The organism is Micromonospora sp. NPDC047793 (genome assembly GCF_040642635.1).
GTDB lineage: Bacteria > Actinomycetota > Actinomycetes > Mycobacteriales > Micromonosporaceae > Micromonospora.
Window position 1 is genome coordinate 342,442 of sequence record NZ_JBEYSG010000005.1, and the last position, 57,671, is coordinate 400,112.

The 57,671-nt window shown below is 72.9% G+C and carries 50 protein-coding genes and 1 riboswitch (2 of these 51 only partly in view); of the genes, 29 read left to right on the forward strand and 21 right to left on the reverse strand.

The annotated features are described in order from the left end of the window. Positions 1–1,834, forward strand: the 3' portion of a protein-coding gene (locus ABZ738_RS14120) for a DNA translocase FtsK 4TM domain-containing protein (protein WP_357213210.1). 626 nt of this gene lie to the left of the window's left edge; the window shows 1,834 of its 2,460 coding nt (coding positions 627–2,460); its start codon lies beyond the left edge, outside the window; the stop codon is at positions 1,832–1,834. 111 nt (positions 1,835–1,945) lie between these two features. Here the strand turns inward: ABZ738_RS14120 and ABZ738_RS14125 are convergent, their stop codons facing one another. Together ABZ738_RS14125 and ABZ738_RS14130 are read right to left on the reverse strand one after the other, a co-directional pair. Then, entirely contained in the window at positions 1,946–2,188 is a 243-nt protein-coding gene (locus tag ABZ738_RS14125; protein WP_357213213.1) for a hypothetical protein, read from the reverse strand. Between the two features lie 81 nt (positions 2,189–2,269). Beyond that, entirely contained in the window at positions 2,270–2,584 is a 315-nt protein-coding gene (locus ABZ738_RS14130; RefSeq protein WP_131057162.1) for an SMR family transporter, read from the reverse strand. Between the two features lie 60 nt (positions 2,585–2,644). Continuing rightward, positions 2,645–2,710, reverse strand: a riboswitch (guanidine-III (ykkC-III) riboswitch). Between the two features lie 93 nt (positions 2,711–2,803). On the opposite strand from ABZ738_RS14130, the gene ABZ738_RS14135 reads away from it, so the two are divergent. The 7 genes from ABZ738_RS14135 to ABZ738_RS14165 all read left to right on the forward strand — a co-directional run bounded on the left by ABZ738_RS14135 (position 2,804) and on the right by ABZ738_RS14165 (position 9,086). Continuing rightward, positions 2,804–3,727, forward strand: a complete 924-nt coding sequence (locus tag ABZ738_RS14135; protein ID WP_357213216.1) for an ornithine cyclodeaminase family protein — start codon at positions 2,804–2,806, stop codon at positions 3,725–3,727. Positions 3,728–3,898: 171 nt separating this feature from the next. Beyond that, positions 3,899–5,398: a 30S ribosomal protein S12 methylthiotransferase RimO gene (rimO, locus tag ABZ738_RS14140; protein ID WP_357213345.1), complete on the forward strand. Its 1,500-nt coding sequence runs from the start codon at positions 3,899–3,901 to the stop codon at positions 5,396–5,398. 56 nt (positions 5,399–5,454) lie between these two features. After that, the gene (gene pgsA / locus ABZ738_RS14145; RefSeq protein ID WP_131057602.1) at positions 5,455–6,048 is read left to right on the forward strand and encodes a CDP-diacylglycerol--glycerol-3-phosphate 3-phosphatidyltransferase; all 594 of its coding nucleotides are present in this window, start codon (positions 5,455–5,457) and stop codon (positions 6,046–6,048) included. Positions 6,049–6,132: 84 nt separating this feature from the next. Continuing rightward, entirely contained in the window at positions 6,133–6,621 is a 489-nt protein-coding gene (locus tag ABZ738_RS14150; protein WP_176095697.1) for a CinA family protein, read from the forward strand. Between the two features lie 125 nt (positions 6,622–6,746). Continuing rightward, on the forward strand, positions 6,747–7,205 hold the full coding sequence (locus ABZ738_RS14155; RefSeq protein ID WP_131057730.1) for a helix-turn-helix transcriptional regulator: 459 nt from the start codon (positions 6,747–6,749) through the stop codon (positions 7,203–7,205). Between the two features lie 205 nt (positions 7,206–7,410). After that, complete coding sequence (locus tag ABZ738_RS14160) at positions 7,411–8,280, forward strand: PspA/IM30 family protein (RefSeq protein ID WP_131057729.1); 870 nt, start codon at positions 7,411–7,413, stop codon at positions 8,278–8,280. A gap of 23 nt (positions 8,281–8,303) precedes the next feature. Continuing rightward, a complete protein-coding gene (locus ABZ738_RS14165) occupies positions 8,304–9,086 on the forward strand; it encodes a hypothetical protein (RefSeq protein ID WP_176093017.1) in 783 nt (260 codons plus the stop codon). Positions 9,087–9,123: 37 nt separating this feature from the next. On the opposite strand, the gene ABZ738_RS14170 is transcribed toward ABZ738_RS14165, so the two are convergent. Continuing rightward, positions 9,124–10,194: a LacI family DNA-binding transcriptional regulator gene (locus ABZ738_RS14170; RefSeq protein ID WP_357213221.1), complete on the reverse strand. Its 1,071-nt coding sequence runs from the start codon at positions 10,192–10,194 to the stop codon at positions 9,124–9,126. 7 nt (positions 10,195–10,201) lie between these two features. Then, the gene (locus ABZ738_RS14175; protein WP_357213224.1) at positions 10,202–11,575 is read right to left on the reverse strand and encodes a dihydroorotase family protein; all 1,374 of its coding nucleotides are present in this window, start codon (positions 11,573–11,575) and stop codon (positions 10,202–10,204) included. A 35-nt stretch (positions 11,576–11,610) separates the two neighbouring features. Between ABZ738_RS14175 and ABZ738_RS14180 the strand changes: the two genes are divergently transcribed. Further along, positions 11,611–12,390, forward strand: a complete 780-nt coding sequence (locus ABZ738_RS14180; protein ID WP_131054072.1) for an SDR family oxidoreductase — start codon at positions 11,611–11,613, stop codon at positions 12,388–12,390. Positions 12,391–12,395: 5 nt separating this feature from the next. Here ABZ738_RS14180 and ABZ738_RS14185 read toward each other — a convergent pair whose 3' ends face one another. From ABZ738_RS14185 to ABZ738_RS14225, 9 genes are all read right to left on the reverse strand, one after another. Beyond that, entirely contained in the window at positions 12,396–13,454 is a 1,059-nt protein-coding gene (locus ABZ738_RS14185) for an iron-containing alcohol dehydrogenase (RefSeq protein WP_357213227.1), read from the reverse strand. Continuing rightward, positions 13,451–14,506, reverse strand: a complete 1,056-nt coding sequence (locus ABZ738_RS14190; RefSeq protein WP_236145815.1) for a Xaa-Pro peptidase family protein — start codon at positions 14,504–14,506, stop codon at positions 13,451–13,453. Before ABZ738_RS14190 ends, ABZ738_RS14185 begins: the two co-directional genes overlap by 4 nt. Then, on the reverse strand, positions 14,503–15,294 hold the full coding sequence (locus ABZ738_RS14195) for an SDR family oxidoreductase (RefSeq protein ID WP_131054069.1): 792 nt from the start codon (positions 15,292–15,294) through the stop codon (positions 14,503–14,505). Before ABZ738_RS14195 ends, ABZ738_RS14190 begins: the two co-directional genes overlap by 4 nt. Beyond that, complete coding sequence (locus tag ABZ738_RS14200; protein WP_176093022.1) at positions 15,291–16,103, reverse strand: ABC transporter permease; 813 nt, start codon at positions 16,101–16,103, stop codon at positions 15,291–15,293. The genes ABZ738_RS14195 and ABZ738_RS14200 overlap by 4 nt, the downstream gene beginning before the upstream one ends. Further along, the gene (locus ABZ738_RS14205; protein WP_357213231.1) at positions 16,100–17,008 is read right to left on the reverse strand and encodes an ABC transporter permease; all 909 of its coding nucleotides are present in this window, start codon (positions 17,006–17,008) and stop codon (positions 16,100–16,102) included. Before ABZ738_RS14205 ends, ABZ738_RS14200 begins: the two co-directional genes overlap by 4 nt. A 5-nt stretch (positions 17,009–17,013) precedes the next feature. Continuing rightward, positions 17,014–18,123 (reverse strand): extracellular solute-binding protein, encoded by a 1,110-nt coding sequence (locus tag ABZ738_RS14210; protein WP_131056607.1) that lies wholly within the window; start codon positions 18,121–18,123, stop codon positions 17,014–17,016. Positions 18,124–18,246: 123 nt separating this feature from the next. Continuing rightward, a complete protein-coding gene (locus ABZ738_RS14215; protein WP_131056605.1) occupies positions 18,247–19,347 on the reverse strand; it encodes an ABC transporter ATP-binding protein in 1,101 nt (366 codons plus the stop codon). A gap of 239 nt (positions 19,348–19,586) precedes the next feature. Further along, a complete protein-coding gene (locus ABZ738_RS14220; protein ID WP_357213235.1) occupies positions 19,587–23,348 on the reverse strand; it encodes a hypothetical protein in 3,762 nt (1,253 codons plus the stop codon). Between the two features lie 246 nt (positions 23,349–23,594). Continuing rightward, positions 23,595–24,422 (reverse strand): zinc finger domain-containing protein, encoded by an 828-nt coding sequence (locus ABZ738_RS14225; RefSeq protein ID WP_131056852.1) that lies wholly within the window; start codon positions 24,420–24,422, stop codon positions 23,595–23,597. A gap of 111 nt (positions 24,423–24,533) precedes the next feature. Here ABZ738_RS14225 and ABZ738_RS14230 point away from each other — a divergent pair, with 111 nt between their 5' ends. Continuing rightward, positions 24,534–25,751, forward strand: coding sequence for a hypothetical protein (locus tag ABZ738_RS14230; RefSeq protein ID WP_357213240.1), 1,218 nt, complete (start codon positions 24,534–24,536; stop codon positions 25,749–25,751). Positions 25,752–25,803: 52 nt separating this feature from the next. Here ABZ738_RS14230 and ABZ738_RS14235 read toward each other — a convergent pair whose 3' ends face one another. Beyond that, positions 25,804–26,046 (reverse strand): CPCC family cysteine-rich protein, encoded by a 243-nt coding sequence (locus ABZ738_RS14235; protein ID WP_131056850.1) that lies wholly within the window; start codon positions 26,044–26,046, stop codon positions 25,804–25,806. 24 nt (positions 26,047–26,070) lie between these two features. After that, positions 26,071–26,904: an SAM-dependent chlorinase/fluorinase gene (locus ABZ738_RS14240; RefSeq protein ID WP_131056854.1), complete on the reverse strand. Its 834-nt coding sequence runs from the start codon at positions 26,902–26,904 to the stop codon at positions 26,071–26,073. 114 nt (positions 26,905–27,018) lie between these two features. Here ABZ738_RS14240 and ABZ738_RS14245 point away from each other — a divergent pair, with 114 nt between their 5' ends. Then, positions 27,019–27,588, forward strand: coding sequence for a hypothetical protein (locus ABZ738_RS14245; protein ID WP_176093027.1), 570 nt, complete (start codon positions 27,019–27,021; stop codon positions 27,586–27,588). 9 nt (positions 27,589–27,597) lie between these two features. On the opposite strand, the gene ABZ738_RS14250 is transcribed toward ABZ738_RS14245, so the two are convergent. Then, positions 27,598–32,181, reverse strand: coding sequence for an ATP-dependent helicase (locus tag ABZ738_RS14250; RefSeq protein ID WP_357213244.1), 4,584 nt, complete (start codon positions 32,179–32,181; stop codon positions 27,598–27,600). 179 nt (positions 32,182–32,360) lie between these two features. Between ABZ738_RS14250 and ABZ738_RS14255 the strand changes: the two genes are divergently transcribed. From ABZ738_RS14255 to ABZ738_RS14305, 11 genes are all read left to right on the forward strand, one after another. Beyond that, a complete protein-coding gene (locus ABZ738_RS14255) occupies positions 32,361–32,699 on the forward strand; it encodes a hypothetical protein (RefSeq protein WP_131053516.1) in 339 nt (112 codons plus the stop codon). A 441-nt stretch (positions 32,700–33,140) separates the two neighbouring features. Next, positions 33,141–35,978, forward strand: a complete 2,838-nt coding sequence (locus ABZ738_RS14260; RefSeq protein ID WP_357213247.1) for a Na+/H+ antiporter subunit A — start codon at positions 33,141–33,143, stop codon at positions 35,976–35,978. Continuing rightward, positions 35,975–36,445 carry a Na(+)/H(+) antiporter subunit C gene (locus ABZ738_RS14265; protein ID WP_131053514.1) on the forward strand — a complete coding sequence of 157 codons (471 nt, stop codon included), beginning with the start codon at positions 35,975–35,977 and terminating at the stop codon, positions 36,443–36,445. The genes ABZ738_RS14260 and ABZ738_RS14265 overlap by 4 nt, the downstream gene beginning before the upstream one ends. A gap of 28 nt (positions 36,446–36,473) precedes the next feature. Next, positions 36,474–37,976 (forward strand): Na+/H+ antiporter subunit D, encoded by a 1,503-nt coding sequence (locus ABZ738_RS14270; RefSeq protein WP_131053513.1) that lies wholly within the window; start codon positions 36,474–36,476, stop codon positions 37,974–37,976. Then, positions 37,973–38,575 (forward strand): Na+/H+ antiporter subunit E, encoded by a 603-nt coding sequence (locus ABZ738_RS14275; protein ID WP_131053512.1) that lies wholly within the window; start codon positions 37,973–37,975, stop codon positions 38,573–38,575. Before ABZ738_RS14270 ends, ABZ738_RS14275 begins: the two co-directional genes overlap by 4 nt. After that, a complete protein-coding gene (locus ABZ738_RS14280) occupies positions 38,572–38,835 on the forward strand; it encodes a monovalent cation/H+ antiporter complex subunit F (protein WP_131053511.1) in 264 nt (87 codons plus the stop codon). The genes ABZ738_RS14275 and ABZ738_RS14280 overlap by 4 nt, the downstream gene beginning before the upstream one ends. A 47-nt stretch (positions 38,836–38,882) precedes the next feature. After that, positions 38,883–39,218, forward strand: a complete 336-nt coding sequence (gene mnhG / locus ABZ738_RS14285; protein WP_131053518.1) for a monovalent cation/H(+) antiporter subunit G — start codon at positions 38,883–38,885, stop codon at positions 39,216–39,218. Positions 39,219–39,382: 164 nt separating this feature from the next. Further along, positions 39,383–40,945 carry a M28 family metallopeptidase gene (locus ABZ738_RS14290; RefSeq protein WP_357213252.1) on the forward strand — a complete coding sequence of 521 codons (1,563 nt, stop codon included), beginning with the start codon at positions 39,383–39,385 and terminating at the stop codon, positions 40,943–40,945. Positions 40,946–41,444: 499 nt separating this feature from the next. Continuing rightward, complete coding sequence (locus ABZ738_RS14295) at positions 41,445–42,794, forward strand: hemolysin family protein (RefSeq protein WP_131053509.1); 1,350 nt, start codon at positions 41,445–41,447, stop codon at positions 42,792–42,794. Further along, positions 42,791–43,858, forward strand: a complete 1,068-nt coding sequence (locus ABZ738_RS14300) for a hemolysin family protein (protein ID WP_131053508.1) — start codon at positions 42,791–42,793, stop codon at positions 43,856–43,858. Before ABZ738_RS14295 ends, ABZ738_RS14300 begins: the two co-directional genes overlap by 4 nt. An 11-nt stretch (positions 43,859–43,869) precedes the next feature. Continuing rightward, on the forward strand, positions 43,870–44,796 hold the full coding sequence (locus ABZ738_RS14305) for a sporulation protein (protein ID WP_357213256.1): 927 nt from the start codon (positions 43,870–43,872) through the stop codon (positions 44,794–44,796). Positions 44,797–44,977: 181 nt separating this feature from the next. On the opposite strand, the gene leuE is transcribed toward ABZ738_RS14305, so the two are convergent. After that, a complete protein-coding gene (gene leuE / locus ABZ738_RS14310) occupies positions 44,978–45,640 on the reverse strand; it encodes a leucine efflux protein LeuE (protein WP_131057699.1) in 663 nt (220 codons plus the stop codon). Further along, entirely contained in the window at positions 45,637–46,881 is a 1,245-nt protein-coding gene (locus ABZ738_RS14315; RefSeq protein WP_131057700.1) for a bifunctional pyridoxamine 5'-phosphate oxidase family protein/GNAT family N-acetyltransferase, read from the reverse strand. The genes leuE and ABZ738_RS14315 overlap by 4 nt, the downstream gene beginning before the upstream one ends. 34 nt (positions 46,882–46,915) lie before the next feature. Between ABZ738_RS14315 and ABZ738_RS14320 the strand changes: the two genes are divergently transcribed. From ABZ738_RS14320 to rny, 7 genes are all read left to right on the forward strand, one after another. Further along, on the forward strand, positions 46,916–48,256 hold the full coding sequence (locus ABZ738_RS14320) for an aminotransferase class I/II-fold pyridoxal phosphate-dependent enzyme (RefSeq protein ID WP_357213260.1): 1,341 nt from the start codon (positions 46,916–46,918) through the stop codon (positions 48,254–48,256). An 83-nt stretch (positions 48,257–48,339) separates the two neighbouring features. Next, positions 48,340–49,041 (forward strand): UdgX family uracil-DNA binding protein, encoded by a 702-nt coding sequence (locus ABZ738_RS14325; RefSeq protein ID WP_357213263.1) that lies wholly within the window; start codon positions 48,340–48,342, stop codon positions 49,039–49,041. Positions 49,042–49,068: 27 nt separating this feature from the next. Then, on the forward strand, positions 49,069–50,475 hold the full coding sequence (locus tag ABZ738_RS14330; RefSeq protein ID WP_357213266.1) for an MFS transporter: 1,407 nt from the start codon (positions 49,069–49,071) through the stop codon (positions 50,473–50,475). 5 nt (positions 50,476–50,480) lie between these two features. Then, positions 50,481–50,681, forward strand: a complete 201-nt coding sequence (locus ABZ738_RS14335; RefSeq protein ID WP_131053787.1) for a DUF3046 domain-containing protein — start codon at positions 50,481–50,483, stop codon at positions 50,679–50,681. Positions 50,682–50,866: 185 nt separating this feature from the next. Further along, positions 50,867–51,913, forward strand: coding sequence for a recombinase RecA (gene recA / locus ABZ738_RS14340; RefSeq protein WP_131053786.1), 1,047 nt, complete (start codon positions 50,867–50,869; stop codon positions 51,911–51,913). 8 nt (positions 51,914–51,921) lie between these two features. Continuing rightward, on the forward strand, positions 51,922–52,680 hold the full coding sequence (locus ABZ738_RS14345; RefSeq protein ID WP_131053785.1) for a regulatory protein RecX: 759 nt from the start codon (positions 51,922–51,924) through the stop codon (positions 52,678–52,680). 583 nt (positions 52,681–53,263) lie between these two features. Beyond that, positions 53,264–55,030: a ribonuclease Y gene (rny, locus tag ABZ738_RS14350; RefSeq protein ID WP_131053784.1), complete on the forward strand. Its 1,767-nt coding sequence runs from the start codon at positions 53,264–53,266 to the stop codon at positions 55,028–55,030. 70 nt (positions 55,031–55,100) lie between these two features. Here the strand turns inward: rny and ABZ738_RS14355 are convergent, their stop codons facing one another. The 3 genes in view from ABZ738_RS14355 to ABZ738_RS14365 are tightly spaced (at most 23 nt apart) and all read right to left on the reverse strand, a layout consistent with a single transcriptional unit that may run on beyond the window. Beyond that, the gene (locus ABZ738_RS14355) at positions 55,101–56,093 is read right to left on the reverse strand and encodes an amino acid ABC transporter permease (RefSeq protein WP_131053783.1); all 993 of its coding nucleotides are present in this window, start codon (positions 56,091–56,093) and stop codon (positions 55,101–55,103) included. After that, on the reverse strand, positions 56,090–56,797 hold the full coding sequence (locus tag ABZ738_RS14360) for an amino acid ABC transporter permease (protein ID WP_131053782.1): 708 nt from the start codon (positions 56,795–56,797) through the stop codon (positions 56,090–56,092). The genes ABZ738_RS14355 and ABZ738_RS14360 overlap by 4 nt, the downstream gene beginning before the upstream one ends. Positions 56,798–56,820: 23 nt before the next feature. Continuing rightward, on the reverse strand, positions 56,821–57,671 hold the 3' portion of the coding sequence (locus ABZ738_RS14365) for a glutamate ABC transporter substrate-binding protein (RefSeq protein ID WP_131053781.1). The gene runs 28 nt beyond the window's last position; only the last 851 of its 879 coding nucleotides appear in the window; its start codon lies off the right edge, out of view; its stop codon occupies positions 56,821–56,823.

Sequence of the window (57,671 nt, forward strand, 5' to 3'; positions counted from 1 at the left end):
GGTGCCGCTGCTGCTCCTGCTGCTGGTGTTCGGGCTGTTGGTGGTGACCGCGACGCCGATCAACAAGGTGCCCGAGCGGCTCGGCCTGCTGGCCGGGGCGGTGATCGGCCGCACCGAGGAGGAGGACGAGGCCGAGGCGGAGACGCCCGCCGCGCCGTCCCGGCGACGGCCGGCGAAGCGGACTCCTTCGCCGATCGATCCGGACGACTTCGAGGACCTGGACGGGGTGGACCTCCAGGAGACCGTGGTCCTGCCGCGCAAGGCACCGTCCCGGGTGCCGGCCAGCCGCAAGCCGGCCGAGCCGCCGGAGCACTCGCCCGCGCCGACCCGGGCCGAGCAGCTCGCGTTGACCGGGATGGCCGGGGACTACACGCTGCCGCCGGCGAACATGCTGAGCACCGGAGCCGCGCCGAAGAGCCGCAGCAAGGCCAACGACGAGGTGATCGCGGCGCTGACCGGGGTCTTCGACCAGTTCGACGTGGACGCGGCGGTCACCGGATTCACCCGGGGCCCGACGGTGACCCGGTACGAGGTCGAGCTGGGCCACGGCGTCAAGGTCGAACGGATCACCCAGCTCTCCCGCAACATCGCGTACGCGGTGAAGTCGCCGGACGTGCGGATCCTCAGCCCGATCCCGGGCAAGAGCGCGGTCGGTGTGGAGATCCCGAACACCGACCCGGAGAACGTGGCGCTCGGTGACGTGCTGCGGTCGCGGGCGGCCACCAGCGACCACCACCCGATGGTGGTGGCCCTCGGCAAGGACATCGAGGGCGGGTTCGTGGTGGCCAACCTGGCCAAGATGCCGCACATCCTGATCGCAGGCGCCACCGGCGCCGGGAAGTCCAGTTGCCTCAACTCCCTGCTGATGTCCATCCTGACCCGGGCCACGCCGGACGAGGTGCGGCTGCTGCTGATCGACCCGAAGCGGGTCGAGCTGACCGGCTACGAGGGCATCCCGCACCTGGTCACCCCGATCGTGACCAACGCGAAGAAGGCCGCCGACTCGCTGGAGTGGGTGGTCCGCGAGATGGACATGCGCTACGACGACCTGGCGGCCAACGGGGTCCGGCACATCGACGACTTCAACCGCAAGGTCCGCAACGGCGAGATCAAGGCGCCGCCGGGCAGTGAACGGGAGATGCGCCCGTACCCGTACCTACTGGTAATCGTGGACGAGTTGGCCGACCTGATGATGGTCGCACCGCGTGACGTGGAGGACTCGGTCGTCCGGATCACGCAGCTCGCCCGGGCCGCCGGGATCCACCTGGTGCTGGCCACCCAACGGCCCTCGGTCGACGTGGTGACCGGTCTGATCAAGGCCAACGTGCCGTCCCGGCTGGCGTTCGCCACCTCGTCGCTGGCCGACTCGCGGGTCATCCTGGACCAGCCCGGCGCGGAGAAGCTGCTCGGGCGCGGCGACGGCCTGTTCCTGCCGATGGGCGCGTCGAAGCCGGTGCGGATCCAGGGCGCCTGGGTCACCGAGCGCGAGATCGGCGACGTGGTCAAGTTCTGCAAGGACCAGCGCGAGCCGGAGTTCCGTTCCGACGTGCTGGCCCCCGCCCAGGAGAACAAGAAAAAGATCGACGAGGACATCGGCGACGACCTGGACCTGCTGGTGCAGGCGGTCGAGCTGGTGGTCACGTCGCAGTTCGGCTCGACCTCGATGCTCCAGCGCAAGCTGCGGGTCGGGTTCGCCAAGGCGGGTCGCCTGATGGACCTGATGGAGACCCGGGGCGTGGTCGGCCCCTCCGAGGGTTCCAAGGCCCGCGAGGTGCTGATCAAGCCGGACGAGCTGGACGAGGTCCTGGACGGCCTGCGGGGCACGGAGGGCTGACCTCGGTGGCTCCTGGCCGATCGGTCGGCGCCGTCACACCGGACCGACCCGTACACGAGGAAGGGCCCGCCGGACGTCCGGCGGGCCCTTCCTCGTCTGCGGTGTCGCGGGTCAGCTCGCGAGGGCTGCCGCGAGGACCAGGTTGAGCAGGATCGCGGCCACGCCGGCCCCGGCGGCGTACCAGCCGAGCGGCTTGTCGCCCTGCACCGCGCCGGCGACCCCGAGCCCGACGGCGACCAGGCCGAACAGCAGCGGGAACAGGAACAGCGCGAGGCCGGCGAAGACGAAGCCCGCGATCGTGCAGATGCGGGCGGCGTTGGTGCGCGGGCGGGTGCCTGCGTGTATGTTGGCCATGATCTCCTCCGGTGGTCAACTCGTCGTTGATCGGCCAGTACCCATACCGGCGTGCCGTCCAAACAGCACCCCGGACACGGATCAGTGATAGATCTTGAGCCCCACCACACCGGCCACGATCAGCAGCAGACAGAGCAGTCGGGGCAGGCTGGCCGACTCGCCCAGGACGAGCATGCCGACCAGGGCGGTGCCGGTCGCGCCGATGCCGACCCACACCGCGTAGCCGGTCCCGACCGGGATCTCGCGCAGCGCGTACGCCAGGCCGCCCATGCTGAGCACCAGCGTCACCGCGAAGACCGCGGAGGGGACGGGTCGGGTGAAGCCGGCACTGCGGTCCAGGGCGATCGCCCACGCCGTCTCGAGAAGTCCGGAGATCACCAGTGCGATCCAGGCCATCGGGTCACCTCTTCGGGGCCGCCCGGGCCACCGGGGCGCCGGGACGAGTCGGGTCCATCACGCGGGGCGTCTTGGCTCACCGGGTACGCCCACGACTCGTCCGGGACGGCCACGCGGGCCGTCGCGACCGACCGTAGCACCGGACGCGGCGGAGGGTACGGGTGAGAACGCTCACCGGGAGTGGACCTGAACCTGACTTCACCTTGCACGATGGCAGGCATGACGGTCCTCATCACCGATCCGGAGGTCGCCGCCGCGCTGGACGCCGCGACCACCGTGGACGCGATGCGCCACGCCCTGCTCGCCGCGTACGAGGGACGGCTGGTGGCCCCGCCCCGGGCCGCCGCGTCGCTGGGCGGGGGCCGGATGGTGTTGACCGCCGGGCACCTGCGCGGCCAGTGGTACGGCTACCGCTCGTACGACACCTTCGGGCACCCGGGCGCCGAGCAGGTGGTGGTGCTGCACGACGGTCGTACCGGGGCGGTGCGGGCGGTGGCGGTGGGCGCGGAACTGGGCTCGCGGCGTACCGGCGCGACCGGCGGGGTGGCGGTGGACACCCTGGCCCGCCCGGACGCCGCCACGCTGGGCGTGATCGGTGCCGGTCGGATGGCCTGGGCCCAGGTGTGGGCCGCCGCCGCGGTACGACCGCTGCGGGAGGTGACCGTGCACAGCCGCTCGGTGTCCCGCCGGGAGGCGTTCGCCGCCCGGGTCCGCGCCGACCTCGGCATCCCGGCCCGCGCGGTGGACACCGTGCCCGGCGCCACCCGGGACCGGGACGTGGTGGTGCTGGCCACCACCAGCACGACGCCGGTGCTGACCGCCGCCGACGTCTCCCCGGGTGCGCACGTCAACGCGGTCGGCTTCAAGCAGTCCGACCGGGCCGAGTTCGGCACCGACCTCCTCGACGCCGCAGCCGTGCTGGCCAGCGACTCCCCGGAGCAGGCGGGCGCGTACGTCCCGCCGATGCTCGCCGCCCAGCCGCCGTACGCCGACCACCTGCGCGACCTGGGCGCGGTGCTGGCCGGCGCGGCACCCGGCCGCACCGACGCGGACCAGATCTCGGTCTTCTGCGCGGTCGGCCTGGCCGGCACCGAGGTGTTCCTGCTCGACCGCCTGGTCTCGGTCCTCGCCCCGGCCGCCTGACCGGCCCGACCACCGGCGGGTCCAGCCGTCCGGCCCGGCCCCGCCGGCCCGGGCTCGCACGACCCGTCCGCCTCCGGTCGGTCGGGGCCCGGCCGGGCTGTCGGCCGGTGCCCGGTGGCCCGGTACCCTCGGATGGTGTCTGCCACCTCTCCTGTCGACGACTCCCAGGCGGTGCGTCCGGCGTCGCCCCGCGACCCGGGGCAGTCGCCCGCCGACGGCCGCCGGGTCGCCCTGCTGACCCTCGGCTGTGCCCGTAACGAGGTCGACTCGGAGGAGCTGGCCGCCCGCCTGCACGCCGACGGCTGGCAGGTGACCACCGACGGCGAGGGTGCCGACGTGGTGGTGGTCAACACCTGCGGTTTCGTGGAGAAGGCCAAGCAGGACTCGATCCAGACGCTGCTGGCCGCCGCCGACACCGGCGCCAAGGTGGTCGCGGCCGGCTGCATGGCCGAGCGGTACGGCCGGGAGCTGGCCGACAGCCTCCCCGAGGCGCAGGCGGTGCTCAGCTTCGACGACTACCCGGACATCGCGTCCCGGCTGGACGCGGTCGTGGCCGGGCGGGAGTTCGCCGCGCACACCCCCCGCGACCGGCGGGAGCTGCTGCCGCTGACCCCGGTCGCCCGGCGGGACAGCGCGGTGTCGCTGCCCGGCCACGGCACGGTGGCCGAGGTGGACGAGCACACCCCGGCGCACCTGCGTCCGGTGCTGCGTCGCCGCCTGGACAGCGGTCCGGTGGCCTCGCTCAAGCTGGCCAGCGGCTGCGACCGGCGGTGCACGTTCTGCGCGATCCCGGCGTTCCGGGGCGCGTTCGTCTCGCGTACGCCGGACGAGCTGCTCGCCGAGGCCGAGTGGCTGGCCAAGAGCGGTGTCCGGGAGCTGGTGCTGGTCAGCGAGAACTCCACCTCGTACGGCAAGGACCTGGGCGACCCCCGCGCGTTGGAGAAGCTGCTGCCGCAGCTCGCGGTGATCGACGGCATCGTCCGGGTACGCGTCAGCTACCTCCAGCCGGCCGAGACCCGGCCCGGCCTGGTCGAGGCGATCGCCACCACCCCCGGCGTGGCACCCTACTTCGACCTGTCGTTCCAGCACTCCAGCGAGCCCGTGTTGCGCCGGATGCGGCGTTTCGGCTCCACCGACCGCTTCCTGGACCTGCTGGCCTCGGCCCGTGCCCTGGCGCCGGAGGCCGGGGCGCGGAGCAACTTCATCGTCGGCTTCCCCGGCGAGACCCGCGCCGACTACGAGGAACTGGTCCGTTTCCTCACCGAGGCCCGGCTCGACGCGATCGGGGTCTTCGACTACAGCGACGAGGACGGCACCGAGGCCGCCGGACTGCCCGGCAAGGTCTCCGCCGCCACCATCAAGCGCCGGTACGACAAGCTCAGCGCCCTCGCCGACGAGCTGTGCTCGCAGCGCGCCGAGGACCGCCTCGGCGCCACGGTCGAGGTGCTCGTGGACTCGGTCGACGGCGGCGTGGTCGAGGGGCGGGCCGCGCACCAGGCTCCCGAGGTGGACGGCTCCACCACCCTGGTCGCCCCGGACGGCGGCGGGGTCGACCTGGCCGCGCTGCGCCCCGGTGACCTGGTCCGGGCCACCGTCACCGACACCGAGGGCGTCGACCTGGTCGCCGTACCCGATGAGATGATCTCGGCGGCGCCCGGCGCGACACGGTGACCGCCGGCCAGGAGGAAGCGGGGGAGCGACCAGGTGTGCTGCCGGAGAGCGGGCCGATGACCGAGGCGACGGAGTCCACGCCGCTTCCCGTGGTGGCCCGGGTGGTCCCGGTGGTCAACGCCGCCAACGCGCTGACCGCGCTGCGGCTGCTGCTCGTGCCGGTCTTCGCCGCCTGCGTGGCGGTCTCCGGCATGACGCACGCCGGGTGGCAGACCATCGCCTGCGTGATCTTCGTGGTGGCCTCGGCGACGGACCTGGTCGACGGCTGGATCGCCCGCCGGTTCTCGCTGGTCACCGCGTTCGGCAAGGTGGCCGACCCGATCGCGGACAAGGCGCTCACCGGTGCCGCCCTGCTGCTGCTCTCCTGGTACGGCCAACTGCCCTGGTGGGTGACGGCGGTCATCCTCGCCCGCGAACTGGGCATCACCGCGCTGCGCTTCTGGGTGATCCGGCGCGGGGTGATCGCGGCGAGCCGGGGCGGCAAGGTCAAGACGGCGCTCCAGATCCTCGCCATCACCTGGTATCTCTGGCCGATGCCCGACGGTCTGGCCGTGGTCGGCCCGTGGATCATGGCGGCGGCGGTCGCGGTGACGGTGGTCACCGGGTTCGACTACGTCGCCCAGGCTCTGCGGCTGCGCCGTATCCGCTGATCGGTCGCCCGGCGGTGCGGCGGGTAGACCGCCCGCTCGTCGGGAAGGATGCAGGGCGTGGGTGTCACAGAGGGCGAAGGACAGATGGGCAGCGCGGCGGCCGGTGTGGTGCACCGCCTCACCGAGCGGCGGGAGACCCTCGCCACCGTCGAGTCGCTGACCGGTGGACTGCTGGCCGCCACGATCGTGGAGGTCGCCGGGGCGAGCGCGGTCTACCGGGGCGGGCTGGTGGTGTACGCGACCGAGCTGAAGGAACAGCTCGCCGACGTACCGGCGGATCTGCTGGCGGCGCGCGGCCCGGTGGACGGCGACGTGGCCGCCGCCCTGGCCGAGGGCGGACGGCGGCGCTGCGGCGCCGACTGGGGCCTGGCCACCACCGGCGTCGCCGGCCCGGAGCCGCAGGACGGCAAGCCGGTCGGGTTGGTCTACGTCGCGGTCGCCGGCCCGCACGGCAGCGAGGTCCGCGAACTCCACCTGGACGGCAGCCGGGACCACATTCGGGGCGAAACCGTCACCGAGGCGCTGCGGATGGTCACCGCCCACGTGCAGAAGGACGCCGCTGCCGCAAGCTAGGAGGGCGGGGCGGGATGTCGCGGCGGCCCACAACGGGTACGGTTGCGGGAAAGCTCCGACAGTCGGAGCCGGTGCGCACCACCGGGCCGGCGGCCGGGCGAACTGTGTCCCTCAGGGGAGGTGCGATGGTCCTGCTACGCCGGGTGATCGGTGACGCACTACGGGCGCGCCGGCAGGGGCAGCACCGCACGCTGCGCGAGGTCTCTTCCGCCGCCAACGTCAGCCTGGGCTACCTGTCCGAGATCGAACGCGGCCAGAAGGAACCCTCAAGCGAACTGCTCGCCGCGATCTGCGACGCCCTCGGCGCCCGTCTGTCCGAGCTGTTGCGCGAGGTCAGCGACACCGTCGCCCTCGCCGAGCAGCTGCCGGGCGTGCTGGTGCCGGTGCAGGACGAGCCGGCCGAGGCGACTCCGGTCGGCGCGACGGCGGTGCACAAGTCCACCGGTCGACCGGTCCGCCAGGTCAGCTCGGACGGCTCCGTCGCGGTCGCGGTGCGCCAGGAGTCCCCGCTCAAGGCGACCCTGCGCAGCACCCGGGTCCGCTCCGCCGAGCGCACCGAGCGGGACGTGGTCTGCGCCGCCTGAGCGTGTTCCACACCGCGTGAGCCGCCGGCCGATGGTCGAGGTGGCGACCGCCGCGTAGGGTTGATCGCAGCGTCCCCCTCGCGCCGGTACGGATGCCGTGCTGGCGCTCGGCGGGGACGATGGACCCACCATCGCCGGTGGCCGAGCTGGGCCGGCCGGACATGGCGGTTGGCGCAGCGAACGTGACTGAGGGGATACGGCGGAGATGGCGAACCCGTTCGTCAAGGGGTGGAAGTACCTGATGGCGCTCTTCGGCGCCCGAATCGACGAGCACGCCGATCCCAAGGTGCAGCTCCAGCAGGCGATCGACGAGGCGCACCGGCAACACCAGGCGCTCGTGCAGCAGGCCGCCGCGGTGATCGGCAACCAGCGGCAACTGGAGATGAAGCTCTCCCGGCAGATGTCGGACGTCGAGCGGTTGCAGAGCAACGCCCGGCAGGCGCTGGTCCTCGCCGACCAGGCCCGGGCGAAGGGCGACGAGACCGAGGCCGGACGCTACGAGCAGTCCGCGCAGACGCTCGCCAGCCAGCTCGTCTCCTCGGAGCAGGCCGCCGAGGACCTCAAGACCCTGCACGACCAGGCGCTCGCCGCCGCCGGCCAGGCCCGCCGGGCGGTCGAGAACAACTCGATGATCCTCCAGCAGAAGCTCGCCGAGCGGGCCAAGCTGCTCAGCCAGCTCGAACAGGCCAAGATGCAGGAGACGGTGGCCTCCTCGCTGGAGTCCATGTCGGCGCTCACCGCTCCCGGCAGCACGCCCAGCCTGGACGAGGTCCGCGACCGCATCGAACGCCGCTACTCCACCGCGATGGGCCGCGCCGAGCTGGCCGGCAACTCGGCCGAGGGCCGGATGCTGGAGATCCAGAAGGCTACGCTGGACGTGGCCGGGTCGGCCCGACTCGACCAGATCCGCGCCAGCATGGCCGGTGAGCAGCTCGGCGGCACCGCCGACCGGGACGCCGTCGGTGGCCAGCAGCCCGCCGCGCAGACCAACGACCCCGGTGTGGCCCGCCTCGACGAGCTGCGCGCCAGCATGAACCGGGATCGCAACCCCGGCGACGCCAGCGCCGCCGGCTGAACCGAGGCGTCAAGGAGGCGACGGTGGCAACAGACGAGCGCACCCGCTACTTCCGCCGGCTGGGCAAGCTTCGCCGCTCCGCCCGCCGGTGGAGCGTACTGGCCGGTGGGCTCGGCGGTGCCACCGTCATCCTGACCCCGTACGCCGGTATCGGCCTCGCCGACGCCGCCTGGGCCGCCGCCGCAGGCGCCTCCACCGCCCTGGCCGCCTGGCGTTGGGTGGACCTGCGGGCACTGGCCGCCCAGCCCGCCCCGCCCGCGCTCGACCCCGCCCAGGCCGCCGCCCGCAGTCGGGCCCGCCTGGTCGCGGCCGTGGAACGACTCCCGGTCGGTGCCGGCGTGGTGGCCGAGGTACGCCGCGCCCGGTCCCGTGGCGCCCTCCGGGGCACCAGCGCGGCCCAGCCGTGGGAACGACTGGACCGGGCGGCGTCGACCCTGGCGTCCATGGGCGGCCGGCTGACCGGCTTCGCCGAACCCGCCGTCGCCGAGGCCACCGCGGCCGAGCAGTCGCTGCGCGAGCTGGCGACCCGGGTGGCGAGCGTGGAACGTGCGGTACGCCTCGCGCCACCCGACGCGCGTCCCGCGCTGGCCGAGGCGCACGAGGCGCTGACCGGGCAGTTGGACGCCGGTGTGGGGGCGTACGAGCGGCTGGTGGTGGCCGCCGCCGGGTATCTGGCCGAGGAGTACCGGCCGAACAGCGAGCACCCTTCCGCGGCGCGGCTGACCGAGGCCACGGACATGCTGCACGGTTTCGCGTCGGCGCTCTCGGAGCTACGGGCCGTCGGCCGCCCCGCCACCACCACCTGACCGCCGGACCCCCGGATCGACGTGCTCGGGACGTTGTCTACCCACTCTGCCCACGCCCGGTGTCCTGTGACGGGCAAGGGCGGACGGGTGCGGTCGAGGCGCGTACCACCAGCCGTGGGGTGAGCCGGACCGAGTGGTCCAGCGCGTCGCCGTCGGTGAGTGCCTCGACCAGCAGGGTCGCCGCCCGACGGCCGACGTCGAAGTAGGGGACCCGTACCGTGGTCAGCGCCGGGTCGACGCGGTCGGTCAGCGGCATGTCGTTGTAGCCGACCACGCTGATGTCCCCGGGGCAGCTCAGGCCGGCGGCGCGGATCGCGGCGTAGCAGCCGAGCGCCATCATGTCGTTGCCGGCCAGGACCGCGGTGGGTGGCTCGTCGTCGGCGAGCAGGGCGGCCAGTGCGCTCTCGCCGTCCCGTTCCGAGTAGCCCTCCCGGGCGACGACGTAGCCCTCGGGCACCGGCAGGCCCCGGTCGCGCATGATGTGCTGGAAGGCGACGTACCGTTCGTGCCCGGCCGAGGTCCAGAGGGGTACGCCGAGGTAGGCGATCCGTCGATGCCCGAGGCCGATCAGGTGGTCCAGCGCCTGTGCGACGCCGACCGATTCGTCGACCGTCGCCGACGGGACGGTGGTGGCGTCGACCTTGCGGGACATCATCACCACCGGCACTCCGGACGCGGTCAGCTCCACCGGCAGCGGCTGGTCCCGGCGGGCGGTGGCCAGGATGATGCCGGCGACCCGCCAGGAGAGCAGCATGCCGAGGCGTTTGGCCTCGGCCACCGGGTCGTTGTCGGTGTCGGCGAAGAGCGTGGTGTAACCGTGCCGGGCGAGCACCTGCTCGGCGCCGCGCACCAGCGGTGGCATGACCGGGTTGGACATGTCGGGGATCAGCACGCCGATCGCCGCGCTGCGGTGGGTGCGCAGGCTCCGGGCCATCTGGTCGGGTACGTAGCCGAGTTCGGCGGCGGCCTGCCGGACCAGCGCCTCGGTGCGGGAGTTCACCGGCCGGCTCTTGGAGCCACTCAGTGCGCGCGAGGCGGTGGCCAGGTGCACGCCGGCGACCCGAGCCACGTCCCGCAACGTCGGCTGGGTGCCGTGGGTACCCGTCACAGTCGTCTCAACCCCGTCCCGGATTCGTGTCGCCGGCACCCGGCCGACGGACGAAATGTCCGCCACCGGGCTCCAGGATCTCACCATCGTGGACGATCGGTCGTCCCCGCAACCAGGTGGCGTGCAGCCGGCCCCGCAGGGTTCGTCCGTGCAGCGGGCTCCACCCGACCTTCGACCGCATTGTCGCCTGGTCCACCCGCCAGCTACCGGCCGGGTCGAAGAGGACCAGATCGGCGTCGGACCCCGGCGTCAGCCGGCCCTTGTGGGGCAGCCCGAGGATGCGGGCCGGGGCGCCGGCCACCGCGTCGACCAGCCGCTGCGGAGTGAGGTCACCGTCGAGCATCGCCGCGTAGGCGAGCGGCAGGGACGTCTCCAGCGCCGGGTATCCCGGCGATGCCGCCCAGGCGTCGTCGCGGCCCCGGTCCTTCTCGGCCCGGGTGTGCGGCGCGTGGTCGGTGGCGACGGCGTCGACCACCCCGTCGGCGAGGGCGCTGAGCCACCGCCGCCGGGCCGTCGCCGAGAAGACCGTCGGCAGCACGTAGACCCCCTGCGTCACCAGGTCCTCCTCCTCGCTCAGGGCCGGGAAGCAGGTCTCCGCCGTCAGTCCGGGATGCCCGGCCCGTGCGCGGGCGAAGAGGTCCAGGGCGTCGAGCCCGTACGCGCTGAGGTGGGCCAGGTGCACCCGCTGTCCGGTGGCGGTGGCGAGGTCGAGGACGGTCCGCAGGCCGGACAGGTTGCCGGGTCCCCGGGTGACCTCGAGGACGGCGGCCGGGTCGCGCCGCCCGGCGGCGATGAGCCGGTCCCGGTGGGCGTCGCTGGCCTGCTGGTCGCCGACGTGCACCGCGACCGCCCAGCCGAGCCGGCCGGAGACCTCCAGCACCCGTGCGACGGCGGCCGCGTCGGCGGAGTAGAGCTCCTCGAAGCCGGGGGCGGTGGCCATGTAGATCTTGACGCCGATCGCCCCGGCGTCCGCCATCGCGGCGAGCGCGGCCGGGTCGGTGCCGCCGGCCCAGAGCGCGAAGTCCACCGTGGCGCGTCCACTCCAGGAGGTGATCTTCTCCCGGTAGCGCGCGACCGAGGTGACCTGCGGCTGGGTGCTCGGCATGTCGCAGACCAGGGTGGTGCCGCCGGCCGCTGCGGCGGCCGTGCCGGTCTCCACCGTCTCCTTGTGGGTCTGTCCCGGATCACGCAGGTGCACGTGCAGGTCGATGGCGCCCGGCAGGACGTCGAGGCCGTCGACGTCGACGATCGTGCCGGCGTCGACGGTGCCGACCGGCTCGACCGCCCGGACCCGCTCACCGGCGACCACCAGGTCGACCACGGTCGGCGTGGCGTCGGCGGTGAGCAGCCGTCCGCCCCGCAGCACGGTGAGTTCCCGCACTTCACCACGGTGACCTGCGTTGATAGCGTCGCCGAATGACGTCATCCGAGAATCCTTCCGATTTCGGTGGGGGGCGCGTCCCGGCCACCGTGCTGGTCACCGGCGCCGCCTCCGGTATCGGACTGGCCTGTGCCCGTCGCCTCACCGCCGAGGGCCACCGGGTGGCGCTCGTGGACCGGGACGGCGACGGACTCGCTGCCGCGTCGCGGGCCTGCGGTACGCGGGGCGTGAGCGTCCACCAGGCCGACCTGACCGATCCGGCCCGGGTGACGGCGGTCGTCGCCGAGGCGCTCGCCGCCCACGGCGACCTCTCCGGTGTGGTCAACGCCGCCGGTGCGGTCCGCGCCGGCTCGGTGGTGGACACCACCGACGAGGACTGGCGGTGGAACCTGGACACCAACGTGTCGACCGCCTTCCACGTCTGCCGCGCGGTGCTGCCGCACCTGGTGGCGCGCGGCGGCGGCGCCGTGGTCACCGTCGCCTCGCTGACCGCGCTGCGCCCCATCCCGCAGCGCGCCGGCTACGCCGCCGCGAAGGGGGCGGTCATCGCGTTCACCCGGCAGCTCGCGCTGGAGTACGGCCCGTACGGCGTCACCGCCAACACCGTCTGCCCGGGAGCGATCCGTACCCCGCTGCTCGCCGCCCGGCTCGACCGGGAGCCGGCCGTGGAGGCCGAGTTGACCGCCCGGGTGCCGTTGCGCCGGGTCGGCGAGCCGGCGGAGCTGGCCGGTCTGGTGCACCTGCTGGTCACCGGCGGCTGCGACTACCTCACCGGTCAGACGCTGACGGTCGACGGCGGGCTGAGCCTCGTCTGAGCCGTTCACGGCCCCGCCCAGGCGCGGCGCAGCAGCTCGGTCAGCGTCGCCTCGTCGACCGGCCCGGGCAGCCACGGCATCCCGGAGCTGCGCATCGCTGCGGGGACCGCGGCGCGGACCTGCTCCCACGAGAAGCCGGCGGCGCACAGGGTCCGGGGGACTCCGGCGAGGTCGGCGAGGTCGGTCAGCCGCGCGGCGACGGCGTCCGCGCGGGGCGAGGTGCCGAGGGGACCGGCCACCGCCCGCCAGTCGACCCGGTCCCCCCAGTACGCGACGACGTGTGGCGCGAGCAGCACGTTGACCGCGTCGTGGGTGCGGCCGGCGTGGGCGCCGAGCGGGGATGCGGCGGCGTGGGCCAGTCCGAGTCCGGTGGCGGCGAACGCCTCGGTCACCAGCCCGGCGCCGACCACTCCGGCCAGGTCGTCGTTCGGCGCGTCCCGGCACAGCGCGGACAGGCCGGCGGCGGCGAGTGCCCGCCCCCACTCCTGGGTGCGCCGGCTCAGCAGCACCTCGACGGCGTGCACGATGGAGTCGGCGCGGTGCAGGTGGCGTACCCGTTGCGGTCGGCGGGAGAGCGCGGCGGCGTCGAGGAGCACCCCGGCGTCACCGAGGGCCGGGTCCGGTCGGCTCACCCGGCTGCCGTCCCGGCCGTAGAGGCTGGTGAAGGGGGCGAAGGCTCGCCAGGGCTCACCGCCGACCGGTGCCAGCAGCAGCTCCGGCCCGGCGGTGCCGAGTCGCCACGCCTGCTTGGCGACGTCCAGGGTCGAGCCGTCGCCGACCGCCACCAGCCGTTCGGGGCGGTTCCGGTCGAGTCGGACGGCGAGCGCCTCGGCGTCGGCGAGCCGGGGCGGGTATGCGACCCGGACCACGTCGCCGGGGGTGCCCGCCGTCGCGGCGACGTCCCCGCCGGCCGGATCGAGCAGGGCGAGGTCGCCGGGGCCGAGGGTGAGCGTGCCGGTGTGGATCACGCCTCGGAACGCGACCCGGTGTTCCCCGGTCGACGGGGTGGGGTGCGGGCCGGCGTGGGGGACCTCCACGCCGGCCCGCGGGTCGACGCCGCTCACAGCTCGCGCAATCCCGGATCCGACGTGGTCAGCGGCGTGCAGCCGGTCTCGGTGACCAGCACCGCGTCCTCGATCCGGGTGCCGCCCACACCGGGTACGTAGACCCCCGGCTCGATCATCACGACCATGCCGGCTTCGAGCACGGTGTCGTCGTGCGGCGAGAGCAGCGGGGGCTCGTGCTGGTCCAGGCCGATGCCGTGGCCCAGCGAGTGCTTGAAATAGCCGTCCAGGCCGTATCCGGCCAGCACCTCCCGGGCCACCGCGTCGACGGCGCTGGCCCGGACCCCGGCCCGGACGGTCGCCATCGCCCTGCCGTGTGCCTCCCGGACGGCCGAGTGCAGCCGGTGGAACGCGGCCGGTGCCGGTCCGAGGTGGAAGGTGCGGGTGATGTCGGCCCGGTACCCGCGCACCACCGGCGAGAGGTCCACCACCACGGGTTCGCCGGCCCGCATCACCCGGTCGGAGGCGGCACCGTGCGGCAGGGTCGAGCGCTCTCCCGAGGAGACCAGGATCGGGGCGGCGCTGCGCTCGGCGCCGAGGTGGCGCTGGGCGTACTCGATCTCACCGGCGATCTCGTTCTCCGCGCGGCCGGGCCGCAGCCACTCCGGTAGCCGGGCGACGAGCGTCTCGGCGAGTTCCGCCGCGTCGCGGAGGGCGCGCAACTCGTCGGTGTCCTTGACCGCGCGCAGCCGCTCGACGAGCCCCGCGCAGTCGACCGTCGCGCCCGGCTCGGGGAGGGAGAGGTACTGCTCGGCGGTGAGGTTGCGGGGGTCGATGCCGATCCGGCCCTGGTCGGCGCGCAACCGGTCGAGCATCGTGGCCCAGAGCCGGGGTGGGGCGCAGCCGCCGTCGACCGTGATGCCCTCGGCCTGCTGCGCCGCCTGGGCCGCGTAGCGGAAGTCGACCACCAGCACCGGCTCGGGGCCGAGCAGCAGCACTCCGGCGGTGCCGGTGAAGCCGGTGAGGTACCGCACGTGGGTGATCTTCGAGACCAGCAGCGTGTCGACACCGCGTGCGGCCATCTCCCGCAGCGCGGCGCGGCGGCGGTTCACGTGTTCCAAGAGGGTCCTCCCGCGGTGTATCCGCCGTCGACGACGAGCGTCGCGCCGGTGATGGTCGCCGCCCGGGACGAGCAGACGAAGGCGATGGTCTCGGCGATCTCCTCCGGTTCGGAGAGACGCCCGATCGGCTGGAGGGCGGCGTGCGCCCGTTCGGCGGCGGCCGGGTCGGCGGCTCGGGCGTACCCCTGGCGGACCAGGTCGGTGCGGGTGGCGCCGGGGCAGACCGGGACGACCCGGATGCCGTCGGCGGCGCACTCCACGGCGAGGGTGCGGGCCAGTCCGAGCACCCCGGCCTTGGCCGCCGCGTACGCGCTCCGGCCGGGAAGCCCGACCAGCGCGGTGGTGGAGGAGACCGGCACGATCACCCCGCCGCCCCGGCGGCGCAGTCGGGGTACGGCGGCCCGGCACCACCAGAAGGTTCCGGTGAGGTTGGTCGCCAGGGTGTCGGCCCAGATCTCGTCGGTGGTCTGGTCGATCGGGTCGATCCGACCGATGCCGGCGCAGGTGACCAGGGTGTCGAAGCCGCCGAAGCGGTCCTCGACGGCCGCCGCCGCCCGCTCGGTGGCGGCCGGGTCGCGGACGTCGGCGTCGAGGGTGAGCACCGGATGGTCGGCGTCCCGCAACTCGGCGGCGAGTGCCTCCAGGGCCGGACCGGAGCGGTCGACCAGGGCGAGGTGGTGGCCGTCGCGGGCCAGCCGGCGGGCGACGGCGGCACCGATGCCGCCGGCCGCACCGGTGATCACGGTGACGGTGGGTTCCGTCCGGTCTCGTGTGCTCATCGGCGGCGTTCCCTCCCTGAGTGCAGGCCCGAGACCGCCGAGGTGCCGGCCGTCGCCATCACGACGGCGACCAGGGCGAACGTCGCGCCGATCAGGATCGTGGAGAGCGCGGCGAGCGTGGGGTCCTGATAGCGCTGCAGGTACTGGTACATCGACACGGGCAGGGTGAGCTGGTCGGGGGAGACCACGAAGACCGTGGCGTCCACCTCGTCGAAGCTGATCATGAAACAGAGCACGTACGCGGCGAGCAGCGATCGGCGTAGCTGGGGCAGGGTCGCCGAGACGAAGGCCCGCACCGGCCCGGCGCCCAGGTCCCGGGCCGCCTGCTCGTAGACCAGGGGAATCCGCACCAGGGCCCCGCCGACGATGTTGACGGTGAAGGGGAGCAGGAGCACCAGGTGCAGGCCGACCAACGCGCCGTCGCTGCCGTAGAAGCCGGCCTGCAGGAAGAGGATGAACGCGCCGAGCCCGATCGCGACCTTCGGCACGATCAGGGGAGCGAGCAGCAGCGACTCGACCAGACCCCGGCCGGGGTAACGGAACCGGGTCAGCGAGACCGCGGCGGCGGTGCCGGCGGCCACCGCCGCCAGGGCGGCGACGGCGGCGATGCCGAGGCTGCGCAGCGCGGCCCGCCCGAAGCCGTCCTGCTCGGCGAGGCGTTCGTACCAGCGCAACGACCAGCCCGGCGGCGGCCAGGCACCGTAGCCGGAGTCGTTGAAGGAGTTGACCACGACGAAGACCAGCGGGGTGACCAGGAAGGCCAGCCCGAGCAGGAGCGCGGTGAGGGTGAAGGCCCGGTTGCGGTTCATCCCCGCCTCCGTCCGGTCAGTCGGGCGGCGAGGCTGACGACACCGACCAGCGCGAGGGCGATGAACAGCAGCGCGTACGACTGCACGGCCGCCATCGGCCAGTCGACCGCACCGACGTTGGTGTAGACCAGCCCACTGAGCACCTGCACCCGGCCGCCACCGAGCAGGGCCGGGGTGGCGAACGCGCTGATGGTCAACGCGAAGCAGAGCTGGAGGCTGAGCACCACCCCGTACCGGGTCAGCGGGAAGGTGACCCGCCAGAAGACCTGGTGCCGGTTGGCGCCAAGATCGTGGGCGGCCGCGATGGCCGAGGCCGGGACCTGGGCGACGACGCCGAGCAGTGGGAAGACGGCGAAGGGCAGCAGGACGTGGACCATGGCGATCACCACTGCGGGGAAGCCGTACATCATCCGCAGCGGTGCCTCGATCAGCCCGATGTCGATCAGGAAGCGGTTGACCACCCCGCCGTCGCCGAGCAGCACGTTCCAGCCGTACGCCCGCACCACCACGCTGGTCAGCAGCGGCGAGAAGATGAGGAAGACGGCGACGGCACGCAGTGCCGCGCTGCGCATCCGGTGCAGTGCCAACGCCATCGGATAGGCGAGCGCCACCGCCAGCACCGCGCAGACCACGCCGAGGGTGACCGTGTCACCCAGGACCCGCCAGGTGTACGGGTCGTCGGCGAACCGGCGGACGTTGTCCAGGGTGACCCCGGTGCCGATGCGCCCGGCGGAGTACGGACGCAGGCCGAGTTCGGCGAGCTGGGCAAGGCTGCCCAGGAAGATGACGGTGAGCGGGACGAGAGCGGGCAGGACCAGGAGGTAGCGGGGTGCGGCGCGGCGCATCCGCTGCCTCCTGGCCGGTGCGGCGGCCCGGTCCGGCGCGGTCGGGGTGGTCTGGACCATGCCGGTCAGATGTTCGCCTTGATGTCGGCGTCCCAGCGGGACCGCCAGGCGGTCATGTTCTCGGCGACCAGACCCCAGTCGACGGAGATCAGCTTCTCGACGTTCGCCGGCTGGAATCCGGGCAGTCCGGCGAGTTCGGCCGGAAGGGTGACGGTGCCGTTCGCGGGTGTCTGCACCGCTGTCTCCGCCCACATCTGGCACCAGCGGGGGGAGAGCATCTCGTTGAGGATGTCGAGACAGATCTCCTGCTGGTTGTCGCTGTTGCCGGCCACGGTCTGCAGATAGACCGGGACCGCGATGGCACCTTCCTCCGGCACCACGTAGTCGACCGGCGCGCCGTCGGCCTTGAACTGGAGTCCGGTGCCGTTCCAGCAGCTCGTGATGTCGGCGGTGCCGTTGCTGAGCACCTGCTGCCACTCCGGATTGGCGGTGACCAGGGTGCGGATGTTGCGGGCCTTCTCCTTCCACAGCGCCCAACCGGGTTCCATGTTCTCCACCGACCCGCCGTTGAGCCGCGCGGCCATCATCACCACCTGCCACCAGTAGTCGAAGAGGGTGACCTTGCCGCGGTGCCGGTCGTCCCAGAGGTCGGCCCAACTCGTCGGGGCGGTGGTGATCGCCGTGGTGTTGTAGACGATGCCGATCTGGTCGGCACCGATGCCGATGCCGTTGGAGTTGGGACGGCGGAACGTGTCGCTGACGTCGGCGGCGTTGCTGAGGCTCGGGTAGTCGAGGGTGTTCCAGACGCCGTCGAGGTCGCCCTGGGCGGAGATCTGCGAGTTGAAGAAGCCCATGTTGACCAGCGGGCTGTCCGGCGTGGCCTGTCGCGCGGCGAGGATCTTCGGGTAGCCGACGGCGTTGCTGTCCTCGTAGATCTTGATCTCGACGTTCCGGTGCCGGCTCATGTAGTCCTCGGCGAACGCCTTCGGCATGTCGGCGAGCCGGTTGCCGAGGAAGGCGAAGATCGTGACGGTCTCCTTGCCCGGCGTGCCGCCGCCGTCCGACCGCTGGTCGGCGGGGTCGAGTTCGCGTCCGCACGCGCCCAGCGCCGGCACGGTGGCGGCCGCTGCCGCCGCGGCGAGGAAACTTCTCCGGCTGATCCGACCTTGTCTCATCGCGGAACTCCTTCCGCGGGCGGCCGTCACGGGTCGCCCGTCGCTCGCTGTGTCGGGGGTGGGAGGGGTGGCACGTTCGGCGCAGGCCGGGGCCGAACGTCGGCGGCGGGACGGTGCGGTGGGTCAGGCGCTCAGGACGACGGCGTCCTCCGGACGCCAGCGGACGGTGACCAGGTCACCCACCGGCAGGCGGTCGGCGTTCGCCGGGCGGACCGCGCGGAGCGCGAATCCGTCCACGGTCTCCAGGTCGTAGCGGATCTGTGGGCCGAGATAGGTGGCGCCGGTGATGCGGGCGGCGAGTCCCGGTGGGGTGTCGGTGCCGGCCGGTGTGTCCGGGTCGTCGGCGGTGGTTCCGGCCGTCGTGGTGTCCGGCCGGATCCGGACGTCCTCCGGGCGGACCGACAGGGCCACGCCGGTGCCCTCGGCGGCCACCCGCACCGCGCTCTCGCCGATCCGGGCACTGCCCTGCTCGACCGGGATCTCCAGGACGTTGGCGTCGCCGATGAAGCGGGCGACGAAACGGTCGGCCGGACGACGGTAGAGATCCTCCGCGCCACCGACCTGGCACAGTTCCCCGTCCCGCATCACCCCGATGCGGTCCGAGAGTGTCATCGCCTCGGTCTGGTCGTGGGTGACGAAGAGGAAGGTGGTGCCCGAGTTGCGCTGCACCTCGCGGAGCACCTGCTGCATCTGGTGCCGCAGGTTGAGGTCGAGCGCGGCCAGCGGTTCGTCGAGCAGCAGGACGGCGGGCCGATTGATCAACGCCCGCGCGATCGCCACCCGTTGCTGTTGGCCGCCGGAGAGCTGCTCCGGGTAGCGGCGCTGGTATCCGGAGAGTTCGACCAGTTCGAGGACCCGGTCGACGTCGGCGGCGCGTCGTTCGCGGGGCACCCGCCGCAGTTTCGGCCCGAAGGCGATGTTCTGCGCGACGTCGAGGTGGGGGAAGAGGCCGAGGTGTTGGAAGACCATGTTGGTCGGTCGGCGGTTGGCCGGCCGCCGTCCCATGTCCTCGCCCTTGATCCTGACCGTGCCGGTGGTCTGGGTCTCCAGGCCGGCGACGATGCGCAACGTGGTGCTCTTGCCGCAGCCGCTCGGTCCGAGCAGTGAGAAGAACTCCCCCTCCCGGAGTTCGAGGTTGACGCCCCGGACGGCCGAGGCGTGACCACCGGGATAACTCTTGGAGATGTCGATGAGCTCGGCGACGGGAATCGCGTCGGATGTCATCGCACCTCCACGGCGTAACGTTTTGCCTTGGCGCTCACTATCAGCAGCGCCGACAACCGCCGTCAAGGGTGAAGCTGCAATTTCTTCCTGGTAGAGCGAGGTTTCCTCGACCAGGAGAGGGCGTCAAACGTATTGCCGCCGGGCGCATCCGGCCGAAGCGGACAGCGACTCGACCCCGCCCAGGCGGATGATCCGGATCGCCACGAGCGCAGGCTTCGCCGCCGACGGTGACCCGCCGGTCACTCCGGGGTGGTGACCGGGATGGTGCCGGTGTACGGGGACGCGGCCACCACGTTGAACGAGCGGATCCGGTAGTGATAGGTGACGCCTCGGGCCAGCCCGGTGTTGGTGAAACCGCGCCCGGTCACGGTGAAGGTCGCCAGCTCGCGGGTGAACGCGGCGTCCAGGGCGCGTTCCACGGTGAAGCCGGCGCCCGCGCCGGTGGGGGTGCTCGCCGCCCAGCCGAGCACGACGGTCGCGGTGTCCGGGCCGGGCGTGCTGGTGGCGACGCTGACCGCGGTGGGTACGCCGGGCACCGGCGGGGTGATCACGGTGGCCACCGTGGACCAGGGCGAGGCGACTCCCAGATAGGTGGTGCGTACCCGGTAGTAGTAGGTGGTGTCGGGGGCCAGCGCGGTGTCCAGGTGGTGGTCGCCGACGCCGATGGCGGTGGTGCCGGGGCCGCTGGTGAAGGTCGGGTTGGTGGCCCGCTGGACGTCGATGCCGGTGGCGAAGGAGCGGTTGGCCCAGCGCAGCGCCGCTCGCAGCGGGGCGGCCGGTGGGATGGTGGCGGTCAGGCCGGTGGGGGCGGCGAGCTGCACCGCCGCCGGAACGCTGTTCGACCAGGCGGAGCAGCTCACCGTGTTCTCCGCGCGCAGGCGGTAGTGGTAGGTCACGCCGGGGGTGATGGTGGCGTCGGTGTAGCGGGTCGCGGTGCCGGCCACGGTGATCTCGGTGAGGCCACCGGCGAAGGCGCAGTCGGTGGCCCGGTGCAGCAGGTGGCTGGTGGCGGCGGGCAGACTGCCGTTGCCGGTCCAGGTCAGGTTGATCGCCGGCAGGGCGGTGGCCGAGCCGGGGGCCGGGGTGGCGTTCAGGCCGGTGGGGGAGCGGGGCGCGACGCGCACCACCAGCGGGCGGCTCATGCCCTGGTCGCGCAGGCCCGCCGAGGCGCTGCCCCAGCGGTACTCCCAGCCGAGGTTGACCAGGCGGTTGACCACCGAGGCGGGACGTCCGTCGAGCGGGCTGACCTCGGTGGAACCGGTGGGTACGCCGGCCGGTCGGGTCGGGTCGAGCAGCCGGATGCTGTCGCCGAGCTTGAACGGCAGCGGTGGGGCCTCGGGGCGGAGCGCGATCAGCACGTCCTCGCCCGGGTCGACCCGGACGACCTGCTTCCAGCCGAGTTCACCGGGGTGCGGCGGCCGGATCCGACCGTCGCGGCCGACCCGGCTGATCACCTGCACGTCCAGCCCGTCGAATCGGACCGGGTGGGTGTGCCGTCCGGTGCCGCGTACCCGCCAGAGCTGGGTGCCGTCACCGGGTGCGCCGACCGGCACGGCCGGGTCGCTGACGTGCAGGTTCTCGGTGGCCGGGTCGGCGGGCCCGAGTGGCAGGGTGGGTTCGTCGAGCGGGCCGGCGTGTGGGTGGCCGACGCCGAGGCGGCCGGTGGCACGACCGTGCTCGGGGTCGAAGACCTGCCGGACGGCCTTGACCGCCAGCGGCAGCGTCACCGGTGTGGTGCCGCCGGTCGGCGTGAACGTGACGGCGGCGGCGTGCACCGGGATCCGGGTCGGCGCGGAGACCGTGCCGAAGCAGGCGTCGTAGGCGGGTTGCGGCACGATCGGCGGGCGCTGGCTGGCCGCGTACGCGCCGGGCAAACGCTCGCGCAGCCGGTCCAGGTCGTACGGGGACGCGGGCGTGCCGGAGACCCGGAACTGCATCAGGGTGCGAGTGTTCGGGCCGTACCCGGGGAGGGTCGGTGGGGCGCCGCCCTCGCCGGTGCGGTCCGAGTCTCCGGTGTGGTGGTCGTGCCGGTGGTCGAGGGCGGGCAGCGGGGCCGGGGCGTCGTTGTAGAGGATCAGGGTGCTGCCCGGCGCGACGGCGGCGAAGTCCACCAGCACGTCGGCGCGTTCGCCGGGTGCCAGCAGCAGGGCGTGGCCGTCGACGTTGAGCACGGTCGCCTCGCGCCGGTCGTACCGGAAACCGATCGGGCGGTTCGGGATCACCACCGGCTCGGGCAGCAGGCCGCACTCGTTGCCGATCCGGATCAGCTCCGGTCCGGCGGCGTCCGGGTCCGGTACGCCACCGGGGCGGCCGTCCGCCGGCCAGCCCGTCGGCCGGTCGGGTGACCGGACCGCGTCGACCATCGGCACCTCGCCGGCGTCGGCGTCGGCCAGCCGGCCCTCCGGTGTCCACATCGGGGCGTCCGAGGCGGCCCGGTAGAGCTGGAGGTTGAGCCACCGGTCGGTGCAGGCGTTCAGGATCCGCCACCGGTAGACCTTCGGCTCCACCGCCAGGTACGGGTACGCGGTGCCGTTGACCAGCACGGTGTCCCCGTACGCGGCGGGCACCGCGCTCGGGTGCGGCACCCCCGGCGCCTCCGGCGGCTCGTCCGGGTCGGTGACCGGGTCGTGGTGCGGGTTGGGCACGGTGGCGGCGGTGACCTCCGGTCCGACCGACACGGCGGTACGCGCCCACGGGCCGTAGTCCCAGCGGCCGGTGGGGTTGACGCCGTCCGGGCGGTGCGGGTCCTGCCGGGGTTGATAGACGTGCGGGTGCCAGAGGCTGCCGCGCGCGCCCCAGCGGCTGCGATCCCAGGTGGGGTCCTGGGCGGCGAGCTGCGCGTCGTCCGGCACGAAGGTCTTGTCCTCGAAGACCAGCGGGAGCTGCTCGCAGGGCAGCACCCCGTCGTCGACCAGCCGCTCCTGCGCCTCGTCGGTGAGCAGACAGAGCGCCACCTGTCCGGAGTAGACGGTCAGTCGGGACATTCCGGCGGTGTTGTCGTGGAACCAGAGCAGGCGACCGCTCTGCTCGTTCGGGAAGTAGAGCGTGGTGGCGCCCTGTCCCGGGTGCGGCATGTCGGGGACGTTCGTCAGCCCGACACCGGTCGGGTACGGGGTGATCTCCCCGGCCGGGGTGATCCACTGCCACGGGTTGCCGGCGCTGGCCCAACCGGTCGACGCGCCGCTGAGGTGCAGCACCGCCCGGTTCTGCGGGTACGGTGCCGGTCCGCCGAGCGGCCCGGTCCCGGCCCCCGGCACGGTCGGGTCGACCGGCAGGAAGAGGTCACCGGCCGGCCCGGCGGGAAGCTGGTTGATGAACTTGATCCGCACGGGTCGGCCGCGTCGGGCCAGCACCACCGGCCCGAGGTGCCAGGGCTGTCGGGGCGGTGCGACCGTGTTGTGCCCGTCGACGTCGGTGCCGAGGTTCAGTTGCCGGTAGCCGCGCAACCGGGTGGCCGGCAGATCGGTGTGCAGGCGCTGGGCGTACTCGGCGAGACCGATCTCGTAGTAGTCGCAGCCGGGGTAGCTGATGGTGTCCGGCACCGCGACCGGCAGGTGCGCGCCGAGCGGCGTACGCCCCAGCGGGCCGAGGCCGGGCAGCGGGTCGACGAACTTGCGGATGCCGGTGCCACCGACCACCGCGCCGTCGGCGTCCACCACCGGCAGCGGACTGTACGCGTGGTTCGGCACCGCGCCGAACATCCGGGGCACCGCCGCCGGGTCCAGGCTGGCCGGTACCGACGGGCGTCCGCCCGGCGCGCGCCGGGTCGGTGCGGGCGGTGCCGTCCGGCCCGGCACGGTGGGTGACTTCTCCGCCGGGGCCGGCGGCGCGCTCTGCGCCTGGTAGTGCGGTGCACTCTGCGGGGTCGGTGAGGTCGGGGTGGAACCGGGGTCCGTCTGCTCCGGGCCGGTGCGGGCTTCGGGGACGGCCCCCGGGCTCGACTCGCCGTTGCGGGTGGCGCGATCCCGCCAGGTCGACCGGAATCTGCGGAACACGGCCATGGCTCTCCCCGGGGTCGGGGCGCGGCGGCCCCCACCGCGATGTGGCGGGCCCGGCGCGCGACTTTGACGTTCCGTGAGCGCTCAATCGCAGCATGCGACCATCCGGGGCCGGTTAGGAAGTACCCAATCGTCCCTATCTGGTGGCCACCCGGCGTGTCGGCTGCGCCACTCCGACCCGGCCCGCCACCTGCGCAGACACCCGTGGAACTTGCATCCGGACCGGCGGAACTTCCACGCCTGCCCGCGTCAGGTGACGGGCTGGCAGACGGGACACCAGTAGGTGACCCGTTCGCCAAGCTCCTCCTTGCGGATCGCGGTGCCGCAGCGGCGGCAGGGCTGTGCCCGGCGTCCGTAGACGTAGCTGGTCTGGCCCCGCCGCAACGATCCGGTGCTGCTCTGTGTCCACCGCCCCCGGTTCGCGGCCAACAGCTCCTGCGCCAGCCGGACCAGGCCGTCGAGGTCGGGCACCTGTCGGACCGGCGTACGCGGATGCACGCCGCGCAGGAAGAGCACCTCGCACTTGTAGAGGTTGCCGACCCCGGCCAGGTTGCGCTGGTCGAGCAGGGCGACTCCGACGGCGGTGTCCGGATGGGCGGCGAGCCGGCGTACCGCCTCGGCCGGATCCCAGTCCGCGCCGAGCAGGTCGGGGCCGAGATGCCCGACCAGGTGGTCCTCCTCGGCGGTGGGCACCAGCGCCACGTCGTGCAGGTGGTAGCCGACGGCCGTCGCGGCGGAGGCCCGCAACACCACCCGGATCAGGTGCGCCGGGCGGGCCGTCCAGCGTTCCCCCGGCGCGTACGTCCGCCAGGTGCCGTCCATCCGCAGGTGCGAGTGCAGCGTCCAGTGCTCCTGGGTGTGGCCGGCGCGAGTGACCCCGGTCGGGGCGGCGCTGGTGGGGGCGGTCAGGCGGAGCAGCAGGTGTTTGCCCCGGCTGGCGCATTCCCGGACCGCGAAGTCGGTCAGGTCGGTGGTGGCCAGTCGCGGCACCCGGAAGTCGCTGCCGGTCAGCCGGGTGCCGGCCAGGGCGCGGTCCAGGACGCGGGCGGTGTTCCACACGGTGTCACCTTCGGGCACCCCACCATCCTCCCTCACCCGAGCCGAATTCGCGTGTATCGCTATTTGTATGTCACTTCGGTTCGATCTTCCTATATGAGCATTATCGGGGAGATCTGAGGAGGAAAACGAATGAATCGCATTCGTCTATCGCGACCGGCGATCGCGCCGGCCGCTGTCCTGGCCGCTGTCCTGGTCGTCACCCTGGCGCCCCCCGCGCCCGCCTCGGCCGCCCGCGCCGACCGGTGGAACGCCGCCCTGTCCACCGTCGACGCCGACGACGTCAACGTCCGGCACACCCGGTCCGGGCTGCGGCTGGCCGACGCCCGTCCGCCCGGCGTACCGATCCGCCGCAGCGCCGTCGCCGAAGGGATGCTGGTGGCTGCGCCGCGTACCCTGAGCAGCCCGGCCACCCGGTTCCGGGCCGAGGTGACCGCCACCGCCCGGGCCGGTGCCACGGCGAGCGTCCAGGTGCGCGGCTGGCACGACACCGGCTGGACCGAATGGCGCGACGCCGTACCGGCGGCGGTGTTCGACCGGCCGATCGGGCGGGTGCAGACCCGGGTGGTGCTCACCGGTGGTCCGGCCGGAGCCACCGCCGAGGTCCGCGCCGTCCGGTTCACCGCCGACACCGGCGGGGTGGCCGTCGCCGCCGCCACGCCCGGCCGCGTCTACCGGGTCTACACCACCCGGATCGGCCTGGTCGGCGAGGTGACCGCCAACGGGCACACGGTCGCGCCCCGCGACCATTTCGTGGCGCTGCCGTCGCGGCGGAGCCTCTCCCCGCGCAACAGCGGCGACTACACCGTCCGGGTCTGCACCACCAGCGGCAGCCGCTGCACGTACGCGCCGGTCTGGGACGTCGGACCGTGGAACACCCGGGACGACTACTGGAACCCCAGCGCGGTGCGGGAGAACTGGAAGGACCTGCCGCAGGGACGCCCGCAGGCACAGGCCGCCTACCAGAACGGCTACAACGGCGGGCGGGACCAGTTCGGGCGTACGGTGCTGAACCCGGCCGGAATAGACCTCGCCGACGGCACCTTCTGGGACGGGCTGCAACTGACCACCAACACCTGGGTCGACGTCGCCTACCTCTGGACCGGCACCGGCAGCCGGGCGGTGATCGGTGACGGGCCGCTGAACATCCGCGCCGGAGCCGGCACCGGCTACGCCAGCCGGGGACTGGCCGCCCGCTACTCCCACGTGCCCGTCGAGTGTTACGTGACCGGGCAGACGGTGACCGGGCCGTACCGCACCACCAACCGGTGGAACCGACTCGCCAGCGGGCAGTTCGTCAGCCACGCGTACGTCTCGGCGGTCTGGGGCCCCACGGTGCCGCGCTGCTGAATCCCGCGCGCGGAGCCGGGCCGGTGTCCTCCCACGCCGGCCCGGCCTGGGCTCAGGGCAGCTCGTCCGGACGGGGGCCCCGGACCGCGTCCTGGTAGCGGGGGTGGCAGGCACCGTAGACGGCGAAGTTCAGCCGGGCGTGCGACAGGCTCAGGTCGCCGTTGGGGCCGCCACGGACCACGTCCGCGTCGGCGTCGGCCTGACCGTCGTCGGTCCAGAAGCAGACCGGACAGGTGCCGCCGCCGGTCCGGTACGCGCAGCAGGGGCAGGCGGCGGGAACCCAGCGATCGTTCACCCGAACAGCTTTCCACAGTAGACGTCACGGGCGTGTGGCGCGGGGCACCTCGTCGGTGGGGGCCGCCCACACCCGCAGCAGCCTACCCGGTACCACCCCGAGCAGGTCCACAGCGCGTCCCCCGTTGACCGAGAGCGCCACCAGGCCGGCCGAGTCGGCATGCGCCACCAGCCCGCCGACGGGCGCGTCGCCGAACGTCCGTCCGTGCACCGCCTCCCGCACCGGCTCGGCGTCGTGCGGGCGTACCCGTAACCGGGCCGGCAGTGGGGCGAGCAGGTCGGCCGACGCCGCCACCTGCACGTTGCCGAAGTTGTCCACGGTCAACACCTCGGCGACGAAGCCGTCCGGCGTCGACTCGACCACCGGCTCCGGCAGGCGTACCAGCGTCTCCGGACCGACCGCCGGACCGGCCTGCGCCATCGGCGCTCCCGTGGCCAGCCGGGCCGCCACCGGCGCGAACACGTCCCGGCCGTGGAACGTGGCGGAGACCCGGGCGCCCCACCACGTCGGATCGGTCAGCTCCACTGCGGCGCGCACCCCACCCAACGCGTCGGCCGCGTCGCACAACAGGCCGTTGTCCGGCCCCACCAGCAGGCCCCCGGGCGTGGCCAGCGCGACACCCCGCCGGGCCGTACCCACCCCCGGGTCGACGACGGCCAGGTGTACGCCGCCGCCAGGCAGGTACGGCACCGTCTGGGCGAGCACCGTCGCGCCCCGCCGGACATCGCCCGGTGGCACCAGGTGCGTCACGTCGATCACCCGCACCGTCGGGGCGAGCCGGGTGATCACCCCGTGGCAGGCCGCCACGAATCCGTCGGTCAGGCCGTAGTCGGTGGTGAACGAGACGACCCGATCCACGCTGCTGGTCACGGCACCGCATCGTACGGTCCGGTGTCGGTGCCGGATAGGTGACAGGCCGCCTGACCGACCGGCCACTGCACACCGCGACGTCCGCCCGGCAGACTGCTCTGAGTGAGCCACCGGATCCTGCCAGCCCTCGTCCTCGTCGCGGTCACCGCCGCCCTCACCGCCTGCGGTGGTGGGGAGAAGGAACAGCCGTCCGCCGCCGACCCGACGAGCGCGCCGCCCCCGGCCAGCGCGCCGGCCACCGCAGCCACCCCACCGGTCCCGTCGGACGCCCCGTCGGGCGCGCCGTCCACCGCCGAGCCGACCGTCACCGGCAGCACCGAGCGCCGCCCGCCCAGCCCGCCCCCGGTGGAGCTGCCGCCCCGCAAGGCCGGCGAGCCCAGCGCGCGGGAGGTCGTCGCCGCGTTCCGGGCCGCCGGGCTGAAGGCCGGCAAGTCCAAGGACCGCTCGGTGGACTGCGGGCCGGACGGGCTCGGCCTGGGCTGCTCGGAGATCGTGGTCACCGACGGCGTGGCCGTCTACGTCTTCCCCGACGAGGTCAGTGCCACCGACATGGCCGACGTGTGGGCCGGCGCCTCGTTCCGCTCCGGCACCGTCGTGCTCAACTACCTGGAGGCCAAGACGCCCCGCGCCGACCGCCCCGCCTACGAGAAGGCGCTGACCGCGCTCGACTGAGCCAGGCGCTCAGGCGCGTAGCCGCAGGCCGCGCGGGGTGGTGCGGAAACCGGCGGCGGTGAGGGCGTCCCGCAGCGGCGACGAGCGGACGGCCTCACCGTCGGCGCGTTCCACCGACATCGGGCCGAGCGCTCCGGAGTGGACCGCGTCGGCCAGCGCCTTGCCGGCAGCGGTCAGCGCGTCGGAGTCGTCGGTGAAGCTGAGGATCGTCCGGCCGCCGCGCTCGACGTAGAGCACCAGATCGCCGGCGACCACCACGACCAGGGCACCGGCCTTGCGCCCGGCCCGGTGCCCGGTGGGCGCGGGGGTCGCCGCGTCACCCGAGTCGACCACCCGCTCCGGCCAGGGCAGTGCCGCGCCGTACGGGTTGGCCGGGTCGGTCGCGGCCAGGACCACCGCCGGAGCACCCCGAGTCGCCCGACCGTCGTCGAGCGGCTCGGCCAGGGCCCGGATCCGGTCCACCGCGCCGGGTACCGCGAACTGTGCCGCGCCCAGACCGTCGACGAAGTATCCACGCCGGGCCGCCCCGCGCTCCTCCATCGCCGCCAGCACCGGATACACCGCGGCGAACCCGCCCGGCACCTGCTCGGCGACGACCGCGCCCCGGGTCACCACGCCGTGCCGCTCCAGCAGCACGTCGGCCAGTGCGGCGGCCCGGCGGGTCGGATCGGTGTCCCGCTCCGGCAGCCGGGACCAGCGGCCCGCCACCGTCGGCGGGCCACCCCGGGCCGGCAGGGCCACCCGTCCCGGCCGTCGGTAGCGGCCCCGAGCGGCGGTCGGCCGGGACCGGTGCGCGCCACCGCCGCCGAGCAGCGCCCGCAGCGGTGCGAGCGTGTCGTTGGTGAGATGACCGGACCAGACCAGCTCCCAGATCACCGCCGTCAGCTCGGCGTCGTCGGTGGACCGGACCCGGTCGGCCAGCGGGCGGAAGAACATCGCCTGTCCGTCACCGAGCGCGTCCAGCACCGCGTCGTGCAGGGGCGTACGCGCCAGCGCGTCGTCCGTCGGCGGCAACAGCAGCGCGGCGGCGTCCGCGTACGCCAGGCCGACCCAGCCGTCGCCGCCGGAGATCGCACCCGCGCCGGCCCACAGCACCTCGCCGCTGGCACACAGCTCGTCGAGGTGGGCGGGGGAGTAGTCGGCCACCCGGGCCGGCAGCACCAGCCGTTCCAGGGCCGAGGCGGGCACCGAGACGCCCTGCAACTGCTCCAGGGCGGCGGCCACCGCCTCGACCCCGCGCGCCGACGAGCCGACCTGCTGCCAGCGGGGCAGGAAGCTGGCCAGCGCCCGGGGCGGCACCGGCTCGATCTCGCGACGCAGTGCGGCGAGGGAGCGGCGACGCAACAGGCGCAGCACCTCGGCGTCGCACCACTGGGTGCCGACCGACTCCGGGGTGAACTCGCCGGAGACCACCCGACCGGTGGCCCCCAGTCGGCGCAAGGTCTGCTCCACCACGAAGACGCCCAGCCCGAACCGGGCCGCGCAGGTGCTCGCCGCGAACGGCGCGTGCGTGCGGGCGTACCGGGCGACCAGGTCACCGAGCGGATCGGCGACCGGTTCGAGGTACGCCTCGGCGACGCCCACCGGCAGGGCCACGCCCAACGCGTCCCGCAGCCGGCCGGCGTCCTCCACGCCGACCCAGCGGTCCTGCCCGGCGACGCGGACCCGCAGCACCCGCCGGGCGGCGGCCAGCTCGGTCAGCCAGTCCACCGGCACCCCGCGTGCCGCCAGCTCGTCGTCGCTCAGGTCGCCGACCTGGCGCAGCAGCTCCACCGCGTCCTCGGCGTCGCGGGGACGGCGCTGCGGGGTGAGCCACCTGAGCTGTCGCTCGGTCTCGGCGAGCACCTCCGCGTCGAGCAGCTCGCGCAGGTCGACCCGACCGAGCAGCTCGCCGAGCAGGGCCGAGTCCAGCGCCAGCGCCGCCGCCCGGCGCTCCGCCAGCGGCGAGTCGCCCTCGTAGAGGAAGGCGCCCACGTACCCGAAGAGCAGCGAGCGGGCGAACGGCGACGGACGCGGGGTCTCCACCTCGACCAGCCGCACCCGGCGACCGGCCAGGTCCCGCATCACCTGGGTCAGCGCGGGCAGGTCGAAGACGTCCTGGAGACATTCGCGGGCGGCCTCCAGGGTGACCGGGAAGTCGGCGTACTCGCGGGCGACGTCGAGCAGTTGGGCGGCACGTTGCCGCTGCTGCCAGAGCGGCTGGCGGCGACGCGGGTCGCGGCGGGGCAGCAGCAGCGACCGCGCGGCGCACTCGCGGAACCGGGCCGCGAACAGCGCCGAGGTGCCGACCGACTCCTCCACGAGCTGGACGATCTCCTCGGGGTCGAAGGCCACCACGTCGGCACCGGGCGGCGTGTCGGCGGTGTCCGGCAGGCGCACCACGATGCCGTCGTCGGCGGGCAGCACCTGGGCGTCCACGCCGTACCGTTCGGCGAGTCGACGGCCGACGGCCAGTGCCCAGGGCGCGTTGACCCGGGCGCCGAGCACACTGTGCACCGCCAGTCGCCAGTCGCCCAACTCGTCGCGGAACCGCTCGACCACCACCGTCCGGTCGTCGGGCAGGGCGCGGGTGGCGGCCTGCTGCTCGCGCAGGTACGCCATCAGGTTGCCGGCGGCCCAGTCGTCCAGGCCGGTGGCGCGCAACGCGGCGGTCGCCTCGTCGTCACCCTGGCGCAGCAGGCCGCGTACCCGGGCACCGATCGCCCGGCCCAACTCGACCGGACGGCCCGGCTGGTCGCCCTTCCAGAACGGCATCTTCGCCGCCTGGCCGGGCGCGGGGGAGACCAGCACCCGGTCCGGTGTGATCTCCTCGATCCGCCAGGACGACGAGCCCAGCAGGAAGACGTCGCCCACCCGGGACTCGTAGACCATCTCCTCGTCCAGCTCGCCGACCCGGGCGGCGCGTTCGGCGCCGGCCAGGAAGACGCCGAACAGACCCCGGTCGGGGATGGTGCCGCCGCTGGTCACCGCGAGCCGTTGGGCGCCCGGCCGACCGGTCAGCAGGTCGGTGGCGCGGTCCCAGACCAGGCGGGGACGCAGCTCGGCGAAGGCGGTCGACGGGTAGCGGCCGGAGAGCATGTCGAGCACGGCGTGCAGCGCGGAGTCGGGCAGCTCGGCGAAGGGCGCCGCACGGCGGACCACCGTCGCCAGGTCGGCCACCGGCCACTCGTCGAGCGCGACCATCGCGACGATCTGTTGGGCGAGCACGTCGAGCGGGTTGCGCGGATGGTGCAGCTCCTCGATCGCGGCGTCGCCCATCCGCTCGGCGACCACGGCGCAGGAGAGCAGGTCGCCCCGGTGCTTGGGCAGCACCACCCCACGGGACACCGCGCCGACCTGGTGCCCGGCCCGCCCGACGCGTTGCAGGCCGGCGGCCACGCTCGGCGGCGCCTCGATCTGCACGACCAGGTCGACCGCGCCCATGTCGATGCCGAGTTCGAGGCTGGAGGTGGCGACCACGGCCGGGAGCTGACCGGCCTTGAGCGCCTCCTCGATGTGCCGGCGCTCCTCGCGGGAGACGCTGCCGTGGTGCGCGCGGGCGATCACCGGCGGCGCGCCGGCCACGGCCCCGGCCTGGGCCATCATCTCCGCCGGTGTCCGGCCGGCACGCTCGGCCGGCGGGGTCACCCCGCCGGTGGTCGGCGCGGTGGTCTGCTCGTGGGCGAGTTCGTTGAGGCGGGCGCAGAGCCGCTCGGCGCTGCGCCGGGAGTTGGTGAAGACGATGGTCGAGCGGTGGGCTCGGATCAACGAGTGGACGCGTTCCTCGACGGCGGGCCAGATCGACGCCGACCTGGGGCGCCCGAGGTCGTCCTCCGGCTGCTCCTGCTCGTCGAGGCGGGTCATGTCCTCCACCGGGACCTGGACGCTGACCTCGATCGTCTTGGCGCTGGCCGGGGCCACCACGTCGACCGGGCGGGCGCCGCCGAGGAACCGGGCGCACTCGTCGAGCGGCCGGACGGTGGCGGAGAGCCCGATCCGCTGCGCCGGAGCGGGCAACAACTCGTCGAGACGCTCCAGGGAGAGCGCGAGGTGGGCGCCGCGTTTGGTGCCGGCGACCGCGTGCACCTCGTCGACGATCACCGTCTCGACGCCCCGCAGCGCGTCCCGCGCGGCGGAGGTGAGCAGCAGGAACAGCGACTCCGGGGTGGTGATCAGGATGTCCGGCGGAGTCCGTGCGAAGGCCCGCCGCTCGTCCGCCGGGGTGTCGCCGGTCCGCATGCCGACGGTGATCTCCGGCGGGGGGAGCGCGAGCCGGGTGGCGGCCTGCCGGATGCCCGCCAGAGGTGCGCGCAGGTTCCGCTCGACGTCGACCGCGAGCGCCTTGAGCGGGCTGACGTAGAGCACCCGGCACCGGTGTCGGGGGTCGTCGGGGGCCGGCTCGCGGGCCAACCGGTCGAGCGACCAGAGGAAGGCGGCGAGGGTTTTGCCGGAACCGGTCGGCGCCACCACCAGGGCGTGCCGCCCGGCCGCGACCGCCGTCCAGGCGCCGGCCTGCGCTGCCGTGGGCGCGGCGAAGGCCGCCCCGAACCACTCCCGGGTCGCCGGACCGAAGCGGGAGAGCACCCCCGTCGACCCGCCGCTGGAATCCGCCACGACCCCATACTGCCCCTGGGGACCGACATCCTTCGTGTTCGACGGTGGAGAGGTATGTCTGTTTAAGGCGTTGCAGGCGTCATGACCGTAGAATCCGTTAAGTCTTACTTAACTGCTTGCTTGCATCCGGCAACATAAAGTAACTTCACTCGCGGTGTAGCGCACGGCGAGGAGGTCGGATGGACGTCGAGGAGCGGAGTCCAGGGTCCGGCACCGACGTCCTGATTCGCAAGGTCGACAGTCATGTCGCCACTCTCCGCACCGGCCTGCACGGGCCCGATCTTGAGTTGGCCGAGCGTCTCGCTGGCTGCCTGCGGGAGTTGATCGCGTCGACGGCCCAGGCCAGTGCCGCGGACCGGGCGCGGGTGCGGGTCGCCGTGCACTATTTCGTGCTCCGCCGGGAGAGTCGAGGGCGGCTACTCTCCGTGCGCTCGCTCGCCGCAGCCCAGCGACTGGTCAACAAGGCGGCACGGCAACTCGGCCGACCGGACCTGACGGTCGAGACCCGCGCCGGATAGGACGGAACCCCTCGCGCCGCCTGTGGCGAGGCCCCGCCGCGCCCGAGCGTCACCGAATCTCTCCCGGTCGAGCGCGGTCGACTGCGGCCGGTCACTCTTCGTGGCTTCCCTGGGTCGTCTCCGAGTGCTCTCGCTCGCCTTTGCTCTGCTTCAACCCACGCAATGCCCTCTGAACTGCGCTGCTCTGGCGACCGGCGCCGATGGCGACCTCGATGATCGACACGAAGGGTGACTGTTGCGTGGGTTGAAGCAGAGCAAAAGGCGCCACGAGGGGTGGGTCAGCTTCGCGCCCGCCGCCTGGCACCCTCGACGCGCCAGACAAAGGTGAATATGGGCTTTTTTCGGTAAAACCGTCTATCGCGCCCCGGAGATGTCGTCTGATCGCAGGTAGGCGCCATGCACGCGAAACGGGCGCCGCTGCCACCTCGACCGGGAGCGCGCGTGCTCGTACTGCTGATCCTGCACCTCGTGGCGGCGCTGGCGGCACCGCTGCTGGTCCGTCGGTGGGGTGCGCGCGCCTGCTATCCGCTGGCGCTCGCGCCGGCCGCCGCGTTCGGCTGGGCGGTGGTCCGCACCCCCGACGTGACCGACGGCGGTGCGGTGGTCGAGACGTACCCGTGGATCCCGAAGCTCGGGCTCGACCTGGCCTTCCGGACGACCACGCTGTCCTGGGTGATGACCCTGCTGATCGGCGGCGTCGGCGCGTTGGTGCTGGTCTACAGTGCACGGTACTTCCCGCCCCCGGCCGTCGGGACGGCCCAGTTCGCCGGGGTGCTGGTCGGCTTCGCCGGAGCCATGCTCGGCCTGGTCTTCGCCGACGACCTGCTGCTGCTCTACGTCTGCTGGGAACTGACCACGGTCTTCTCTTACCTGCTCATCGGGCACAGCGCCGAGCGGCGTTCGGCCCGCTGGGCCGCCGCCCAGGCGCTGACCGTGACCACGTTCGGCGGCCTGGCCATGCTGGTCGGGTTCATCATGCTGGGCCACCACGCCGGCACCTACCGCCTGTCGGAACTGTCGCAACACCCGCTGCCCGGCGGGGCGTACCTGGTCGTCGCCGTGGTGCTGATCCTGCTCGGGGCGCTGTCCAAGTCGGCCCTGCTGCCGTTCACCTCGTGGCTGCCGGTGGCGATGGCGGCACCGACGCCGGTCAGCGCGTACCTGCACGCGGCGGCGATGGTGAAGGCCGGCGTCTACCTGCTCGGTCTGCTCGCCCCGTTGCTGGCGCAGGCGAGCCCGTGGCGACCGGTGGTACTTGTCGCCGGGCTGGCCACCATGGTGCTGGGCGGCTGGTCCGCGTTGCGGCAGAACGACCTGAAACTGCTGCTGGCGTACGGCACGCTCAGCCAGCTCGGCCTGGTGGCGGTGGCGATCGGGGTGGGCACCCCGGACGCCGCGCTGGCCGGCGTGGCGATGTTGGTGGCACACGCCCTGTTCAAGGCGGCGCTGTTCCTCGTCGTCGGCATCATCGACCACGGCGCACACACCCGTGACCTGCGCAAGCTGTCCGGCCTGGGGCGGCGTACCCCGCTCCTGGCGGTGGTGGCCGGGCTCGCCGCCGCCTCCATGGCCGGGGTGCCGCCACTGTTCGGTTTCGCCGCGAAGGAGGCGATCTTCGCCGCCTTCACCGATCGGCCGGCGGCGCTGGCCGTGCTGGTGGTCGGCACCGTGCTCACGGTCGCCTACAGCATCCGGTTCCTCTGGGGCGCGTTCGGCACCCGTCCCGGCCTGGCGCCGACCGAACTGGAGCGGATCCCGGCGGCGATGCTCTGGCCACCGGCCGTGCTCGCCGGGGCGGGACTCGTCGCCGGGCCGGCGGCGGGCGCGCTCGACCACCTGTTCCGCCCGTACGCGCAACTCCTCGGACCGGTCCACGGGCACCTCACCCTCTGGCCCGGCTTCCACCTCGCGCTCGGTCTCTCCGCGCTGACCCTCGCCGGCGGCGCGGTGCTGTTCCTGCTCCGCGGTCCGTTGACCCCGGTGCTGGCCCGACTGCGGTCCCCGGCCACCGGACAGCAGGGCTACGAGTGGCTCATCCACCGCTTCGACCGGACCGCGGTGGACGTCACCAGCGTCACCCAACGGGGTTCACTGCCGCAGTACCTCGGTCTCATCCTGATCGTGCTCTCCGCCGTGCCGGGCGGGGTGCTGCTGGTGATCCGTCCGTGGGAACAATCCCTGATGCTGTGGGGCTCGCCCGCGCAGCCGGTGGTGCTGCTGGTGATCGCGATGGCGGCGCTGCTCGCCGTCGGGGCCAGCCGCCGGCTCACCGCGATGCTGCTGGTCGGGGTGACCGGCTACGGCACCGCGATGTTCTTCGTGCTGCACGGCGCACCTGACCTGGCGCTCACCCAGTTCCTGGTGGAGACCGTGACCATCGCGGTCTTTGTGCTGGTGCTACGTCGCCTGCCGGAGCGGTTCTCGGTGCGTCCGCTGCGTCGCAGCCGCTGGATCCGCCGGTCGATCGGCGCACTCGTCGGCCTCACCGTGGCCGGGCTCGCGCTGGCCGCGACGGCGGCCCGGCACACCCGCACCATCTCCGAGGACTTCCCCCGGCTCGCCGTCGAGCAGGGGTACGGCCGCAACGTGGTGAACGTGACGCTCGTCGACATCCGGGCCTGGGACACGTTCGGTGAGCTGGCGGTGCTGGTGGCCGCCGCGACCGGGGTGGCCAGTCTGGTCTTCCAGCAGTCCCGCACCGGCCCCCGGCCCCGACGGTTGGACGCCGACCGGGGCGAGAGCCTGGCCGGGCGGCCGGTGTGGCTGCGCGGCGGCGCCACGCTGATCGAACGCAACCGCTCGATCGTGCTGGAGGTGGTCACCCGGCTGATCTTCCACACCGCCGTGCTCTTCTCCTTCTACCTGCTGTTCTCCGGCCACAACGCGCCCGGTGGGGGATTCGCCGGTGGCCTGGTGGCCAGCCTGGCGCTGACCATGCGCTACCTCGCCGGCGGCCGGTACGAACTGGCCGAGGCCGCGCCGGTCTCCGCCGGCACCGTACTCGGCGCCGGGCTGGGCCTGACGGTGTGCGGCGCGGTGGCCTCCCTGCTGGCCGGCGGTGCCGTGCTGGAGAGCGCGCGGATCGACCTCTGGCTGCCGGTGATCGGCGACTTCTACCTGATCACCTCGCTCTTCTTCGACATCGGCGTCTATCTGGTGGTGATCGGGTTGGCGCTGGACGTGCTGCGCAGTCTCGGTGCCGAGGTGGACCGGCACATCGAGGCGGCCGGCGGACCCGAGGGCGGGCTCGCCGTGGAGCGCCGGGGCGGCACCCGATGAGCGCCGGGGCCAACCTTGTCTCGTTCGTGGCGATCGGGGTGCTCGTCGGCTGCGGGGTGACCCTGCTGCTGGAACGCAGCCTGAGTCGGATCCTGCTCGGCATCATCCTGATCGGCAACGGCGTCAACCTGCTGATCATCTTCGGTGGCCGGTCCGGGCGGGCACCGGTCGCCGGGGTCACCGAGCCGGATCGGATGAGCGACGCGCTGCCCCAGGCCATGGTGCTGACGGCCATCGTCATCACGTTCGGGTTCACCGCCTTCCTGCTCGCCATCAGCTACCGCAGCTGGTACCTGACCGGCGACGACGAGGTGCCCGACGACCTGGAGGACCAGCAGATCGTCCGCCGCGCGGCGCGCCGGGAGGTCTCCACCGCGGACCTCGGCGGGGAACCGCCGGAGAGCGACCCCGAGCAGGTCGACGCGCCCGCGCCGTGGCAGCGCCGCCGTGAGGGGGGCCCGGGATGAGCCGGTACGCGTCGCACGGGCGGCACCGATGACCGCCCTCGTGCCGCTGCCGGTGCTGCTGCCGGTGCTGGGCGCGGCACTGACCCTGCTGCTGGCGAAGTGGCCCGTGCCGCAGCGCATCGTCAGCGTGGGTTGCCTGGCCACCACACTCGTGGTGGCGGTGCTGCTGCTGGTGCACGCCTACCGGCACGGTCCGGCGGTGGTGCAGGTCGGCGCCTGGCCGGCACCGGTGGGCATCGTGCTGGTCGCCGACCAGTTGGCGGCGTTGATGCTGGTGGTCTCCTCGGCGGTGACCCTGTGCGTGCTGCTCTACTCGATCGGCCAGGGCCAGGCGGACACCGGCGAGTCCGCGCCGCTGGCCATCTTCCACCCCACCTACCTGGTGCTGACCGCCGGCGTGACGAACGCCTTCCTCGCCGGGGACCTGTTCAACCTCTTCGTCGGATTCGAGATGCTGCTCGCCGCCAGCTTCGTGCTGATCACGCTGAACAGCACGCGACTGCGCATCCGCACCGGCTCGACGTACGTGGTGGTCAACGTCCTGGCCTCGATGATCTTCCTGATCTCGGTCGGCCTGGTGTACGCGGCGACCGGCACGCTCAACCTGGCCCACCTCGCGGCCCGCTTCGACGGGCTGCCCGAGGGCGTACGGCTGAGTCTGCAACTGATGCTGCTGCTGGCCTTCGGCATCAAGGCGGCGGTCTTCCCGCTCTCGGCCTGGCTGCCGGACAGCTATCCGACCGCCCCGGCCCCGGTCACCGCGGTCTTCGCCGGCCTGCTCACCAAGGTCGGCGTGTACGCGATCATCCGGACCCAGACCCTGCTCTTCCCCGGCGAGCAGGCCGACCGGGTGCTGATGGTGGTGGCCGGGCTGACCATGCTGGTCGGCATCCTCGGCGCGGTGGCCCAGTCGGACCTGAAACGACTGTTCTCGTTCACACTGGTCAGCCACATCGGCTACATGATCTTCGGGGTGGGGCTCAGTACCGTCGCCGGACTGGTCGGGGCCATCTTCTACGTGGTCCACCACATCACCATCCAGACCACCCTGTTCCTGGTCGCCGGCCTGATCGAACAACGCACCGGCAGCACCGACCTGCGTCGGCTCGGCGGCCTGGCCCGGTTGACGCCGCTGCTCGCCGTGCTCTTCTTCGTCTCGGCGATGAACCTCGCCGGCATACCGCCGTTCTCCGGGTTTCTCGGCAAGCTCGGGCTGCTCCAGGCCGGCGTGGCGGTCGGCGGCGCGCTGCCCTGGACGCTGGTGGCGGTCGGCACGTTGACCAGCCTGCTCACGCTCTACGTGGCCAGCCGGGTGTGGAACCTGGCCTTCTGGCGTACGCCCTGCCAGACCGTCGAACCGACCGCTCCGCTGCCCGCGCTGACCGTCGGCGCCACCATCGCCCTGGTGGCCCTCGGGGTGTCCCTGACCGTGGTGGCGGGTCCACTGTTCGACGTGACCACCGGCGCGGCCGTCGACCTGCGCGAGCGGACCCCGTACATCCACGCCGTCCTGCCGGACGGTCCACCGTGACCGATCTCCACGACGGGCCGGCCGACGAGCCAGGCCGGGACGTACGCGGCCGGGCGGGCCGGTGGCGGGACCAGGCCATCGCCGTCGGTTGGCTGGTGCTGGTCTGGAACCTGCTCTGGGGCGAGTTCACCTGGGGCAACCTGCTGGGCGGAATCCTGGTCGGCGCGGCGGTGCTGGTGTTCTTCCCGCTCCCGCCGGTGACCTTCGCCGGGCGGCTGCGGCCTTGGGGACTGCTGGTGTTCGGGGTCCGGTTCGTCGTCGAACTGGTCCGGGCCAGCGCGCACGTCGCCCGGATCGCGGTGCAGCCCGGGTACGTGCCCCGCTCGGCCATCGTGGCGGTGCGACTGCGGGTCCGCACCGACCTGAACCTGGCCCTCACCGCCGAGGCGCTCTCGCTGGTGCCGGGGACGTTGATCGTGGACGTGGAGCGGGAGAGCGCGACGCTCTACGTGCACGTGCTGGACGTACGCCGACGCAGCGACCTCATCGACGCCCGCGAGCAGGTACGCGCCGTGGAACGGCGGATCATCGAGGCGGTGGGGTCGACGGCCGAGGTCCGCCGCCTGCGCGCCGACCCGGCCGACAAGGAGTCCCCGTGAACACCGTCCTCATCGTCGTACTGGCGGGTCTTCTGTCGGTGACCGCGCTGCTCGCCCTCGCCCGGCTCTACCGGGGGCCGTCGCTGCTGGACCGGGTGATCGCCGCCGACATGCTGCTGGCCACCATGATCGGCGCAGTCGGTGCGGAGGCGGCGATCAACCGGCACGCCACCACGCTGCCGGTGCTGGTGGCGCTCGGCCTGCTCGGCTTCGTCGGCTCGGTGTCGATGGTCCGCTTCGCCGTCCGGGAGAAGCCGTGACGGCCGTCCGGTCGACCGTGTTGTCGGCCGCGAACTGGCTGGACGGGGTGACCCTCGGGACCGTCGCCGACTGGCTGGGCGCGACCAGCCTGATCGCCGGTGCGTTGCTGAGCCTGGCCGCCGCGATCGGGGTGGTGCGCTTCCCGGACGCGCCGACCCGGATGCACGCGGCCACCAAGCCGCAGGTGCTCGGCGTCCTGCTCCTGCTGCTGGGGGTCGGGCTGCGGCTGCGGACCGTCTCCGACATCGGGATGATCGCGCTGGTCGGGGTCTTCCAGTTGGCCACCGCGCCGGTCGCCGCGCAGATGATCGGTCGGGCGGCGTACCGCAGCGGACGACTGGACCGGCAACTGCTGGAGGCCGACGACCTCGCCGACCGGTGACACGCCGGATTTCGGACGGAGCGATCAATCCGGCACCTTGCGTCTTGCCCGCCAGGGCCCGGCCCAGCAACCTCTCGCAATGACGGACATCGATCAAATGGCCGTCCGCCGGCCACCCGTGCACCCACGGTCGGCCGGTGCTCGCCCCCGAACCGGGAGGACCCATGAGACCCCGCACCCTCCGTACCGCCGGGCTAGCCGCGGTCGTCGCCACCGCGACGGTCGCCGCGTCGGCCCTCGCGGGCGCGCCCGTGGCCGGTGCCGCACCCATCGCCGCCGCCGTCACCGCGCCCGACATCTCCCTGACCAACGTCAAGGGGCACCTCAACCAGTTCCAGTCGATCGCGACCGCCAACGGTGGCAACCGGGCACACGGCAGACCCGGCTACCTCGCCTCGGTCAACTACGTCCGGGCACAGCTCGACGCCGTCGGCTACACCACCGCCGTCCAGTCGTTCACCTACAACGGCGCCACCGGCTACAACCTGATCGCCGACTGGCCCGGCGGCGACCCGAACGCGGTCGTGATGACCGGGGCGCACCTGGACAGCACCACCGCGGGGCCCGGCATCAACGACAACGGCTCCGGCTCGGCCGCGATCCTGGAGGTGGCGCTCGCCGTCGCCCGGACCGGGTTCGCACCCGACCGGCACCTGCGGTTCGCCTGGTGGGGCGCGGAGGAGTTGGGGCTGCGTGGCTCGCAGTACTACGTCAACAACCTGCCCACCGCCGAGCGCAGCCGGATCAAGCAGTACCTGAACTTCGACATGGTCGGCTCACCCAACGCCGGCTACTTCGTCTACGACGGGGACAACTCCGACGGGGTGGGTTCCGGGCCCGGCCCGGCCGGCTCCGCCCAGATCGAGCAGACCATCCAGGCGTACTTCACCTCGATCGGCGTACCGACCCGGGGCACCGACTTCGACGGACGAAGCGACTACGGCCCGTTCATCAGCGTGGGCATCCCGGCCGGTGGCACCTTCACCGGCGCCGAGGGCACCAAGTCCAGCGCCCAGGCGTCACTCTGGGGCGGCACCGCCGGGCAGGCGTTCGACCCCTGCTACCACCGGTCCTGCGACACGCTCACCAACATCAACGACACCGCGCTGGACCGCAACGCCGACGCGATCGCGTACACCGTCTGGACGCTGGCCCAGGTGGCGACCCCACCGCCCGTCACCACGGTCTACAGCGACACCTTCGAGACCGCCACCGGCTGGACCGTCAACCCGGCAGGTACGGACACCGCCACCGCCGGTCGGTGGGAGCGCGCGGACCCCGCCGCCACCAGCAGCTCCGGTGTCGCCACCCAGCTCGGCACCACCGTCAGCGGCAGTTTCGACCTGGTCACCGGACCGCTCGCGGGCAGCAGCGCGGGGGACCACGACCTCGACGGCGGCGTCAGCACCGTCCAGTCCCCGACGATCACCCTGCCGTCCACCGGCACGCTGACGCTCTCGTTCTCCTGGTACCTGGCCCACCTGAACAACTCCAGCAGCGCCGACTACCTGCGGGTACGCGTGGTCGGCAGTAGCACGCTCACCGCGCTCACCGCGCTCACCGCGACCGGCGCGGCCACCAACCGGGCCGCCTCCTGGCAGAGCGGCGGCGCGGACATCTCGGCCCTACGCGGACAGACCGTCCGGATCGTGATCGACGCCGCCGACGCCAGCACCGCCAGCCTGGTCGAGGCCGCCGTCGACGACGTCCGCATCGTGCAAAACTGACCGCCCGGGTGTAAGGAAGGGCCCCCTGCTAACGCCTCCGGTATAGCAGGGGTCCCCTCCTAACATCCGAACAGCGGCATGCCCGAAGAGCGAGGTCCACCGGGGTCAGATGGTCGTTCACGACTCGACCCGATGCGCATCCTGTGGCACCTGGACCACCCGCATCCCGCCGACGTCTACGCCGCCCGCCCGCACCATCGCCGCTGGACCGATCGGCAAGAGCGTGGCAGTGCAGCTCTCCGACACGCCGTGCGCACAGCAGCTGCACTGCCACGCACCCCGAGCACCCCACACCCCGCGGCCGCACGCCGCACACCGAGCAGGCCCGACGGCGGCGTGCCACGCGGTCGGGACAGTGCCTCCACAGCCCGCGAGCCGGGCGTCCCCGCCGGTAGAATGAGGGGATGATCGACTCTTCTGCCCAGGAGGGCAGCAGTAGCCAGCCGGGTAAGCCCCGGCATCCACACGACCCGACGACCCCGGGAGCCCTGAGCGTCCCGTGTTGATCACCGTCGGTCTCGTACTGATCATCGTTCTGACCATCGCGACGGGCTACTTCGTCGCGCAGGAGTTCGGCTACGTCGCGGTCGACCGGGGCAAGCTCAAGCAGAGTGCCGACGAGGGCGACCAGGCGTCCGTCCGCGCCCTGGAGGTCACCGGACGGCTGTCGTTCATGCTCTCCGGCGCGCAGCTCGGCATCACCGTCACCACGCTGCTGGTCGGCTACCTCGCCGAGCCCTATCTCGGCGCCGGCCTGGCCGAGCTGCTCGGCGTCTCCGGCGTCTCCACCGCGGTCAGCCTCCCGCTGTCGGTCGCCCTGGCCCTGGTCATCGCGACCGTGGTGCAGATGGTGGTCGGCGAGCTGGCCCCCAAGAACCTGGCCATCGCCCGGCCCGAGTCGGTGGCCCGGGCGCTGTCCCGTTCCACCCTGGTCTACCTGGCCGTCGCCGGGCCGCTCATCAAACTGTTCGACCGGGCCGCGGTACGGCTGCTGCGCCGGGTCGGCATCGAACCGATCGAGGAACTGCCCAGCGGTGCCACGCCGGAGGACCTGGAGCAGATCATCGCCGAGTCCCGGCAGGGCGGACATCTCGACGCCGAGATGTCCGAGTTGCTGGACCGGGGGCTCGATTTCCGTCAACTGACCGCCGGCGAGGCCATGGTGCCCCGGGTCGACGTGCACACCGTCCTGGCCCACGAGCCGGTCAGCCGGGTGGTCGAGCTGCTCGACACCGGGCGTTCCCGCTTCCCGGTACGCGGCACCGAGGGCGTCGACGACCTGGTCGGCGTGATCGGCATCGCCGACGTACTCGGGGTGCCTCCGGCACGGCGTGCCACCACCCCGGTCAGTACGGTCGCCGGCGCACCGCTGCTCGTACCCGAGACGTTGCCGTTGCCCATCGTCCTGGACCGGCTCCGGTCCGGACACCGGCAGCTCGCCTGCGTGGTCGACGAGTACGGCGGCTTCGCGGGCGTCATCACGCTGGAGGACATCGCCGAGGAACTGGTCGGCCCGATCCGCGACGAGGACGACCCGCCGGAGCGGGCCCCGGCCCGCCAGGAGGACGGCTCGTGGGTGGTGCCGGCCCGCTGGCGCATCGACGAGGTCGCCGACAGCACCGGCATCGCGCTGCCCGAGGGCCCCGAGTACGACACCCTCTCCGGACTGGTGATGCGGGAGCTGGGCCGGGTACCCGAGGTCGGTGACCGCCTGGAGATCCGCCTGCCGGCCGACGGTGACCACGGTCCGGGGCCGCGTGCCCTGGTCGAGGTGCTCGCGGTGGACCGGCACGTGGCCGACTCGGTACGGCTCCAGCTCACCGACGGCCCTGCGGAGGTGGGTGCGTGAGTACCGGATTCGCGCTGATCACCTCGGTGGTCCTGCTGGCGCTCAACGGGTTCTTCGTCGCCGCCGAGTTCGCCTTGGTGGCGAGCAAGCGGTACCGCCTGGAGCAGGCGGCGGCGGGCGGCGGGCGGGCGGCGAAGGCCGCTCTCGACGGCGTACGCGAGCTGTCGCTGATGCTGGCCGGCGCGCAGCTCGGCATCACCCTGTGCACGTTGGGCCTCGGTGCGCTGGCCGAGCCGGCGATCGAACGGCTGGTGGGGCCGCTGCTGCACGCCGTCGGCCTGCCGTACGGCGCCAGCCACGTGATCGCGCTGATCTTCGCGCTCAGCCTGGTCACCTTCCTGCACCTGGTGGTCGGTGAGATGGCCCCGAAGTCCTGGGCGATCACCCACCCGGAGCGGTCCGCGCTGCTGCTGGCCCTGCCGTTCCGGGCCTTCGCCCGGGTGTCCCGGCCGGTGCTGTCGGTGCTCAACGCGGTGGCCAACGCGATGCTGCGTCTGTTCAAGGTCAATCCGCAGGACCAGTTGGCCCAGGTGCACGGTCCGGACGAGTTGCGGATGCTGCTGGAGCAGTCGCACGAGCATGGGCTGCTCGGTGCCGCGCAGCACGAGTTGCTGACCAGCATGCTCCAGTTGCAGGCGACCACCGTGGCGCAGGTGATGGAGCCCTTCGACCGGATGGTGACGGTACGCCGGGAGGACCCGGTGGACCGGATCGAGCAGGTCAGCCGGGACAGTGGCCGGTCCCGACTGGCGGTGCTGGACGCCGCCGGTGACGTCTGCGGCCTGGTGCACGTACGGGAGGCGGTGCGCGCGACCGCCGTCCGGCCGGAGGCCCGGGCGGTGGACCTGATGAACGAGGCGATCACCCTGCCGGGCACGGCCAGCGTGACCGAGGCGGTGGCCGTGATGCGGGCCCGCCGCTCGCAGCTCGCGCTGGTCCGCAACGGTGGGGGCCCGGCCCGACCGGTCGGCTTCGTCGCCCTGGAGGACCTGTTGGAGGAGGTCATCGGGGAGTTCGACGACGAGACCGATCCGATCCCGCGTGCGGTACGCCGCCTGAGGTAGGAGCGACACGGATGCGGCTGACGGGGATCTCACCGGAGTCGGGCGGTACGGGCCTGACGGTGCAGACCGCGTTGGCCAATCCGAGCACCCGTCCCGGTCTGCGCCTGCCGGGGCGGGTGAACCTGATCGCCGGTGCGGTCGACGTGCCGGTCCTCCATGTCCGGCTCGGCCTGGTCAGCTCGGTCGAGCCGGACGACCCGGAGGCACCTCGACGGCTGGTGCAGTTCCACCAGGCGCAGGTGGCCGACGCGTTGGTGCTGCGGGCCGGTCGGGCGCGGTCGATCCCGTTCGAGTTCCCGCTGCCGTGGGAGACGCCGGTGACCACGTACGGCGGGGTGCCGCTGCTCAGCCTGCGGATGGGTCTGCGTACCGAGGTGGCGATCGACCCGGCGCTGGACCAGGGCGCCATGGTGCCGATCTTCGTCCACCCGCTGCCCACCCAGCAGCACGTCCTGGCGGCGCTGGACACGCTCGGGTTCAGCGTGCGCCAGTCGGGGCTGGTCGACGGGCGGCTGCCCGGGGTGGAGCAGGCCCTGCCGCTGCACCAGCGGTGGGGTTTCTGGGTGGGGCCGCTCTATGCCGGGCCGATCACCGAGCTTGAGGTGATCTTCGTGGCCAACTCCGCCGGTCTCGAGGTGATCCTCTGGTGCGACCGCCGGCTGGCACTGGCCGGGATCACCCACACCAGCATCAGCCGGTTCCGGATCTGGCACGTCGGCGCCGATCAGCGCGACTGGATCTCCGTCGTGGACGGCTGGCTGCGCGAGACGATCAACCGGCACGCGGCAGCGGCGGCGCAGGCCGACTGGTCGGCCACTATCAGCGAGTCCGCTCACGTCAGCCGCCCGCCCGACCGGCCGATCGCCCCCGGCTTCGGCCTGGGCGGCACGGCCGGCGGCGGGGGTGTCGGTGGCGGCGGTGGAGGCGACGGCACCTGACACCCGCCGCAGTATCCCGCGCACGTTCCCGCGTTTGCGGCACCTCGCGGCCGTCGTTGTAAGGAGGGGTCCCCTGCTATACCTCAGGCGTTAGCAGGGGACCCCTCCTTACAACAACACAACAACACAACAACACAACAACACAACAACACAACAACACACACGAGCCGCAGCCCCGCCCTCAACCCTGCGCGAGCTTGAAACCGAAGCCGAGGAACAGCGCGCCCACGGCGCTGGTCGCCCCGGCCGACAATCGGCGGCGTTGCCTGAACTGGGCGGCCAGGAACGTGCCCGCGAAGATCAACGCGGTCAGGTAGAGCAGGCTGGTCACCTGTGCGATCAGCCCGAGCAGCAGGAAGGACAGTGCCGGCCAGGCATACGTCGGGTCGACGAACTGGATGAAGAACGAGATGAAGAAGAGGATCGCCTTCGGGTTGAGCAGGCTGATCATCATGGCCTTGCGGAACGGGCTGCGCATCTCCGCCGGCCTCGCGGCGTCGATCAGCCGAGGCGTGTCCGGGTCGTTGCGGTCGCGCCAGCGCCGCCAGGCGCCACGCAGCATGGTCACCCCCACATAGCCCAGGTACGCGGCACCTGCGTACTTGATCACGAGGAAGACCGGCGGGTACGCCTTGAGCAGCGAGGCCACTCCGGCGGCGGAGAGGACCATGAGCACCGCGTCGCCGACGAGCACCCCGCCGGCGGCCCGGTACCCGGTGCCCACCCCGCGCCGGGCGGCGGTGGAGAGGACGAAGAGCGAGTTCGGTCCGGGCAGCATGATGATGGCGACGGTGCCCAGCACGTACGTCCAGATGTCGGTGATCCCCAGCACGCCCGACATCATCCGGCCGCGCCGGCTCCCGAGAGAAGCCTTTCCCGCAGCCTGACCTGTGCGTTCGGCCACTCGTCGGCGGTCATCGAGTACTGCACGGTGTCCCGCCACGAGCCGTCCGGCCGCTGCCGGTGTTTGCGCAGCACGCCTTCCCGGGTGGCGCCGAGCCGTGCGATGGCCTGCTGCGAGCGTTCGTTGCGGATATCGGTGTGCCAGACCACCCGGATCGCGCCGAGGTCGTCGAAGGCGCGGCCGAGCAGCAGCAGCTTGGCCTCGGTGTTGATCCCGGTACGCCACCAGGGTCGCCCGAGGTAGGTGTAGCCGATGGCCAGCGATCGCCGGTCCTCGTCGATCTCGTAGTACGAGGTGGAGCCGACGACGGCCCCGGTCACCGCACACCGTTGTGCCCAGGCGACCCGCTCGCCACGGTGCTGGGCGGCCAGCGCCGTGGCGATCTCGTCGCGCAGCGCCTCGGGGTCGGCCGGCTGGGGGACGCCCAGGTGCCGCCAGACCTCCGGGTCGGTGGTGGCCGCGTACATCTCGTCGGTGTGCGACAGGTCCAGCGGTTCCAGCCGGACGTGCGTGCCGTGCAGTTCGGTCGCCTGGTGCCACGGCGTGGCGGCCGGTCGCAGGTACGCCGGCACCGGCGCGGTGACCCCGGCGTCGGGTTGCGGCGGCCCGGCGGTCAGCCGCAGCGGCACCACCCCGGCCCAGTGGGGCAGCGCCAGGTCGGCGGGTTCGTCGCGGACGCCGCCGGTACGCGTGCGGACGGAGACCTCGCGCAGCGGCAGCGCCATCAGGGCGGTCTCGGCCAGTTCCCGTCGGCTCGGCGGGCGGCTCTCCGCCGCACGGCCGGTGCCGGTCTTCTCCATCAGGGCGGTGAAGACCTCGGCCCGCAGGTCGGTGTCGGTGACCAGGTGGGCGGTGCCGTGCGCGATCACCGAGCGGTAGTTGGCGCTGTGGTGGAACTGCGACCGGGCATAGACCAGGCCGTCCAGCAGGGTGACCGCCACACAGACCGGCAGGCCGTCGCCACGGGCGGCGAGCAACGGCCGGCTGCCGGTGGAGCCGTGCAGATAGAGGGTGTCGCCGACGCGGACGTGCAGGGTGGGCAGGACGCGGGGCTCACCGTCCACGGTGAAGGCGAGCGCGCAGTGGTACGCCTCGTCGAGCACCGCGTGCGCGGCGTCGCGGTCGTAGCTCATCCGGTCCCGGGAGCGGCTGGCGGTGGTACGGGCGGTCGGCGTGTACATGCTGCCACCTTTGTTCTAGTACAATCTCTTATTTGTGTCAGCACGCTATCAGGTGACCGGTGCGACGGCCGCCGAGATCTCGGCCAGCGTCGAATCGGGCATCCGCCACGCCGCCCTCGTCCCCGGTGACCCGCTACCGCCGGTCCGCACGCTCGCCGTGGAGCTGGCGGTCAGCCCGGCCACCGTCTCCCGCGCCTACGCCGACCTGCGTCGACGCGGCCTGGTCGTCACCGCCGGCCGGCACGGCACCCGGGTACGCCCCCGCCCGCCGGTGGCCGCCCGCCGCGCCGCCCTGCGCCCACCTCCCGGCCCCGGGCTGCGCGATCTCTCCGCCGGGCAGCCCGACACCCGGCTGCTGCCCCCGCTCGGCCCGCACCTGGCCCGGCTGGCCGAATCCGCCGGTACGCCGGTCGGCTACCCCGACGTCGGCGTGCTGCCGGAGGTCGCCGAGGCGGCCCGGGAACGACTGGCCGCCGACGGGATCCCGCCGGCCGAGGTGACTCTCACCGGCGGCGCGCTGGACGGCATCGAGCGCCTGCTCGGCGCGCACCTGCGTCCCGGTGACGCGGTGGCCGTCGAGGACCCGGGCTGGGCCAGCCTGCTCGACCTGATCGCCGCGTTGGGGATGCGGCCGATCGGCGTACCGGTCGACGACGACGGGCCGATGGTCGCCGGGGTGGCCGCCGCGCTGGCCGCCGGAGCACGGGCGCTGGTGGTGACCAGCCGGGCGCAGAACCCCACCGGCGCGGCCGTCTCCGCCGACCGGGCCGCCGCGCTGCGCGCCCTGCTCGCCGAGTACGCCGACCTGCTGCTGATCGAGGACGACCACGCCGCCGAACTGGCCCGGGTGCCGCTGCACCCGCTGGCCGGCGCGACCGCCAGTTGGGCCTTCCTCCGCTCGGTGAGCAAACCGTTCGGCCCCGACCTGCGGCTGGCCGTGCTGGCCGGGGACGAGACCACGGTGGCCCGGGTGGCCGGACGGGCCCGCGTCGGCGCCGGTTGGGTCTCCACCGTGCTGCAACGCCTGGTGCTCTCGCTCTGGCACGACCCGGCGGTGACCGCCTCGGTCGCGCGGGCCGCCGACAGCTACGAACGGCGGCGCGACGGGTTGATCGCCGCCCTGGCCGCCCGTGGCCTGCCCGCCCACGGGCGCAGCGGCATCAACGTGTGGCTGCCGGTGGCCGACGAGACCCTCGCCGCAACCGTGCTGCGGGACGCCGGCTGGCTGGCCGCCCCGGGCGCGCTCTACCGCATCGCCGGTCCGCCCGCGTTGCGGATCACCGTCAGCGCGCTGGACGAGGAGGACCTACCGGCGCTGGCCGACGCGCTGGCCCGGGCGGCACGCCCTGCCGCACCCGCCGGGTTCAGTGCCTGACCGATCTGCCCGTGACCTGCCCGTACGGCCGAACTGCCGGCCTTGTTCGCGTGGCCCGCGCCACACCGGGTAGAACAGTCGCCATGGCCGACACCGACACCGCACCGGGCGCCCAACGGTTCATCCCGCCGCGCGCCGACACGCTCGACGACCTGCGCGCCGCCGCTGCCGGCTGCCGGGGCTGCGAGCTGTACCGCGACGCCTCGCAGACCGTCTTCGGTCGGGGCGACGCCGGAGCCCGGGTGGTCTTCGTCGGCGAGCAGCCCGGCGACCTGGAGGACCAGAAGGGACTGCCCTTCGTCGGCCCGGCGGGTCGGCTGCTCCGCAGGGCGGTCGACGACGCGGGGCTGGACCCTCGGCAGATCTATCTCACCAACGCGGTGAAGCACTTCCGCTTCGAGCTGCGCGGCAAGCGGCGCATCCACCAGACGCCGGACCGGGTGCACATCACCGCCTGCCGGCCCTGGCTGGTCGCCGAGTTCGCCCGCCTGCACCCGGAGATCGTGGTGGTGCTCGGGGCGACCGCCGCGAAGGCGCTGCTCGGCCCGACGTTCCGGGTCACCCGCCAGCGTGGCGAACTGCTGCCCTGGCCGGCCGCCGCGCAGCATCCCGAGGACTTCCAGCGGGTCCCGGTGGACAGCGCCGGGCACACCGCCGACGCCCCCGCCGCCCGGCTGCTGGCCACCATCCACCCGTCGGCGGTGCTGCGCGCCGACAACCAGGACGTCGCCTACGACGGCCTCGTCGCCGACCTGAAGGTGGCGGCCCGCGCACTCACCCGGTGACCGTCCGGCGGTGCCACACTTGCCGCCATGCGCCCGCATCTGCACGAACGCGACCGCGACGAGTCCCCGGTGACCTCACCGGCGCCCGTCGACGTCGCGTCGCTCCAGCGGCGTACCCTGCGCCTGCTCTGCGGTACCCAGGTGCTCGGCGGGATCGGGGTGACCATCGGCTTCGCCGTCGGGGCGCTGCTCGTCGCCGAGCTCGCCGGCACCGCCGCGGCCGGTCTGGCGCAGAGCGCCGCCGTGGTCGGCGGTGCGCTACTGGCCGTACCGATCACCCGGATCATCACCGGGCACGGTCGCCGGCCGGGCCTGGCCGTCGCGTACTGCGTCGGCGCGCTGGGCGGGACGCTGATCGTGGTGGCCGCGGCGACCGGGTGGATCCCGCTGCTCTTCCTCGGCATGTTGCTGTTCGGCGGCGGGTCCGCGGCCAACCTCCAGGCCCGCTACGCCGCCGTCGACCTGGCCGCCCCGGCCCACCGCGCCCGGCACCTGTCGCTGGTCGTCTGGGCCACCACCGTCGGCGCGGTGGCCGCCCCGAACTTCGCCGCGCTGGCCGACCGCGTCACCGGTGGGTGGGGGCTGCCGGCGCTGTCCGGACCGTTCGCGTTCAGCGCCGTCGCGTTCGTGCTCGCCGCCGGCGTACTCCTGGTGCGGTTGCGGCCCGACCCGCTGCTGACCGCACGCCGTCTCGCGGCGGCGGTCCCCGACGGTCCCGGTGGGGATGTCGCCGTGTCGGCCGGCGAGCGGTCGACACCCGCGCCGCCGCCCTCCGGCGACCCGGTGACGGCCGAGCCCGTGCCGGTGCCGTCGGCCCGGCGCGGTGCGGGGATGCGTGCCGCCTGGTCGGTGGTACGCGCCCGCCCGGCCGCCCGACTCGGCGTGGCCGCCGTGGCCGTCGGCCACCTGGTGATGGTGGCCGTGATGGCGATGACCCCGGTGCACCTGCGCGAGTTCCACCCGGTGGACGAGGTGCTGCCGGTGGTGGGGCTGGTGCTGAGCCTGCACATCGCCGGCATGTACGCGCTCGCCCCGGTGGTCGGCTGGCTCGCCGACCGGCTCGGCCGCCGCGCGGTGATCCTCGGCGGGGTCGGCACGCTGCTGGCCGCCTGCGCGGTCGCCGGCACTGCCGGCCACCACACCCCCCGGCTGGTCGTCGGGCTGGTGCTGCTCGGGCTCGGCTGGTCGGCGACCATGGTGGCCGGCTCCACGCTGCTGTCGGAGTCCGTGCCGGACGCGGTACGCCCCAGCGCCCAGGGCCTGTCCGACCTGCTCATGGGGCTGGCCGGTGCGCTGGCCGGCGCGATCAGCGGGTTTGTCGTGCAGGTGTCGGGATATCCCGTGCTGACCCTGCTGGCGGCGGTCGCGGTCGCCCCCCTGCTGGCGCTAGCGTTGCGGCCGGTGCCGGTGGGCGCACCGGACGAGGAGGACTGATCGACGTGCGGCTGACCGACTTCTGGACGCGGCTGGAGGAGGCGTTCGGCCCCGGGTACGCGGCCAGCATCGCCCGTGACCAGGTGCTGGCGCAGCTCGACGGGCGGACCATCGAGCAGGCGCTCGCGGCCGGTGCCCAGACGCACGTGGTGTGGCGTGCGGTGGTCGCCGCCTATCCCGACCGGGTGCCCGCCCGACTACGCTGAGCAGCCGATTCGTTACTTCCGCGTGTCCCTTGCCGACTCGTACACCTGTTCGGCTATTGTCCACAGCGGGGTGCTCGTCCACAGATCACGGCCCGTCGGCTGGTTTTCTGTCGGACCCAGCGCCTAGCGTGTCCCGCGTGACGCGAAGCTCAGGAAAGACGCCGGCGAAGGCAGGGGTGGCAACGATGGCGGCAGGGCCGGACCGGGAGAAGGCGCTCGACCTTGCTCTCGCTCAGATCGATAAACAGTTCGGCAAGGGCTCGGTGATGCGGCTCGGGGAGCGGCCGATCATCCAGACCGCGGTGATCACCACCGGCTCCATCGCCCTCGACGTCGCGCTCGGCGTGGGCGGCCTGCCCCGGGGCCGGGTCGTCGAGGTCTACGGCCCGGAGAGCAGCGGTAAGACCACGGTCGCCCTGCACGCGGTGGCCAACGCCCAGCGGGCCGGCGGCATCGCCGCGTTCATCGACGCCGAGCACGCGCTCGACCCGGAGTACGCCAAGGCCCTCGGCGTCGACACCGACGCCCTGCTGGTCTCCCAGCCGGACACCGGTGAGCAGGCGCTGGAGATCGTGGACATGCTGGTCCGCTCCGGCGCCATCGACATCATCGTGATCGACTCGGTCGCCGCGCTGGTGCCGCGCGCCGAGATCGAGGGCGAGATGGGCGACAGCCACGTGGGTCTGCAGGCCCGGCTGATGAGCCAGGCGCTGCGGAAGATCACCGGTGTGCTCAACAACACCGGCACCACCGCGATCTTCATCAACCAGCTCCGCGAGAAGATCGGCGTCATGTTCGGCTCGCCCGAGACGACGACGGGTGGTCGGGCGCTGAAGTTCTACGCCTCGGTCCGGCTCGACGTGCGCCGCATCGAGAGCCTCAAGGACGGCACCGACGTGGTCGGTAACCGCACCCGGGTCAAGGTCGTGAAGAACAAGGTGGCCGCGCCGTTCAAGCAGGCCGAGTTCGACATCATGTACGGCAAGGGCATCTCCCGCGAGGGTTCGCTGATCGACGTCGGCGTCGAGCAGGCGATCATCCGCAAGTCCGGCGCCTGGTACACGTACGACGGTGACCAGCTCGGCCAGGGCAAGGAGAAGGCCCGCGAGTTCCTCCGGGAGAACCCGGACGTGGCCGCCGAGATCGAGAAGAAGATCCTGGAGAAGCTCGGCGTCGGGGTCGGTGCGGGCGATGCCGCCGGTGGCCCGGAGCTGCCGCCGGTCGACTTCTGATCTGACTCATGGCTGGACGACGTGCGCGCACGGGGCGGGGCTGGGATGCCAGTCCGCCCCGTGCGGCCGATGGCACCCCTCGCCCCCGTCGAGGTCGCCGCGCCGCCGGTGACGAGTTCGACCCGGCCGCCGGTCCGCCCGACGACGAGACGGGCCCCGGCGCGTCGGCGGTCGAGGAAACGGCGGGCGGTCGACGGACGAACCCGCCCCGGGACGAGGCCGAGATGGCCCGGGAGATCTGCCTGCGGCAGTTGGCGGTGCGTCCGCGCACCCGTGCCGAGTTGGCCGCCGCGCTGGCCCGACGGGGCATCTCCGAGGAGACCGCCGTCGGAGTCCTCGACCGGTACGACGAGGTCGGCATCATCGACGACGCCGCGTTCGCCCGGGCCTGGGTGAGCAGCCGGCACGCCGGCCGTGGGCTGGCCCGCCGGGCGCTCGCCAACGAGCTGCGCCGGCACGGCGTGGACGGTGAGACCGCCAGTGAGGCGCTCGGTGAGTTGGACGAGACCACCGAGGCGGAGACCGCGCGGGCCCTGGTGGAGCGCAAGCTGCGGACGGCCCGAGGTGAGCCGGACGCGGTGTTCCGGCGACTGGTCGGCATGCTGGCCCGCAAGGGTTACCCCCCGGGCGTGGCGATCCGGGCGGTGAAGGACGCCCTGGCGGCGCAGAGCGCCGAGGCGGCCGAGTTCGCCGAGCGACTCGACGCGGACGCCTTGATCGACGCCGAGGGGGACGCTGCGGGCGGTCCGGGCGGTCCGGGCGACTGACCGGAGGTTCGCTCGGACATCGGTGGCGTTTGTCCGCTCACGTCCGACTCTTCAGTGGCTCAGGGTGACTGAGCGACTTCTCTCCGTCCGGGTGGTTTGATCATGACTTCTTGACCGGAGGGCGTTGGAGTCCTAGCCTCGCCATAAAGGCTCACATTGCCCGACCGGCGCAGGCTAAGCGCACAACATAGATCTCGTAACAGAACAGCATCACTTTGGCCGGTTTCGCCGGCTGCATACGTCGACCGGACAGGCCGGTCCGGATCGGCGTGACAACTGCACCCGGCCCGCCGACGGTCCCCGTGACCTCGTCGGCGGAGGAAGCCATCCCACGGCCAGGCGCTCCGGTCGGGCGTCCAGAGCCGTAGGAGCGTGTCCACCGGCATGCTGCTGCGGCGCGACGTTCAGGGGAGGCGCGCCATGTCGAGGCGGTACGGGTCCATCGGGTGGCCGGCATGAGCGGGGGAGCGGGCGCACCCGCCGAGGCGGGGGCCACCGACGACGGTGAGCAGAGTCCGGGGTCGCCGGGGAAGCCGACGCCCCGCGTCGCGGCGACCGGTGACGCAGCCCGGGGGGCCGCCGGATGAGGGGCCTGGACGTGGTGCTCCTGGTCGCCGTCCTGTTGCTGACCGTGGTCGTGCTCGGTGCGGCCTTCCTCGGGTTGCGGGTGCTGCGCGGCATGCAGTCACGCCCCGCGCCGGAGGATCCCGCCTACATCGCGGAGAAGGACCGTCGGGAGCAGTCGCTGGCGGCGTTGCGGACCGCCGCCGACGAGGTGAACAGCACCATCGACGTGGCCAAGTCGGCGGCGTCCGCCGCGCGCGCCGAGGCGGCGGGGGCCAAGGCGGAGGCGAAGTCGGCCCGAGCGGAGGCCCGCCGGGTGCTCGACGACGCCCGCGCCGAGGCGGACGCCGTACTGGAACGGGCGCACAAGCAGGCCGAGGCGGACGCCGAACAGTTGCGGACGGCGGCCCGGCGCAGCGGTGAGCGGGAGGTGGCGGTGCTCGCCGCGACCACCCGGGAACAGGCCGCCGAGGTCGAGCGGCGGGCGACCCGGATGGACGAGCGGGAGCGGCTGCACACCGAGGAGGTGGAGCGGCTCGCCGAGCGGGAGCGCCAGCTCACCGCCGCGAATGCGGCGTTGGCGGCTCGTGAGGCGGCGCTGGCGGTCCGGGAGACGGAGCTGACCGAGGCGGAGAACCAGCGGCGTCGGGAGCTGGAACGGGTGGCCGGACTGACCGCCGACGCGGCCCGGACCGAGCTGGTCGAGGCGATCGAGACCCAGGCCAAGCGGGAGGCCGCGCTGCTGGTGCGGGACATCGAGTCCGACGCCCGGTCGACGGCCGAGCAGCGGGCCCGGCACATCGTGGTCGACGCGATCCAGCGGGTGGCCAGCGAACAGACCGCGGAGAGCGTGGTCAGTGTGCTGCACCTGCCGGGCGACGAGATGAAGGGCCGGATCATCGGCCGGGAGGGCCGCAACATCCGGGCCTTCGAGTCGGTCACCGGCGTCAACCTGATCATCGACGACACCCCCGAGGCGGTGCTGCTCTCCTGCTTCGACCCGGTACGCCGGGAGGTGGGCCGGTTGACCCTGGAGAAGCTGGTGCTCGACGGCCGGATCCACCCGCACCGGATCGAGGAGGTGCACGACCTGGCCCGCCAGGAGGTGGACCAGCTCTGCCGGCGGGCCGCCGAGGACGCCCTCGTGGAGGTCGGGATCACCGAGATCCACGACGAGCTGATCACCCTGCTCGGGCGGCTGCGCTACCGCACCTCGTACGGGCAGAACGTGCTCAAGCACCTGGTGGAGACCGCGCACATCGCCGGGGTGATGGCCGCCGAGCTGCGCCTGGACGTGCCGTTGATCAAGCGCTCGGCGTTCCTGCACGACATCGGCAAGGCGCTCACCCACGAGGTGGAGGGCAGCCACGCCATCATCGGTGCCGACGTGGCCCGCAAGTACGGCGAGAGCGAGGACGTGGTGCACGCCATCGAGGCGCACCACAACGAGGTGCCGCCGCAGACCGTCGAGGCCGTGCTCACCCAGGCCTCCGACGCCTGTTCCGGCGGACGGCCGGGGGCACGGCGGGAGAGCCTTGAGGCGTACGTGAAGCGGCTGGAGCGGATCGAGGAGATCGCGGCCGGCAAGCAGGGTGTGGAGAAGGTCTTCGCCATGCAGGCGGGCCGGGAGATCCGGGTGATGGTCAAGCCCGACGACGTCGACGACATCGGCGCGGCGGTGCTGGCCCGCGACGTGGCCAAGCAGGTCGAGGAAGAGTTGACCTACCCGGGGCAGATCCGGGTGACGGTGGTACGCGAGTCCCGGGTCACCGAGATCGCCCGCTGACGCCGATGGCCGGTCGGTGGCTTCTCGCCTCCGACCGGCCATCCGGTTCGTGTGGTGCTCCTGATCGAGGTCAGGTGGTGGTGCCGGCGACCGCCACGTCCTGGCCGAGACCCGGCTCGGCGCGGTTCGGGGTCGCGTCGTCCTTCGGCGTGTTCTTGATCGCCCGACGGCCCTGGGCGAGGCGGCGCTGGGCGTACTCGGCGAGCTTCGACAGCAGGTAGTTGACGGCGATGTAGATGACGCCGACGACGAAGTACACCTGGATCGGGTTGTCCAGCACCTGGATGACGAAGCTGCTCTTCCGGAGCACCTCCTCGTAGCTGATGATGAAGCCCAGCGAGGTGTCCTTGAAGACCACGACGAGCTGGCTGATCAGCGCCGGGAGCATGATCCGGAACGCCTGCGGCAGCAGGATCATCCGGGTCGCCTGGAACGAGGTCAGACCGATCGCGTCGGCCGCCTCGCGCTGGCCGCCGGGCAGGCCCTCCATGCCGGAGCGGAGGATCTCACCGATGACCACACCGTTGTAGATGGTCAGGCCGATCACCAGGTACCACAGGATGCTGCCCAGGTCCACGCCGAGCACCGGCAGGCCGCTGGCGCAGAAGAAGATCGTGATGACGACCGGCAGTCCCCGGAACACCTCGACGAAGAACTTGGTCACGCCGTTGAGCACCCAGCTCAGCCCGCGTACGGCCAGGGCCACCGGCGGCGCCAGGGTGGTGAAGCGACGGCGCATCAGCGCCTTGAGCTGCACCCGCAGGATGGCGAGCAGGGTGCCGAAGACCAGCGAGCTGACGATGGCCAGCGCGGCGGCGATCAGCGTGGCCTGGAAGCCCTGGCCGAGCTGGGTCCACACCTGGCCGAAGACCTCGTTGCTCGGGTCGATCAGCGGTCCCCACTTCTCCATCGCGAACTGCTCACGCTCGTCGAGCGGCTTGTACACGAGGAAGTAGGCACCGGCGACGGCCGCGACGGCGGCGAGCACGCTGGAGATGATGGTGACCCGACGGGCGCGCGGACCGGGGGCGTCGTAGAGGACCGACATCGTCTGGTTGCTCATCGGGCCACCGCCTGCCGGCGCTCGATCCGGTCCAGCATCAGGCCGAGGGGGACCGTGAGGATCAGGTAGCCCAGGCTGATGCCGATGAAGACGGGGATGATCGGCAGGCCACCCACACTGGTGAGTGCCTGGCCACTGGCGGAGAGGTCTCCGGCGACGCCGAAGAAGCCGGCCAGCGCCGAGTTCTTGATCATGGCGATCAGCACGCTGCCGAGCGGCACGATCGCTCCTTTCCATGCCTGGGGCAGGACGACGAAGCGCAGGTTCTGCGTGAAGGTGAGCCCGATGGCCCGAGCCGCCTCGGCCTGGCCGCTCGACACACCGTTCACACCGCTGCGGACCGCCTCGGCCACGAACGCGGCCGTGTAGACGCTCAGCGCGATGAACGCGAACCGGAAGTACGGGAGGTCGGTGCCCATGCGCTGGAAGATCGCGTCCAGCCCCGGGATCCGGAGGAAGTCGGCGTTGGACCCGAGTGCCGGGAGACCGAACGCCGCGAAGAACATGACAATCGTGAGTGGACAGTTGCGCAGCACCGTGACATACGTTCCGCCGAGCCACCGCAGTGGCGGCACCGGCGAGATCCGCATGACGGCCACGAGAACGCCGAGGATCAACGCCCCCGTGGCCGACAGGATGCAGAGCTGAAGAGTGACAAAGAATCCACTGCGAAAGACGTCGAAATTGTCGACGAGGACGTTCACGAAATCACCCTTCAGCTAAGGGATCAGTAGCGGTCGACGGTCGGGATCTTCGGGTCGGTCGAGTCGACCTTGCCCGCGGTGTTCTTCCAGGCCTCCAGGTAACGGCCGTCGGTGAAGGACGCCTCGAGGGTGTCGTTCAGGAAGGTGCGGAAGTCGTTGTCGCCCTTCTTGAGGCCGATGCCGTACGGCTCCTCGGTGAAGGTCTCACCGGCGAGCTTGAACTGGCCCTCGTTCTGCGACATGTAGCCGGTCAGGATCACGTTGTCCGTGGTGATCGCGTCCACCTGGCCGCCCTTGAGGGCGTCGAGGCACTTGGTGTACACGTCGAAGACGACGAGCTGCTCGGCGACGTTGCTCAGGTACGGCTCGATGTTCTTGGCCGGGGTCGAACCCTGCACCGAGCAGATCTTCTTGGTGGTCGTCTTGAACGAGTCGGGGCCGGTGATCTCGTTCTCGTCGGCCCGGACCAGGATCGTCTGGCCGGCGATGTAGTACGGCCCGGCGAAGTCGATCCGCTCCTTGCGGGTGTCGTTGATCGTGTAGGTCGCGATGACCAGGTCGACCGCCGACTCCTCGATCCGCTGCTCGCGGACGGCGGACGGGGTCTCGACCCACTCGATCTTGCTCGCCGGGATGCCCAGCTCGGCGGCGATGACCTTGCCGACCTCGACGTCGAAGCCCTGCGGGTCGCCGTCGAGGCCCTTGAGGCCGAACAGCGGCTGGTCGAACTTGGTGCCGATCTTGATGGACTGGGCCTTGTTGAGGCGCTCCATCGTGCTGCCGGCGGCGAAGTCCTTGGTCTCGCCGGTGGCGGCGTCGTCGGCGTCGTCCCCGCCGCAGGCGGTCATGCCGAGGGCGAGGGTGGCTGCCGCGG

Coding starts and splice junctions, on each gene's coding strand:
- ABZ738_RS14125 (WP_357213213.1), bottom strand. CDS start 2,188: ATGGCCAACATACACGCAGGCACCCGCCCGCGCACCAACGCCGCCCGC.
- ABZ738_RS14130 (WP_131057162.1), bottom strand. CDS start 2,584: ATGGCCTGGATCGCACTGGTGATCTCCGGACTTCTCGAGACGGCGTGG.
- ABZ738_RS14135 (WP_357213216.1), top strand. CDS start 2,804: ATGACGGTCCTCATCACCGATCCGGAGGTCGCCGCCGCGCTGGACGCC.
- pgsA (WP_131057602.1), top strand. CDS start 5,455: ATGACCGAGGCGACGGAGTCCACGCCGCTTCCCGTGGTGGCCCGGGTG.
- ABZ738_RS14150 (WP_176095697.1), top strand. CDS start 6,133: ATGGGCAGCGCGGCGGCCGGTGTGGTGCACCGCCTCACCGAGCGGCGG.
- ABZ738_RS14155 (WP_131057730.1), top strand. CDS start 6,747: ATGGTCCTGCTACGCCGGGTGATCGGTGACGCACTACGGGCGCGCCGG.
- ABZ738_RS14160 (WP_131057729.1), top strand. CDS start 7,411: ATGGCGAACCCGTTCGTCAAGGGGTGGAAGTACCTGATGGCGCTCTTC.
- ABZ738_RS14180 (WP_131054072.1), top strand. CDS start 11,611: ATGACGTCATCCGAGAATCCTTCCGATTTCGGTGGGGGGCGCGTCCCG.
- ABZ738_RS14195 (WP_131054069.1), bottom strand. CDS start 15,294: ATGAGCACACGAGACCGGACGGAACCCACCGTCACCGTGATCACCGGT.
- ABZ738_RS14200 (WP_176093022.1), bottom strand. CDS start 16,103: ATGAACCGCAACCGGGCCTTCACCCTCACCGCGCTCCTGCTCGGGCTG.
- ABZ738_RS14205 (WP_357213231.1), bottom strand. CDS start 17,008: ATGGTCCAGACCACCCCGACCGCGCCGGACCGGGCCGCCGCACCGGCC.
- ABZ738_RS14210 (WP_131056607.1), bottom strand. CDS start 18,123: ATGAGACAAGGTCGGATCAGCCGGAGAAGTTTCCTCGCCGCGGCGGCA.
- ABZ738_RS14215 (WP_131056605.1), bottom strand. CDS start 19,347: ATGACATCCGACGCGATTCCCGTCGCCGAGCTCATCGACATCTCCAAG.
- ABZ738_RS14220 (WP_357213235.1), bottom strand. CDS start 23,348: ATGGCCGTGTTCCGCAGATTCCGGTCGACCTGGCGGGATCGCGCCACC.
- ABZ738_RS14230 (WP_357213240.1), top strand. CDS start 24,534: ATGAATCGCATTCGTCTATCGCGACCGGCGATCGCGCCGGCCGCTGTC.
- ABZ738_RS14255 (WP_131053516.1), top strand. CDS start 32,361: ATGGACGTCGAGGAGCGGAGTCCAGGGTCCGGCACCGACGTCCTGATT.
- ABZ738_RS14265 (WP_131053514.1), top strand. CDS start 35,975: ATGAGCGCCGGGGCCAACCTTGTCTCGTTCGTGGCGATCGGGGTGCTC.
- ABZ738_RS14270 (WP_131053513.1), top strand. CDS start 36,474: ATGACCGCCCTCGTGCCGCTGCCGGTGCTGCTGCCGGTGCTGGGCGCG.
- ABZ738_RS14290 (WP_357213252.1), top strand. CDS start 39,383: ATGAGACCCCGCACCCTCCGTACCGCCGGGCTAGCCGCGGTCGTCGCC.
- ABZ738_RS14305 (WP_357213256.1), top strand. CDS start 43,870: ATGCGGCTGACGGGGATCTCACCGGAGTCGGGCGGTACGGGCCTGACG.
- leuE (WP_131057699.1), bottom strand. CDS start 45,640: ATGATGTCGGGCGTGCTGGGGATCACCGACATCTGGACGTACGTGCTG.
- ABZ738_RS14315 (WP_131057700.1), bottom strand. CDS start 46,881: ATGTACACGCCGACCGCCCGTACCACCGCCAGCCGCTCCCGGGACCGG.
- ABZ738_RS14325 (WP_357213263.1), top strand. CDS start 48,340: ATGGCCGACACCGACACCGCACCGGGCGCCCAACGGTTCATCCCGCCG.
- ABZ738_RS14330 (WP_357213266.1), top strand. CDS start 49,069: ATGCGCCCGCATCTGCACGAACGCGACCGCGACGAGTCCCCGGTGACC.
- recA (WP_131053786.1), top strand. CDS start 50,867: ATGGCGGCAGGGCCGGACCGGGAGAAGGCGCTCGACCTTGCTCTCGCT.
- ABZ738_RS14345 (WP_131053785.1), top strand. CDS start 51,922: ATGGCTGGACGACGTGCGCGCACGGGGCGGGGCTGGGATGCCAGTCCG.
- rny (WP_131053784.1), top strand. CDS start 53,264: ATGAGGGGCCTGGACGTGGTGCTCCTGGTCGCCGTCCTGTTGCTGACC.
- ABZ738_RS14355 (WP_131053783.1), bottom strand. CDS start 56,093: ATGAGCAACCAGACGATGTCGGTCCTCTACGACGCCCCCGGTCCGCGC.